This is a genomic window from uncultured Granulicatella sp. (assembly GCF_963545075.1).
GTDB lineage: Bacteria > Bacillota > Bacilli > Lactobacillales > Aerococcaceae > Granulicatella.
Map to the genome: position 1 here is coordinate 1 of NZ_CAUUHX010000004.1, position 52,580 is coordinate 52,580.

At 33.5% G+C, this 52,580-nt stretch carries 47 protein-coding genes, 1 pseudogene, 1 riboswitch and 2 other annotated features; of the genes and pseudogenes, 39 read left to right on the forward strand and 9 right to left on the reverse strand.

From position 1 onward, the window contains the following. From larC to larA, 3 genes are all read right to left on the reverse strand, one after another. Positions 1 to 451, reverse strand: a 451-nt coding sequence (gene larC, locus RWZ86_RS01020) for a nickel insertion protein (RefSeq protein WP_314679253.1), incomplete at its 3' end; no start/stop codon positions are given. Next, a complete protein-coding gene (larB, locus tag RWZ86_RS01025; protein WP_314679255.1) occupies positions 448 to 1,191 on the reverse strand; it encodes a nickel pincer cofactor biosynthesis protein LarB in 744 nt (247 codons plus the stop codon). The genes larC and larB, both read right to left, overlap by 4 nt. Before the next feature lie 9 nt (positions 1,192 to 1,200). After that, a complete protein-coding gene (gene larA, locus RWZ86_RS01030) occupies positions 1,201 to 2,478 on the reverse strand; it encodes a nickel-dependent lactate racemase (RefSeq protein WP_314679257.1) in 1,278 nt (425 codons plus the stop codon). A gap of 165 nt (positions 2,479 to 2,643) precedes the next feature. On the opposite strand from larA, the gene RWZ86_RS01035 reads away from it, so the two are divergent. The 9 genes and pseudogenes from RWZ86_RS01035 to RWZ86_RS01075 form a co-directional block, all read left to right on the forward strand. Next, the gene (locus tag RWZ86_RS01035) at positions 2,644 to 3,306 is read left to right on the forward strand and encodes a Crp/Fnr family transcriptional regulator (protein ID WP_314679259.1); all 663 of its coding nucleotides are present in this window, start codon (positions 2,644 to 2,646) and stop codon (positions 3,304 to 3,306) included. A gap of 27 nt (positions 3,307 to 3,333) precedes the next feature. Then, positions 3,334 to 4,155, forward strand: coding sequence for an ATP-dependent sacrificial sulfur transferase LarE (gene larE / locus RWZ86_RS01040; RefSeq protein ID WP_314679261.1), 822 nt, complete (start codon positions 3,334 to 3,336; stop codon positions 4,153 to 4,155). Between the two features lie 59 nt (positions 4,156 to 4,214). Then, positions 4,215 to 4,745: a DUF924 family protein gene (locus tag RWZ86_RS01045; RefSeq protein WP_314679330.1), complete on the forward strand. Its 531-nt coding sequence runs from the start codon at positions 4,215 to 4,217 to the stop codon at positions 4,743 to 4,745. A 122-nt stretch (positions 4,746 to 4,867) separates the two neighbouring features. Then, positions 4,868 to 6,262, forward strand: coding sequence for a D-alanyl-D-alanine carboxypeptidase family protein (locus RWZ86_RS01050; protein ID WP_314679262.1), 1,395 nt, complete (start codon positions 4,868 to 4,870; stop codon positions 6,260 to 6,262). Positions 6,263 to 6,451: 189 nt separating this feature from the next. Next, positions 6,452 to 7,051 carry a nitroreductase family protein gene (locus RWZ86_RS01055; RefSeq protein ID WP_314679264.1) on the forward strand — a complete coding sequence of 200 codons (600 nt, stop codon included), beginning with the start codon at positions 6,452 to 6,454 and terminating at the stop codon, positions 7,049 to 7,051. Positions 7,052 to 7,089: 38 nt separating this feature from the next. Beyond that, positions 7,090 to 7,935 (forward strand): VOC family protein, encoded by an 846-nt coding sequence (locus tag RWZ86_RS01060; RefSeq protein ID WP_314679266.1) that lies wholly within the window; start codon positions 7,090 to 7,092, stop codon positions 7,933 to 7,935. Positions 7,936 to 7,984: 49 nt separating this feature from the next. Further along, positions 7,985 to 8,208: a binding site (T-box leader), on the forward strand. Positions 8,209 to 8,299: 91 nt separating this feature from the next. Continuing rightward, positions 8,300 to 9,580, forward strand: coding sequence for a serine--tRNA ligase (gene serS / locus RWZ86_RS01065; protein ID WP_314076734.1), 1,281 nt, complete (start codon positions 8,300 to 8,302; stop codon positions 9,578 to 9,580). A 323-nt stretch (positions 9,581 to 9,903) separates the two neighbouring features. Then, positions 9,904 to 10,917, forward strand: a complete 1,014-nt coding sequence (locus RWZ86_RS01070; protein WP_314679268.1) for a hypothetical protein — start codon at positions 9,904 to 9,906, stop codon at positions 10,915 to 10,917. Next, positions 10,907 to 11,371: pseudogene (locus RWZ86_RS01075) on the forward strand (hypothetical protein); the annotation flags it as partial. The gene RWZ86_RS01070 and the pseudogene RWZ86_RS01075, both read left to right, overlap by 11 nt. A 344-nt stretch (positions 11,372 to 11,715) precedes the next feature. Here RWZ86_RS01075 and RWZ86_RS01080 read toward each other — a convergent pair. After that, on the reverse strand, positions 11,716 to 13,503 hold the full coding sequence (locus RWZ86_RS01080) for a glycerophosphodiester phosphodiesterase (RefSeq protein WP_314679270.1): 1,788 nt from the start codon (positions 13,501 to 13,503) through the stop codon (positions 11,716 to 11,718). Positions 13,504 to 13,670: 167 nt separating this feature from the next. On the opposite strand from RWZ86_RS01080, the gene RWZ86_RS01085 reads away from it, so the two are divergent. From RWZ86_RS01085 to RWZ86_RS01120, 8 genes are all read left to right on the forward strand, one after another. After that, positions 13,671 to 14,807: an acyl-CoA dehydrogenase family protein gene (locus tag RWZ86_RS01085; RefSeq protein WP_314679273.1), complete on the forward strand. Its 1,137-nt coding sequence runs from the start codon at positions 13,671 to 13,673 to the stop codon at positions 14,805 to 14,807. A gap of 111 nt (positions 14,808 to 14,918) precedes the next feature. After that, positions 14,919 to 14,965, forward strand: a riboswitch (PreQ1 riboswitch). Between the two features lie 5 nt (positions 14,966 to 14,970). After that, the gene (locus RWZ86_RS01090) at positions 14,971 to 15,480 is read left to right on the forward strand and encodes a QueT transporter family protein (protein WP_314348566.1); all 510 of its coding nucleotides are present in this window, start codon (positions 14,971 to 14,973) and stop codon (positions 15,478 to 15,480) included. 181 nt (positions 15,481 to 15,661) lie between these two features. Further along, the gene (locus RWZ86_RS01095) at positions 15,662 to 16,300 is read left to right on the forward strand and encodes an MBL fold metallo-hydrolase (RefSeq protein ID WP_314679275.1); all 639 of its coding nucleotides are present in this window, start codon (positions 15,662 to 15,664) and stop codon (positions 16,298 to 16,300) included. A 21-nt stretch (positions 16,301 to 16,321) separates the two neighbouring features. After that, complete coding sequence (locus tag RWZ86_RS01100; RefSeq protein WP_314679277.1) at positions 16,322 to 17,104, forward strand: TatD family hydrolase; 783 nt, start codon at positions 16,322 to 16,324, stop codon at positions 17,102 to 17,104. Then, complete coding sequence (gene rnmV / locus RWZ86_RS01105; RefSeq protein ID WP_314679279.1) at positions 17,101 to 17,652, forward strand: ribonuclease M5; 552 nt, start codon at positions 17,101 to 17,103, stop codon at positions 17,650 to 17,652. The genes RWZ86_RS01100 and rnmV overlap by 4 nt, the downstream gene beginning before the upstream one ends. Positions 17,653 to 17,656: 4 nt before the next feature. Continuing rightward, the gene (rsmA, locus tag RWZ86_RS01110) at positions 17,657 to 18,541 is read left to right on the forward strand and encodes a 16S rRNA (adenine(1518)-N(6)/adenine(1519)-N(6))-dimethyltransferase RsmA (protein ID WP_314679281.1); all 885 of its coding nucleotides are present in this window, start codon (positions 17,657 to 17,659) and stop codon (positions 18,539 to 18,541) included. A 71-nt stretch (positions 18,542 to 18,612) separates the two neighbouring features. Continuing rightward, positions 18,613 to 19,602: a YeiH family protein gene (locus tag RWZ86_RS01115; protein WP_314679283.1), complete on the forward strand. Its 990-nt coding sequence runs from the start codon at positions 18,613 to 18,615 to the stop codon at positions 19,600 to 19,602. A 21-nt stretch (positions 19,603 to 19,623) separates the two neighbouring features. Beyond that, positions 19,624 to 19,818 carry a hypothetical protein gene (locus RWZ86_RS01120; RefSeq protein ID WP_314679285.1) on the forward strand — a complete coding sequence of 65 codons (195 nt, stop codon included), beginning with the start codon at positions 19,624 to 19,626 and terminating at the stop codon, positions 19,816 to 19,818. A gap of 253 nt (positions 19,819 to 20,071) precedes the next feature. Here the strand turns inward: RWZ86_RS01120 and fni are convergent, their stop codons facing one another. From fni to mvk, 4 genes are read right to left on the reverse strand one after another with little or no spacing between them, the layout of a single operon-like run. After that, the gene (fni, locus tag RWZ86_RS01125) at positions 20,072 to 21,148 is read right to left on the reverse strand and encodes a type 2 isopentenyl-diphosphate Delta-isomerase (RefSeq protein ID WP_314679287.1); all 1,077 of its coding nucleotides are present in this window, start codon (positions 21,146 to 21,148) and stop codon (positions 20,072 to 20,074) included. Beyond that, positions 21,145 to 22,257, reverse strand: coding sequence for a phosphomevalonate kinase (locus RWZ86_RS01130; RefSeq protein WP_314679289.1), 1,113 nt, complete (start codon positions 22,255 to 22,257; stop codon positions 21,145 to 21,147). The genes fni and RWZ86_RS01130 overlap by 4 nt, the downstream gene beginning before the upstream one ends. 2 nt (positions 22,258 to 22,259) lie before the next feature. Continuing rightward, positions 22,260 to 23,285 (reverse strand): diphosphomevalonate decarboxylase, encoded by a 1,026-nt coding sequence (mvaD, locus tag RWZ86_RS01135; protein ID WP_314679290.1) that lies wholly within the window; start codon positions 23,283 to 23,285, stop codon positions 22,260 to 22,262. A gap of 12 nt (positions 23,286 to 23,297) precedes the next feature. Continuing rightward, a complete protein-coding gene (gene mvk / locus RWZ86_RS01140) occupies positions 23,298 to 24,326 on the reverse strand; it encodes a mevalonate kinase (protein ID WP_314679291.1) in 1,029 nt (342 codons plus the stop codon). 168 nt (positions 24,327 to 24,494) lie between these two features. Here mvk and coaA point away from each other — a divergent pair, with 168 nt between their 5' ends. From coaA to RWZ86_RS01185, 9 genes are all read left to right on the forward strand, one after another. After that, positions 24,495 to 25,418, forward strand: coding sequence for a type I pantothenate kinase (coaA, locus tag RWZ86_RS01145; RefSeq protein WP_314679292.1), 924 nt, complete (start codon positions 24,495 to 24,497; stop codon positions 25,416 to 25,418). A gap of 173 nt (positions 25,419 to 25,591) precedes the next feature. Next, on the forward strand, positions 25,592 to 27,145 hold the full coding sequence (gene guaA / locus RWZ86_RS01150) for a glutamine-hydrolyzing GMP synthase (protein WP_314679294.1): 1,554 nt from the start codon (positions 25,592 to 25,594) through the stop codon (positions 27,143 to 27,145). Between the two features lie 326 nt (positions 27,146 to 27,471). Beyond that, complete coding sequence (locus tag RWZ86_RS01155) at positions 27,472 to 28,578, forward strand: YaaC family protein (protein ID WP_314256666.1); 1,107 nt, start codon at positions 27,472 to 27,474, stop codon at positions 28,576 to 28,578. A 36-nt stretch (positions 28,579 to 28,614) separates the two neighbouring features. Further along, positions 28,615 to 29,697 (forward strand): hypothetical protein, encoded by a 1,083-nt coding sequence (locus tag RWZ86_RS01160; RefSeq protein WP_314679296.1) that lies wholly within the window; start codon positions 28,615 to 28,617, stop codon positions 29,695 to 29,697. A 135-nt stretch (positions 29,698 to 29,832) separates the two neighbouring features. Beyond that, complete coding sequence (locus tag RWZ86_RS01165) at positions 29,833 to 30,270, forward strand: GNAT family N-acetyltransferase (RefSeq protein ID WP_314679297.1); 438 nt, start codon at positions 29,833 to 29,835, stop codon at positions 30,268 to 30,270. 146 nt (positions 30,271 to 30,416) lie between these two features. Beyond that, positions 30,417 to 31,997, forward strand: coding sequence for a type I restriction-modification system subunit M (locus RWZ86_RS01170; RefSeq protein WP_314679298.1), 1,581 nt, complete (start codon positions 30,417 to 30,419; stop codon positions 31,995 to 31,997). Continuing rightward, entirely contained in the window at positions 31,990 to 33,009 is a 1,020-nt protein-coding gene (locus tag RWZ86_RS01175; protein ID WP_314679300.1) for a virulence RhuM family protein, read from the forward strand. The genes RWZ86_RS01170 and RWZ86_RS01175 overlap by 8 nt, the downstream gene beginning before the upstream one ends. Beyond that, positions 33,010 to 34,221 carry a restriction endonuclease subunit S gene (locus tag RWZ86_RS01180; RefSeq protein ID WP_314679304.1) on the forward strand — a complete coding sequence of 404 codons (1,212 nt, stop codon included), beginning with the start codon at positions 33,010 to 33,012 and terminating at the stop codon, positions 34,219 to 34,221. Positions 34,222 to 34,245: 24 nt separating this feature from the next. After that, a complete protein-coding gene (locus RWZ86_RS01185; RefSeq protein ID WP_314679307.1) occupies positions 34,246 to 37,293 on the forward strand; it encodes a type I restriction endonuclease subunit R in 3,048 nt (1,015 codons plus the stop codon). Positions 37,294 to 37,414: 121 nt separating this feature from the next. Here RWZ86_RS01185 and RWZ86_RS01190 read toward each other — a convergent pair whose 3' ends face one another. Next, positions 37,415 to 37,699 (reverse strand): hypothetical protein, encoded by a 285-nt coding sequence (locus tag RWZ86_RS01190; RefSeq protein WP_314679308.1) that lies wholly within the window; start codon positions 37,697 to 37,699, stop codon positions 37,415 to 37,417. Positions 37,700 to 38,023: 324 nt separating this feature from the next. Here RWZ86_RS01190 and RWZ86_RS01195 point away from each other — a divergent pair, with 324 nt between their 5' ends. The 13 genes from RWZ86_RS01195 to RWZ86_RS01255 form a co-directional block, all read left to right on the forward strand. Beyond that, positions 38,024 to 38,800, forward strand: coding sequence for a hypothetical protein (locus tag RWZ86_RS01195; RefSeq protein ID WP_314679310.1), 777 nt, complete (start codon positions 38,024 to 38,026; stop codon positions 38,798 to 38,800). A gap of 206 nt (positions 38,801 to 39,006) precedes the next feature. Continuing rightward, positions 39,007 to 40,479 (forward strand): PRD domain-containing protein, encoded by a 1,473-nt coding sequence (locus RWZ86_RS01200; protein ID WP_314679312.1) that lies wholly within the window; start codon positions 39,007 to 39,009, stop codon positions 40,477 to 40,479. Next, a complete protein-coding gene (locus RWZ86_RS01205) occupies positions 40,476 to 40,943 on the forward strand; it encodes a fructose PTS transporter subunit IIA (RefSeq protein ID WP_314679314.1) in 468 nt (155 codons plus the stop codon). The genes RWZ86_RS01200 and RWZ86_RS01205 overlap by 4 nt, the downstream gene beginning before the upstream one ends. A gap of 15 nt (positions 40,944 to 40,958) precedes the next feature. Next, positions 40,959 to 41,831: a ketose-bisphosphate aldolase gene (locus RWZ86_RS01210; RefSeq protein WP_314679315.1), complete on the forward strand. Its 873-nt coding sequence runs from the start codon at positions 40,959 to 40,961 to the stop codon at positions 41,829 to 41,831. A gap of 22 nt (positions 41,832 to 41,853) precedes the next feature. Then, complete coding sequence (locus tag RWZ86_RS01215; RefSeq protein ID WP_314679317.1) at positions 41,854 to 42,168, forward strand: fructose PTS transporter subunit IIB; 315 nt, start codon at positions 41,854 to 41,856, stop codon at positions 42,166 to 42,168. Positions 42,169 to 42,187: 19 nt separating this feature from the next. Then, the gene (locus RWZ86_RS01220) at positions 42,188 to 43,276 is read left to right on the forward strand and encodes a PTS fructose transporter subunit IIC (RefSeq protein WP_314679318.1); all 1,089 of its coding nucleotides are present in this window, start codon (positions 42,188 to 42,190) and stop codon (positions 43,274 to 43,276) included. A 21-nt stretch (positions 43,277 to 43,297) separates the two neighbouring features. Further along, complete coding sequence (locus RWZ86_RS01225; protein ID WP_314679320.1) at positions 43,298 to 43,807, forward strand: D-lyxose/D-mannose family sugar isomerase; 510 nt, start codon at positions 43,298 to 43,300, stop codon at positions 43,805 to 43,807. A gap of 61 nt (positions 43,808 to 43,868) precedes the next feature. Beyond that, complete coding sequence (locus RWZ86_RS01230; protein ID WP_314679322.1) at positions 43,869 to 44,822, forward strand: hypothetical protein; 954 nt, start codon at positions 43,869 to 43,871, stop codon at positions 44,820 to 44,822. A gap of 14 nt (positions 44,823 to 44,836) precedes the next feature. Continuing rightward, positions 44,837 to 46,327 (forward strand): xylulokinase, encoded by a 1,491-nt coding sequence (gene xylB, locus RWZ86_RS01235; protein WP_314679324.1) that lies wholly within the window; start codon positions 44,837 to 44,839, stop codon positions 46,325 to 46,327. 222 nt (positions 46,328 to 46,549) lie between these two features. Beyond that, positions 46,550 to 48,919: a phosphoketolase family protein gene (locus RWZ86_RS01240; RefSeq protein ID WP_314679325.1), complete on the forward strand. Its 2,370-nt coding sequence runs from the start codon at positions 46,550 to 46,552 to the stop codon at positions 48,917 to 48,919. Positions 48,920 to 49,133: 214 nt separating this feature from the next. Then, positions 49,134 to 49,979 carry a hypothetical protein gene (locus RWZ86_RS01245; RefSeq protein ID WP_314679327.1) on the forward strand — a complete coding sequence of 282 codons (846 nt, stop codon included), beginning with the start codon at positions 49,134 to 49,136 and terminating at the stop codon, positions 49,977 to 49,979. 50 nt (positions 49,980 to 50,029) lie between these two features. Continuing rightward, positions 50,030 to 50,226, forward strand: a binding site (T-box leader). A gap of 77 nt (positions 50,227 to 50,303) precedes the next feature. After that, complete coding sequence (gene tyrS, locus RWZ86_RS01250) at positions 50,304 to 51,569, forward strand: tyrosine--tRNA ligase (protein ID WP_314679329.1); 1,266 nt, start codon at positions 50,304 to 50,306, stop codon at positions 51,567 to 51,569. Between the two features lie 252 nt (positions 51,570 to 51,821). Continuing rightward, positions 51,822 to 52,580 (forward strand): murein hydrolase activator EnvC family protein (locus RWZ86_RS01255; protein ID WP_399544650.1); only part of this gene is annotated, 759 nt, incomplete at its 3' end.

Sequence of the window (52,580 nt, forward strand, 5' to 3'; positions counted from 1 at the left end):
GGTGATGATCGTGTTCATGGTGATGATCGTGTTCATGGTGATGATCGTGTTCATGGTGATGATCGTGTTCATGATGATGATCGTGCTCATGGTGATGATCGTGCTCATGGTGATGATCGTGTTCATGGTGATGATCGTGCTCATGGTGATGATCGTGTTCATGGTGATGATCGTGTTCATGATGATGCTCATGCTCATGATGATGTTCATGCTCATGTGTGAAATCTCCATGGACTCCATGATCTTTTTCGCCATGTTCTAAATGAACATCAAAATCAATTCCATAAATACTGCTTTTGGCAATTTTATGAATATGTAAATGGTAACCATCTACAGCTAATTTTTTAAGTTCTTGTTGTAAATAGTCTGAACTAGCTCCTAAATCAATTAGGAGACCATTCAGCATATCTCCACTAATGCCAGATAAAGGTTCTAAATATAAATGTGTCATGATGAAACACCTCGAATCTGATTAATCATACTAGCAGAGTAAGCAGCGCCAAATCCATTATCAATATTGACAACTGTCACTCCAGAAGCACAAGAAGTTAACATACTCATCAGAGTCGTTAAACCTTGTAAGTTACTTCCATATCCTACACTTGTAGGCACTGCAATGACAGGGACATCTACTAATCCTGCGACTACACTCACAAGAGCACCTTCCATACCAGCAATGACAATAATGACGCTAGCACCACGGATATCATCCAAACGATTGAATAGTCGATGGATGCCCGCAACTCCAACATCATAAATGCGTTTCACAGGATTTCCAAATGTTTCAGCAGTAATCGCAGCTTCTTCTGCTACAGGCATATCACTTGTTCCTGCCGTTACTACAGCAATGTAATGTTCAGTATGAATTGGAGTTGGATGAACGACAAATGCTCTTGCCATTTCGTAATAAAATCCGTGTGGAATTTTTTCTAATAAGTATTGTCCTTTTTCACTATTGACTCTAGTTGCTAGTACAGGAAGATTTTCTTTTTCTAGTGAACCAATAATTTTTTCAATTTGCTCTTTTGTTTTTCCTTCTCCATAAATAATTTCTGGAAATCCATTTCTTTTATTTCGAGAAAGATCTAAAGAAGCAAACCCCATATCGTCGATGCCTTCTAATAGAGAGGCAGCTTCCTCTAAAGAAAGCTGTCCCTCTTGAAAGCGAATAAGAATCTCTTTTTTATTCATCATAAATCCCTAGTCTTCAACGATAACAGATAAACCATCACGAATAACGGTAACTTTAGCATCTGGACCTTCAATTTCAAAGGCACGAGCTAATGCTTCGTCAAATGTTTTAGCAATTTCCATGTGCATATCTGTAATTAATGTAGGATCTACTAAATCAGATACAAAAATGACACGATGATGAACTAAAATACGAGCTAAAATTTGAGCAGTCCATTGGTCTGGGATTGTTTCTAAACGTGGTGTGTTAATCGCTTTTTCTAAAAAGTCTTTTGGTTCTTTATAATCAGCTAAATTGTGATAGAAACCTGAACCACCATGTCCGTCACGACATCCTGCAACCATAATAATAACGCCACCTTCTTTATTAGTAGCTTCAGCAGCAGTCATCCCTTTAACAGCTTGATAAATATTTTGGTCAAGTGGGAATCCACCATTTGTTGAAACAGCGATATCGCAAGGAATTTTCTTAACATGAGCTAATTTACGTACAAATTCACATCCAACATGGTGAGCTTCTTCCATATCACCAGCAAATGAACCGATAATATGTTTTTCCCCATCTAATACTACGTTAACGATGAAGGCTAATTTTGCAGTACGAGCTGCATAAACCATATCTTCGTGGATTAAGTTGTGTTTTAAGTTTCCTGTTCTTGATTTATCAGAATCAATAAATTCACCAGAATGGTTTGCCATAATCGTTTTATAAGAAGCTATTCCAGGTAATACAGATTTACGTCCGCCTGAGAATCCTGCAAAGAAGTGAGATTCAATAAATCCTTCAGCGATTAATAAGTCTGCTTCTGCAGCAACACGGTTAATAATGCAGTCACCACCTGAAGGTAATTGACCGATTTTTACCATATCTTCATCTTTTGTTGAAAAATGCATTACGATTTCTTCGTTATCGACAATTTCTTGACCATACTTATTAATTAACTCTTCACGAGTTGAAGGACGGTGGAATCCTGTTGCTACTAAAATACGAATACGAGCATCTGGAGCGACACTACGAATACGACGTAAAATAATAGGAGTAATAATATGTGAAGGAACTGGACGAGTGTGGTCTGAACTAATTAAAACAATGTCTTTTTTTCCTTTTGCCAATTCTTCTAATGATTTACTACCAATAGGATTATCCATTGATTTTTCAACAGTTTCTTGTTCAGAAAGAGGATTTGAAAAATTCTCTGCTTCTGATTCTAACAATCCTGCAAAATTTTTATCAGGAATGCTAGCAGTTATTATTTGTTTGTCATAAGGTAATTTAATGTCTACCATTTTTAACATCTCCTTTGTTAATAGCTAACACAATATAGTATATAATTTTTTTCTTTATATGTGAATACAAATGGTGTTAACATATGTTAACAAAAATATTTTTATCAAGAGGATAATAATGTTTAAGAAATGCAAGTAAATTTTTGAAAAAAAAGGAGTATAAAAATGGAAGAAAATTATCTTGTAACCTTTCTTGAAGCGCATAATGCACCTGTGATTAAAAAGAAAAAGCACATGTATTTAGCGTATCACGGATTAGAGGAATCTTATACATATGTATTGAAAGAAGGAGTAGTTAAAACAAGTATCATCTTAAAAGATGGACGGGAATTTAACTTAGCGTATATTACCCCTATCGATATTATTTCATTATTAAGAGACGAAGTATCCAATTATACTTCTGCACCTTTTAATGTACGAGTAGAGTCAGAAGAAGCAAGTTTTTATCGAATTCAGCGTATTAAATTTTGGGAATATGTTAAAGAAGATCATAAATTGCAAGACTATATTCGAGAATATTATCGTCAAAAATTATCTGAAAATATTGAATCTTTACAATATATGACGATGAACGGAAAAAAAGGCGCAGTGTGTGCGTTCATTTATAAATTAGTAAAGCAGTTTGGAGTACAAACGGAAGATGGCATGCTGATTGATTTTACAGTAACGAATGAAGATATTGCAGGATTTTGTGGGATTTCAACACGTAATAGTGTGAATCGTATTATTCATGATTTAAAAGCTGAAGGTGTTGTGGAAATTAAGAACCAGAAAATTATTGTAAAAGATATTTCTTATTTAGCAGATTTTACTGGAAGAGAAGGCTAATAAGAGCCAACATTAAGGAGAATTGAAATGGATGAAAAAGAACGCAAATTAAAAGAATTATTAAAGGAAATAGGTAAGATTGTTATTACGTATTCAGGAGGAATTGATAGTAGCTATCTATTAAAAGTAGCACTAGACACTCTTGGAAGTGAGAATGTATTGGCAGCTGTAGTGAATTCTGAATTGTTTCCGGATTACGAATTTGATTTGGCCATTGATTTAGCCAATGAAATGGGAGCTCGTGTTATCGGATTAGAGATGGAAGAATTATCAGATCCAAGAATTGCAGCAAATACTCCTAAAATTTGGTATTATAGTAAAAAATTATTGTATCAAACGATCAAACAGCATGTAGAAAAGGAAGGATTTACTGTGTTATCAGATGGTACGATTATGGATGATGTGGATGATTTTCGTCCAGGGGTAAAAGCTCGTAATGAGGAAGGCGTTCGTAGTTTATTACAAGAAGCTGGATTATATAAGAGTGAAATTCGTCAATTAGCAAAAAGACTTGGAGTAGAAAATTGGAACAAAGTGCCTTCTTGTAGTATGGCCTCTCGTTTCCCGTATGGTACAAAAATTACCGCGGAAAAAGTTCGTTGGGTACAAGAAGCAGAAGCTTATTTAATTCAATTAGGATTTGAACAAGTGCGTGTACGTGTTCACCAAGATTTAGCAAGAATTGAAGTATCTCTGGATTTAGTACCTACATTATTAGACCATCGTCAAGAAATTGAAAGTAAATTACGCTCGATTGGGTTTAGTTATGTTTCATTAGACTTAGCAGGTTACCAGTATGGACGAATGAATCAAGTGTTAAGTGACAAAGAAAAAGCAAAAATTGGATAAGAGATAAAGGAGAACTTTGATAAGGAGTTCTTCTTTCTTTGCCCAGAAATGAGGGAAGTATGGAAGCTCAAGAAGTATTACAATTTTGGTTTGAGGAATTAGAACCAAAGGATTGGTTTATTAAATCTGAAGCATTGGACAAAGAAATATACCGACGTTTTTTTAAGATTCATCAAGCAGCCATTGCAGGAGAATTAAGCCATTGGAGAAATACGATTCAAGGAAGATTAGCTGAAATTATAGTATTGGATCAATTTTCTAGAAATTTATATCGTGATGATGCAAGAGCTTTTTTATATGATGGCATGGCGCTTGTATTAGCACAAGAAGCCCTACCGTATTCAAAAGAATTAACGGTCATTGAACGAAGTTTTTTATATATGCCATTTATGCATTCAGAGTCATTAGCGATTCACGAAGAGGCAGAACAATTATTTTCTGAACCTGGTATGGAAAAGCGTGCGAAATATGAAAAAATGCATAAAGCTATTATCGAACAGTTTGGACGCTATCCACATCGTAATGAAATTTTAGGAAGAAAATCGACAGAAAAAGAGTTAGAATTTCTTCGAAATCATTCAGGATTTTAATTAAAAAATTTCTGTAAAGCGGATTAAAAAAAGTAATAAAACCTTAATATAAATAGAGTTGTTTTTTCGTAGAAAATTCGATACGATGGATAGGCAAAAGAGAGAATTGTGGAGATATAGACATGAAAAAATTCAAATGGATGAAGGCGGTAGTGACAGCTTTATTGGTTTGTTGTTTAGTAAGTCCAATGCAAACAATGGTTCACGCTGATGAACCTGAAAGACCTAAAACAGCAGAAGAAATTGCCGCATTAGAAGATGTAGCATCTTACATTGCTATCGAACAAACAAGTGGAAAAATTTTGATGGAAAAAAGTCAAGATGATGTTCGAGGCATTGCTTCGATGAGTAAAATGATTAGTCAATATTTAATATTAGAAGCCATTAAAAATTCAGAAATCACATGGGAAACAAAAATTCCTATTAGTGAACGTGTAAGTAAATTAAGTGCCAATTATTCGTTATCAAATGTTCCTTTATGGCCCAATGAGAAATACAGTATTCAAGAATTATTTGAAGCAACTTCAATTTATTCTGCAAATGCAGCAACTATTGCGATGGCAGAATATTTAGCGGGAAGCGAAGCTAAATGGGTGGAGCGAATGAAAGAAAAAGTTGAATCTTGGGGAATTCAAGATGCAACGATTGTGAATGCAACAGGATTACCTAATAAATTTGGGACAACAGAAAAAAATCCAAATTTTGGAGATGATGCAGAAAATAGTATGTCTGCTCGTTCTGTTGCAATTGTAGCAAGACGTTTAGTATTAGATTTTCCAGAAATTTTAAAAATTTCTTCTGTTGCAACGAAGGAATTTAGACCGGGAACTGCTGGAATGACAAAGATGGATAATTTTAATTATTTAATTCCAGGATTATTATTCGGATATGAGGGTGTAACTGGATTGAAAACAGGGACTTCTGAGATTAGTGGAGCTTCTATTACGACAACCGCAACTCGTAATAATTTTTCAGTCATTGTTGTATCGATGGGGTCTAAGCAACCATTGAATCGTTTTAAAGTAACAGCGAAAATGTTAGATGAATTATTCAAGAAATATGAAGGATTAGTAGTAGGAATTCCAGGCAAATCGGTTCAAAATATTCAATCTTATCCAGTCAATGGTGGTTCTGATGAGAAAATTAGTGTCGATTATGGCGATAATTTTGTAGCTGCTGTTCCAAAGGGAACGGCTATGAGCCAAGTAAAAGTACGCTTTGAACCATTTAAAGAGTTATTAGATGAAAATAATGCCTTACAAGCACCGATTACTGCAGGAAAAACAATTGGAGAGCTATATTTCCAAATGCCTGGAGAAGATTTAGGGTATGTAGATGGTCAAACAGAAGGGCATGTTCCTGCTTTTGCAGGATATGAAATCGATCCATCGAATATTGTGACAGATAGTTATCGTCAAGCAAGAGGCTTTGTAGGGAAAATAATTCAAGGAGTGAAAGACTTTTTCGGGAATATCATCCAAAAAGTAAAAGGCTTCTTACATGCGCAAGAAGCGTAGAGATTTATTCGTTAAAAATGGAGACGACAGAGGTCGTCTCTTTTTTATGAATAAAAAATATTTCTATATAGAATTTTTTGTTGACAAATAATTTATTTCTATATAGAATAAATGTATAAAGTGAAGAGTTAGAAAACTAATTCTAAACTATAAAATTATTTAACAAATAAGAGAAAAGGGGAAATAAATATGACAAACTTTACAGAATTACAAACAAAACGCCGTTCTATTTACGCTTTAGGAAAAAATGTGGAGCTTTCTAATCAAGAATTAGTGGATACAATTCAAGGAGCTATTCTTCAAACTCCATCAGCATTCCATTCGCAAACAACTCGTGTGGTGATTTTATTCGATCAAGAATCAGATGCATTTTGGAATGAAATTGCTTATTCAGAATTAGAAAAAGTAACAACTGCAGAAGCATTTGAAGCTACAAAACAACGTTTAGCAGGATTTGCGCAAGCAAAAGGAACGATTTTATTTTATGAAGATCAAGATGTTGTCAAAGGCCTTCAAGAACAATTTCCTAGCTATGCTGATAACTTCCCATTATGGTCAGAACAAGCTCATGGAATTTCATTATACGCAACATGGTTAGCATTAGCAGAAAAAAATATTGGGATGAATGTTCAACATTATAATCCATTAGTAGATGCACAAGTAGCAGAAAAATATGATATTCCAGCAAACTGGAAATTACGTGCGCAAGCACCATTTGGAGCAATTGTTGCACCTGCTAGTGAAAAAGAAGTTCAAACAGAAAATCGTTTCAAAGTATTTGGAGCTTAACAGAAGGATTTATAAAAAATTAGAGGAGTTGTGATAGTATGTATCAATCAGATTTTGAATTAGGATATGTTGCCTTAAATGTACGTAACTTAGATTTACAAAGTCAATATTACCAACAAGTTCTTGGTCTTAGCGTGATTCATCAAGATGAGTCAATGATTGACTTAGGTGTGGGCAAGACCGTTTTAGTTCGATTAATTAAAACAGAGGAAACATTAGATGTTGCGGGTAGTTATGGACTTTATCATTTGGCTATTTTACTTCCTTCTAGAGAAGCTTTAGCACAGATTTTCAAACATTTTGTAGATCATTCTGTTCCATTAATTGGAGCGAGTGACCACGATTATAGCGAAGCGATTTATCTAGAAGATACAGAAGGAAATGGAATTGAAATCTATCGAGATAGACCTGTTTCTGAATGGGATATTAAGGAAGATGGACGTATTATTGGGACAACAGAAGCGATGGATGCAGAAGGATTGTATCGTTTAGCAACTCCTTTAGGAGGTTCTTATAAAATGCCAGAAGGTAGCCGAATGGGACATGTTCATCTATCCGTTCGTAAGAGTGATATTTCGAGTGGATTTTATCAAAATGTACTAAAAGTGCAAGATAAATTCTCTGTTCGTTCTGCTTCATGGTTAGCATCTGGAAATTATCACCATCATTTAGCCGTTAATGAATGGGGTGGGCAAAGCTTATCGACGAGAACAGAAGGGATGCGAGGCTTAGCTTACTATACAGTTATTTTCGAAGAGGAACAATTGTATCAAGATACGATTGAAAGAGCGAAGAAATTTGCTAAAAATGTAGAAATTGGTGAACACGAAGCTAGTTTTACAGACTTAGATGGCATTAAAACGAAGTTAGTATTGAAACAGTAATTCTTGTGGATTACCTGTTGCACAACTTTAGAGAATATTGTAAAATACAAACATATAAAACTGTATGAATAGTAACTTGAAGTCTTTTGTAGAGAGCTAGCATTTGGTGAAAGCTAGTAAAGTATGACAAGCGAATCCACATACTATGATGCATGGTGAAAGCATTGATTAAGCCATCCGGAGCAAACCGTTATCGCAAATGAGTGCAATGGAAACATTGAATACGGGTGGTACCGCGAAGAAAAAAGTGAAACACACAACTTCGTCCCAGTGACAATTTGTCGGGGATGAGTTGTGTGTATTTTTTTACAATGGTTTAAACAAATTTTCAACAGGCAAAACAAAAGAAATTGGAGGAATCGATATGTTAGATATGAAACGAGTGAGAGATCACTTTGAAGAAGTTGTGGTTGGCTTACAAAACCGCGGAGTAGAGCGTCAAGTAGTAGAAGAGTTACGTGATTTAGACGAAAAACGTCGTGAATTAATTTTAAAAACGGAGCAATTAAAACAATACCGTAATACGGTAACGGAAGAAATTTCTCAATTAAAACGTAATAAAGAAGACGCTAGTGCGAAAATTGCAGAAATGAAACAAGTTGGGGAAGATGTAAAAGCAACAGATGCTTTATTAGCAGAAGTAGAAGAAAAATTAGAATACATCGCTTCACGCTTACCAAATATTGCTGCAGCAGATGTGCCTGTAGGGGAAGATGAAAACGAAAACGTAGAAATTCGTCGTGAAGGAACTCCACGTGTCTTTGATTTTGAACCAAAACCACACTGGGAAGTAGCAGAAGCTTTAGATATTTTAGACTTTGAAAGAGGAGCGAAAGTATCAGGAAGCCGTTTCTTATATTATAAAGGCTTAGGGGCTCGTTTAGAACGTGCCATTTACAACTACATGATTGATTTGCATGTGGAAAAACATGGTTATACAGAAATGATTACACCATATTTAGTAAACGAACAATCAATGTATGGAACAGGACAATTCCCTAAATTTAAAGAAGATGTATTCCAAATTAATGACGAACGTAATTTAACATTAATTCCAACAGCAGAAGTTCCATTAACCAACTATTATGCAAATGAAATTTTAGAAGAAGCACAATTGCCAATTTATTTCACAGCATTAAGCCCTTCATTCCGTTCAGAAGCAGGTAGTGCAGGAAGAGATACTCGTGGATTAATTCGTTTACACCAATTCAACAAAGTAGAAATGGTAAAATTCGCAACTCCTGAAACATCATTTGATGAATTAGAAAAAATGACAGATAATGCAGAAGATGTATTACGTGGATTAGGCTTACCATTCCGTACAATTGTATTATGTACAGGAGATATGGGATTCTCAGCTTCTAAAACATATGATGTTGAAGTTTGGATTCCAGCACAAGATACTTACCGTGAAATTAGTTCATGCTCAAACTGTGTAGACTTCCAAGCTCGTCGTGCGAAAATTCGTTACCGTCAAGCTGAAACTGGAAAAATTGAATTATTACACACATTAAATGGATCTGGTTTAGCAGTTGGTCGTACAGTAGCAGCTATCTTAGAAAACTACCAAGAAGCAGATGGAAGTGTAACAATTCCTGAAGCATTAGTTCCATATATGGGTGGAGTTACAAAAATTACAAAATAATAATTAGATGAAAAAAGACTTTTTAATAATGGAGCGTATGCCAGAGGACTTCTGAGTCTTTGGGCAGGTTGCAATCTGTTATTAAAGAGTCTTTTTTTGCTAAACTCAAATGATTGAAGGTGAAACATGAGATGGAAGCATATGTTCAACAATTAGAAAATTCATTAAGGTAGAATTTGATACTTGGAATATCGCGGAGAAATCTGGGAAGCAAGTGTATCAATTAGCGAGTCAGTTTGTTTGATGTTAATTTTATCAAAAAAATCGCATTTTATCATGCGTTGTGATAAAATGCAGAAAAAGTGATAAAAAGAGGTGAGAAGATGAATGTTGATAAGATTTTAAATATTTTTGAAGCTTTTCATTTTAGTGTGAGCATATCTCCTGTAGAACTCCATTTGCCAATTATTTTCCATAAAAAATATGATTTTATGGAATTATGGATTAATGAGAAAAATTTTTTATTAGTAAAAGAAAAACGGACAGGAAGTTTAGAAAATTTTGTGAAACAAGCAAAAGGAATTCAAAATCAAACAGGGTTGGCAGTTGTGTTGGTTTTTAATAAATTATCTGATGTACAGAAAAAACAATTAATGCAAATTGCTGTACCATATCTTGATTATCATGAGAATATTTACTTCCCATATTTAGGATTTTTATTTTCAAAAGTAGGAAATGAAGTTGAAGTAGTTAAAAAAATGACTTCAACAGAACAAAAAGTTCTTATTTCATTGTTGTTAGATTCTTCAACATTTGAAATTAATATAGAGAAAATTAGTTGTTTAACAGATTTGTCTATTCCAAGTTTATATCGGGTCTTCAAGAATTTTAAAGATAGAGGTTGGTTAACAAATAAAAATAAATCTTATCACTTTGCTAAAACAAAAACTCAAATTTTTGACGAAGCTAAAAAGTTTTTTAAAAATCCAATTCATCATACTGTGTTGATGAGTGAAGATGATTTTCAAAGAATTGCTCAGAATATAGATTTGAAACTTTCAAATACAAAAGCTTTATCAAGTATAAGTATGTTAGCGGATAATGATGAATATGGAACCTATGCATTATCAAAAAAACAATTTAAGAAATTTGAGGAATCTTTTCAACAACATATTTTTAAAGGACATAAAATAGAAATTTGGGATTATGAACCAATACATTTTAACTATTTACAAGAGGAATACTTAAGAGATGAAAGTAAGGGAGAATCTGCTTTAATTGATCCCATTTCATTATATTTGATTTTAAAAGATGATGAAGATCCTCGAATTGAAGAGGAAGTAGAGAAATTAGAAAGCAAGATTTTTACATTATTAGGAGAAAAGTATGCCAGCTAATATAAAACCTATTTTTCAAGAGATTTTTAAGGAATATCAAGATTACTATGTTTTAATTGGAGGAACAGCCACTTCCATTGTTCTAGATGCTCATGGATTTGAAAGCCGTACGACTAAAGATTATGATATGGTTATTATTGATCATTTAAAGGATAAGGCTTTTTATCATACATTGATTCATTTTCTAGAAATGGGAGAATATATCGGAAGTCAATTAGAAGAATCACCTCAGCTTTTTCGTTTTACAACTAAGAAATCTGGATTTCCAGAAATGATAGAATTATTTAGTATTTTACCAGAGTACCCTTTGAAGAAGTTTAGTAGAGAAACTCCCCTTCATTTTGCCGAAGAGGCAAGTTTGTCTGCTTTATTATTAGATAAAGATTATTATCAATTGTTAGTAAATGAAAAAGAAATTATTGATGAATATTCTGTATTGAGCAATCGAGGATTAATTGTGTTTAAAGCAAAAGCGTGGCTTGATATGGTAGAAAAATCAAACCAAGGTGAACGAGGATTAAGCAAAAAAATCAAAAAGCACTTAAATGATATTGCAAGATTAACGATGTTACTGCATGAAGAGGATGCTTTATCTAAAATTAATACTTCAAATACTATTGTAAAAGATATGGAACGATTTATTCAGTTTTTATCAAGTGAGATACATTCTATCCCTCAGAATGAAGATATTGTTTTATCACGAGAAGAAATTTTTGAAATACTAAGAGAGTTTCTATTAAGTTGATTATAAAAAATAAAAGGAATGAACGCCCCTTATGGCACGTTCATTCCTTTTTCTTATTTTTTCACACTAACATTAATCGCATCTAGCACACGCTCAACAGGGGTGCTTTCTTCGAGTAATTGTTTTTGTTCTTCTTTAGCAATATCAGGGTGGTCCGTAATGATTCCTGAAACGGAACTATGAAGATATTTATTAATTTCTTCAGGTTCATTAATTGTCCAAACATAAACTTCATGACCTTGTTCTCTAGCAGCAATGGTTGTTAAGTCATGATAAGAGAAATCTTCTACCACATAAAAATCTACAGCAGGATTTCCAAATCCGCCAAATTGGAGTGGAATGACATATCCGGTATCCATTTCAGGAGCTTTTCGTTCAATTTCTTCAATAACATTTAAGTCGATAGACATTACTTTGTAAGTTGTTTCAACTCCTAATTCTCTCATTTTTGCAATAAAGAGGTCAGTGTAGTCAGCTCCTTCAAAACCATGAGGTTTTAATTCAACGAGTAGTTTAACATTGAGTTCCTTTGCTTTTGCAACAAATTCTTCAAAAGAAGGAATGTGACTTTCATAATCATTTTGGTAAATTGGAAGCCCAACAATTTCATCATAAGTCATATCTTTAACTTTTTTATTGAGACGTGCTAATCGCTTTAAATTATAATCATGCATGACGATAAAGCGATTGTCTTTTGTCAGTAAGATATCCATTTCTACATAATCGGCGCCTTCTTTTGCTGCAGCTTCTAGAGCTTCAAGAGAATTTTCTACTCCGTATTCGGTAAATCCTCTGTGAGCGACGATGGCAGCTGAGGAAGAGTTTTCCCAGTGATATTTTGTAATAGCCTCTCCAGAATAGTAAACCGTTAAACCGATAAAAGCAGCTACTGTAACAAGGGTACTTTTAAAGGGGATTTCAGGAATATGATGCTTGATGGTTACATCTACGGCGTCTTCATCATCTGCTAGTTTTACTAAAATAATCACTAGGGCAATTTTTGTATAAATGGTCATAAAGAAAATGACTAGTTTCGATAAGACAAACAGGCTCGTTACGATAAAGACATTATCCATTATAGAAGATAAGTATCCTAAAGTAATCGTGAGAATGAACGTGACTAAAAATCCGATAAGGGATAGGACGAGTTCAACTAGTACGAAGATTCCAATATGTCTCCATAATTTCTTTTTTGTAAGCCCCCAACTTGTTTTCATATTTTCTAAAAAACAATGGTTCGTCAAAATTTGTAGTGGAATAGCGTAAATGAATCGAAGATGAAAATAAGCTAGCACAATATATAAAATGATAGATCCGATTGCTCCGGTAGTTGTTTTTTGAATTTCTTCTGTAATAAAGTTTGGAATATATAATTGTTCGGTTAAAAACGAAGTCATTCCAAACTGTCCTAATGGTAATAGGGTTAATAAATACAATAAGAAATAAATAAATTGTGGGCTGAAAAATTCCCTCACTTCCCCAAAAGCATTTTTTAAACTAGTTCGCCATGAAAAATGTGTCTTAGAAATGGTTCCATACACCATAAACGTAAGAATTGAAAATTCAATAAAGATAAATAAAATGACGGCGAATAAATATGCAATAAACGCTAAAATAATAATGGGGGAGGAGAAGAATAATTTCATATTGCTAAAGTTAAAATTATTTTGCCCCGATAAAAAAATAATTCCTTTAAATAAGGTTGATAAAATTCGAAAGCCAACAAAGGATACGAAAAATTGTAAGAAGGCGGCGTTTCGAACATACATGAATTTGTTGGAAAATAAATTATTCAATACAAATCGAACGTTTTTCCAAATAGGTAAAGTTTGATTTTTCATAAAGTCTCCTTATAGAATGATTGAGAATATTGTAGCACAGATGTTAAGAAAATTCTTGTAGAAATTTGGAGATAAATCTTTAGAAAACAGCAAGCTTTCTTCATTGTAACAAGAGGAAGATTGCCGTATACTTAAAGCGTAGTTATGATTTTATTAGGAGGGGTTTTATGTTTTTATCAGAGGAATTACTCGAACAAATTCATCAAAGAGCAGCGCAATATGATTTTGAAAATGCGTGGCCAAAGGAAGATTATGAGGCATTAAAAGAAGCAGGGTATTATAAAGCTTTTGTTCCAAAAGAATATGGGGGATATGGCTTATCTCTTCAAGAAATTGCCCAAGAACAAACAAGACTAGCAATGGCAGCACCAGGAACAGCTCTTGGTATTAATATGCACCAAATTATTGTTGGATTAGCCAAACATATGGTTCGATTTGGGAATAAGAAGGGTGAACAAATTTTACGAGATGCGGCTGATGGAAAGTTGTTAGCATTTGGTATTTCTGAACCAAGTAATGACCGAGTTTTATTTGGGTCCATTTCAAAAGCGGAGCCACAAGAAGATGGAGGTTATCGTTTTTATGGAAAGAAAGTTTTCCTATCGATGGGGAAATATTGCGATAAATTAGTTTCATTTGGTTCAGACACTTCTGGAGAATCTCCATTGTCTGTCTTTGCTTATTTAACACCTGATGCAGAAACATTCGAAGTAAAAGAGGATTGGAATACATTAGGAATGAAAGCAACTCAATCTAATACGGTTGAATTGAAAGGGATTTATGCTGCAGAAGAGCAAATTTTAACAAAAGTAACTCCAGGTCCAAGCTTTGATCCAGTTGTTTTCGGTATTTTTGCTTACTTTGAAATTTTATTAGCCGCTACTTACCATGGAATTGGAAAACGTGCGTTAGAAATCGGTATTGAAACAGTGAAAACTCGTCATTCTGTATCGAATGATGCTCCATATTCTCAAGATAAAAATATTCGTTGGAGAATTGCAGAAGCTGCTATTATTTTAGATGGTATTCAACCACAAATTAATGAATTAAGTCAAACATTGGAATCAAGCGAAGAATATAGCTTTATTTGGTTACCACGTTTATCTTCTATTAAAAATCGTTCTGTTGAAGTATCGAAAAAAGCGGTAGAAGAAATTGTACGTGCTAGTGGAGGAAGTTCTTATTATAATACAACAGAACTTTCACGCTTATATCGTGATGTATTAGCTGGTTTATTCCAACCATCTGATCAAGAATCTCTCCATGATGCATGGGCAAATATTTTATTAGGACCTATTGCGTAGTTCGTTGGTTGGAGTATGAGTTTTGCTGAATTTCTTCTCTTTCAAGTGTTCACCTAGGATATTCCTAGTATTTTCAAGAGGTTTGTAGTATAATCGTTCGTGGCGTTTTGAACGATCGAGGTTCGCAACCATCCCTCGATTCAAAAAACTAGGAGGAAAAGAAATGAAACAAAACAATGTAAAAGTATTGATTATCAATGCGATTGTAGCAGCATTATATGTGGTGATTACAACAGTATTTGCCTTTATGTCCTTTGGAAATATCCAATTCCGTATTTCAGAAATGTTAAACCATTTATTTGTCTTTGATAAAAAATATGGGTATGGGATTATTGCGGGTGTTATTTTAGCCAATACTATTTTTATGTCTAGCTCTGGTTTAGGAGTGTATGATTTAGTATTTGGGTTAGGACATTCTATTTTGTCTTTAGTGATTGGTTCATTCGTGTTCCGATTTGCCAAAGATTTAAAAGGCAAAATGTTATTGTTATCTATCGTATTTAGTGTAATGATTTTCTTAGTAGCGATTGAGCTAAAACTTGTTTTAGAATTACCGTTTTGGTTAAGCTACTTTGAAACTTTTGTTGGTGAAATTGTAGTCATGTTAGTGGGAATTCCAGTCATGTTAGCAGCCGACAAAGCCATTGATTTTACAAAACAAATGAATGCATAATGGATGTTTTAAAAGGTATATTCGAGAAATCGGGTATGCCTTTTATTATTGTGGGAAAGAGTAGCATGAAGTTAGTAGGAGCAAATTTGTTTAAAAAGGCATTTCATAACCTCATGACTTGTAAAAAAGCATAAAAGCATCTAAACTATAGTAGACTAAGAATCAGAAAAGAGGAACTTCAGTGGAATTATTAAGTTTAACAGTAGGACGCCTACAAGAGAATGTTTATTTTTTAATTGATGAAAATAAAGAAACATTAATTTTTGATCCAGGTGCACAAGCAGAAGATATTAAAGAATTAATTGAAGAAGAAGGATTGAAACCAATTGCGATTTTGTTAACTCATGCGCATGGAGATCATATTGGTGCAGTGGATGAATTAAGAAAAGCCTACAATATTCCAATGTATATGAATGAAATTGAAAAAGAATTTTTAACGAATACAGATTTCAACCGTTCATTATATTCAAATGAAAATATTACAGTAGAGCCTGCTGACGGATACTATCCAGCAGAATTAGGAAAATGGAAAATTGGAAGTTTTGAGCCTGAATTAGCGTTAATTCCAGGACATTCTCCAGGTAGTACTGTTTTTATTTTCAAAGATAATGGATTTGTTATCGGAGGAGATGTTTTATTCAAAGGCAGTGTTGGACGTAGCGACTTCTCATATGGTAGTCATATGACATTAATGGCAGGAATTGAACAATATTTATTACCTTTACCAGGAAATACGGTTGTTTTCCCAGGTCATGGAGAACCAACAACATTACAAGATGAAATTGCAAGTAATCCATTTTTAAATGGAGCAACTAGATAGGACTCAGTAGGAGAATTCAAAATGATTTTTGATACACATACACATTTAAATGTCGAGCAATTCGAAGGAGAAGAGGCAGACGTTATTCAACGTGCAAAAGAATTAGCTGTTACACGTTTTGCAGTTGTCGGATTTGATACACCAACGATTGAAAAAGCTCTCCAGTTAAGTGAAACTTTTGAAGAAGTAGTGGCGATTGTAGGATGGCATCCGGTCGAAGCGCATGCCTATACACCAGAAATTGAGAAAAGATTAATCACACAATTAACCCATCCAAAAGTAGTGGCAATGGGGGAAATGGGATTAGACTATTACTGGGATGATTCTACACCTGAAGAACAAGAACGAGTATTCCGTCGCCAAATTGCCATTGCCAAAGAAATGAAATTACCGATTGTCATTCATAACCGTGATGCGACAGAAGATTGCTATCGTATTTTAAAAGAAGAAGATATTCGAGATATCGGTGGCATTATGCATAGTTATAATGGGGATGTGGAATATATGAAACGTTTCTTAGATTTAGGGATGCATATTTCTTTTAGTGGTGTAGTGACGTTTAAAAATGCCCCTCAAGTTCGTGAGTGTGCAAAAATCGTTCCGCTCGATCGTCTTTTAGTTGAAACAGATGCACCTTATTTGGCCCCTGTTCCTTACCGTGGAAAGAGAAACGAAACAGGATATACTCGCTATGTTGTTGAAACAATTGCTAAGGAAAGAGAAATGGCTTGGGAAGAAATTGCTAAAGCTTCGACAGCAAATGCAATGAAGCTATTTCGATTTGAAGAAAGAGGATTAAAATGAATCCAATTATAGTAGTAGAAGGGCGAGATGACACTCGTCGATTAAAGGAAGTTTTTCCAGAAATTGAAACGATTGAAACGAATGGTTCAGCTATTGATGATGAAACACTTGCATTAATTAAAAAGGCAAGTGACATTCGAGAAGTCATCGTGTTTACAGATCCCGATTATCCAGGACAAAGAATTCGTTCGATTATTCAAGAAGCGATTCCAACGGTTAGTCATGCTTTTATTGAAAGAGAAGAAGCCGTTCGAAAAACGAATCATAAAAGTCTTGGAGTAGAACATGCTAGCGATGAAAGTATTCAAAAAGCATTGGAGCATGTGTATAAACCAGTAGTAGACCTTCAAGAAGAGATTTCTCAATCGGTGATTTTAGAATTAGGACTGATTGGTTATCCTCACTCGTCTTATTTAAGAAAAGAAGTGTCTAAAGCATTACGAATTGGACATACAAATGGAAAGCAATTAACGAAACGATTGAAAATATTCGGTATTTCCGAGCAAGAATTACGAAATGCGGTACAAAAAGTACAAGAAAGGAGTTAAAAAGATGTTTGAAAAAGATATTGCCACACCGACTCGAACACGTGAAATTATGGAACACCATGGTATTAAAGTGAAGAAGAGTTTAGGGCAAAACTTTTTGATTGAACCTAATATTTTAACAAAAATGTTAGATGTGGCAGATGTTAACAAAGAAACCAACGTCATTGAAATTGGGCCAGGAATTGGTGCGCTAACACAACGCTTAGCAAGAGCTGCTAAAAAAGTCTTAGCCTTTGAAATTGATGGACGATTAATTCCTGTTTTAGCAGATACATTGTCTGATCAAGATAATGTCACAGTCATTCATGAAGATATTTTAAAAGTTGATTTGGAAACAGTCATTAAAGAACACTTCAATGTGGAGGAGAGATTACTAGTCGTTGCCAACTTGCCGTATTATATTACGACACCGATTATTATGAATCTCTTAGAATCAGGCTTACCAATTGATGGATTTGCAATGATGATGCAAAAAGAAGTCGCAGAAAGAATGACTGCTCAACCGAATTCAAAAGCTTATGGCTCATTAACGGTGGCAATTCAATATTGGTGTCATGCTAAAATCGGATTTATTGTTCCAAAAACAGTTTTTAATCCAGCGCCAAATGTAGATTCGGCTATTTTAGTATTGGAACGTAGAGAAGAGCCTCTAGTAACGGTCAAAGATGAAGCTTTCTTCTTTGATTTAGTGAAAAATAGTTTTGTTCAACGTAGAAAAACATTATGGAATAATTTGGTCAAAGCTTATGTTCCAGAGAAACTAACAAAAGAACAACTTCAAGAAGCTCTTGAGGTAGTTTCGATTGAACCAAATCGTAGAGCAGAAACATTAACAATTGAAGAATTTGCAGCCTTATCGAATCAATTACAACTATTTGTAGAAAAGTAACAATTGTTCACGGAAAAAGAACGCAGACGTGATACATTTGTGTGTAATTGTTTTTGAAAGGATGGAGAAATATGGAACAATGGGTTCAACGAAGTAGAGGAATTTTATTAACCTTTGGATTAGCTGTACTAGCAATTTTTTTAGGGGATGCGATGCCGATTATTGGAAGTGCGGTATTTGCGATTGTTTTAGGGATGTTAGTAAGTAATTTCTATACATTACCAAGTGATTTTAAACCAGGAATTAATTATTCCGCTAAAAAATTATTACATTATTCAATTATTGCATTAGGGTTTACAATGTCATTTGCCCAAGTGCAACAAACAGGATTAGAGTCTTTACAAGTAACGTTTGTTACGATTGCAGCAGCTTTCTTAACAGCAGCTTTTGTAGGAAAATGGTTAGGTTTGTCAGACCATTTACGGATATTAGTAGGGTTTGGGACAGCCATTTGTGGAGGTTCTGCGATTGCAGCAGCTTCTCCAATTATTAAAGCAGATGATGAAGAAATTGCCTTGTCGATTTCAACGATTTTCTTATTTAATATTATTGCTGTTTTCTTGTTCCCGTTTTTAGGCCATGTGTTACAAATGACAGATGCACAATTTGGATTATTTGCAGGAACAGCAATTAATGATACTTCAAGTGTAGTAGCTGCTGGTTATAGTTATAGTAGTGGAGCAGGAGATATTGCTACCATTGTAAAATTAACACGTGCATTGATGATTTTACCAGCTTGTTTAATATTGTCACTTATTGAAGCGAGACGTCAAAAGAAATCAGGAGAACCTGTGAATTGGAAAAAGATTTTCCCAATGTTTATTTTATGGTTCTTAATTGCAACGGTTGTGACAAGTGTGGGAATTTTCCCTAAAGAATTTGTCCCATATGCAAAATTAGCTTCTAAATGGTTAATGGCAATGGCGTTAGCAGGAATTGGTTGCCAAGTGTCGTTTAAGAGTTTCCGTGAAGCGGGAGTTAAACCGATTGCTACAGGATTGGCATCTTGGTTTGTAGTTGGAGCTACTAGTTTATTTATTCAATATTTTGTAATGAAGTAATCCCTGAATGAAGGAGAGTTTATGAAGCGCCTATTAAGTTTAGGATTTTGGATAGGGTTGATTTATATTTTAATTTTTTCGAAGGTAAATGTGGTTCAATCGTTTGTAAATACTTCGATGGTTGGAGTTTATTTGCATGTGGTGATGATTTGCTTATTGATTATCGGATTTTTCGCCTATCTATTAAAAATCATACATTTCTTATTTGTGTCGTAGAATAGAAAAACAAAAAAATTGTTATGAATAGCAACGGACGCCAGCAGACCTGCGGTCTCAAATTTTCCGGCAACTAAAACCGCTACTGCGGTTTTGGTTGCTTCTGCTATCATGACAATTTTTTTGTTTTTCTATTTATTTTTTGAAGGAGCAACAACGGACGCTAATCAGCTTCGTAAATGCGAATCTCATGCTATTAAGGAAAAGTTCTTTGTTTCTGCATCGTTCATTTTTATGACGGATAATTTTCTTCCTATTTCTTTCTACTTCTATTTGCGAAGGTTGTCCAGTTTATGTGGCGGGCGTTGCACCAGTGGGCGGTGGTGTTTGGTAGGATGATGTCTGTTTGGCGTAATGCTTCTGTGTTTGAAACGCCTAATAAGGTGTAAATATTTTTCAATTGATTCTTCCAGTCATTAACGGTTTGTATGGCTGTTGGTAGTGAGTCTTGTGGGCGAATTAAGTGTAAAAATTCTCCAGACATTCCTACAGCACTTGCTCCTAGAGCAAGGCATTTTACAATATCTAATGGTGAATGAATGCCCCCAGAAGCAATTAGTTCACAAGGTAAATCATAGCCTTCTACTAAGGACTGAACCGTTGTTTGTCCCCAGTCTTCTAATTCATCGAATAAATCATCTTCTCTTCGAGCATTTTCGATGGCTGCAAAATTTGTGCCTCCACGTCCACTAATATCAATCGTTTGAACTCCGACATTGATCAGTTCTTGCATGGCTTCTCTACTAAATCCAAATCCCACTTCTTTAACAATAACAGGGACGTCTACATGAGAGACGATTTCCTCAATATTTTTTAACCAATGATGGAAAGAACGATCGCCTTCTGGCATCACTAATTCTTGTAACGTATTTACATGGATTTGAATCCCATTTGCTTCAATGAGGTCAATCGCTTTTTTAGCAGATTCAACCGTATAATGGGCTCCTAAATTCGCCAATACAATTCCGTTAGGATTTTCTTTTCGAATAATGGTAAAGCTTTCTGCAGTAGAAGGGTCTTTCATGGCGATACTCATCGATCCGGTTGCCATCGCAATTCCTGTTTCATGCGCCAATAGCGCTAGTCGTTGATTAATGAGAGTCGTTCTAGGACTTCCACCAGTAATCGCATTAATGAAAAATGGAGTTTCTAAAGTGAAGCCTGCCATTTTTGTTTGAAGAGAAACTTCATCTACAGCCATTTCAGATAGAGGATGGTGGACAAAGCGAGTTTGTCGTAATTCTAAATGCGACTGTGATTGATATTGTTGAGTCGCATGACCCACATGTTCATCTTTTCTTTTCATTTGTTGTGTATAGGCTTGTGTCATGAGAGCTCCTTTCTAATAGCACCTTTTGTAGGGGCTATTTCTAAGTTTAATGGATGAATACCAGCTTCTTCCCATTGATTCGTAATGGTTTCTTCTTGTTGAGGTTTTGTAATAAAGCAAATTCCACAATCGCCACCGCCAGCTCCAGAAGTTTTGGCACTTGCGTTTTCTTGAATCGCAATTTGGCAAAGTTTTGTAAGAGATGGAGTTTCGAGGATGATACTCATCTCTTTAGCAAAGTTTAATAAGAGAGTTCGATTATTCGTAATTCCTTGTAGAAATGCTTCCGTATCTTCATTTTCTAAGGCAGTCGTTATTTGATCAAGAATCGTTGTGTTTTGTTTTAAAAATTGTTGATAATACGCATCTTTTTCCTCTTGTGTTCTTGTATGAGTAACGGAGGATACGAATGAAGAAGTGTCGGCCTTTTCTTTTGTCCATCCAACGAGCATTTTTAGAGATGTTGGTAAAGATACTGGCTGAATGACTAAGCCTGTCCATTCTTTTTGAACGACTTCTGCAATAGAATACTGTTGCAATTGTTCTTTGATCCATGTTGCATCGATTCGCTGATATAAAATGATGCCACCAAAGGCGCTGGAAGCAATATCTCCTAAGGAACCATTACTGCCGAGAAGAGTATTCGTAATAGCGGCTAATTTATAAACGAGTAGTGGTTCAACAGGAACATGATGCCACTGTAAAATAGCATCAATGGTCGCAACAACGACAGCTCCACTAGAGCCAAGACCAAATTTAATATTCGAGTGAACATCGTCTAATTGGCTTGTTACTTTTAAATGATAGAGCTCTTCATTCCAATAATTTCGTTGTTTCGCATAAGTTTCAGCAACATCAATCGCAGTAGTCATCAAGGTAAATGGATGATTTTCTTCGATGATTTGTAAAAGTCCTTGTTCTCTTTTCCAATGAAGTGTCAAATCCGGTTGTTGAGTCGAGTAAATCGTTCCAACTTCTTCAAGAGAAGGAGTTAACGTAACGGTTAAATAGCGATTGACAGCTGCAATAAGTGCCGGTTGTCCTGGAGTAACGACTGCATATTCACCAGCGATAAATAATTTTCCAGGAGCTGTAGCTTGTATATTCATAGTTAAATTCCTTTTTGATTGAAATGTTGAATGCTTTCTTGCCATTCTTCTTCTGTTAAAGTTCTCATTGCTTCTCCTGGAAGAGAGGAAATAAGTTTTTCAGAAGCAAAATACTGTTTGAAATGGTCACGGACTTTGTCTAAATCACTAGCTTTGCAAAGAACTTTTACATTTGGTCCAGCATCCATTGTGTAATAAGCAGGAATCCCTAATACTTCACGTAAGTATACAACTTGTTGCTGAGCAATGAGACTATCTGGTTCAAAATAACAAAATGGAGGTTGACTGGCTAGCATTGTCGCATGCATTTTCATTCCATTAAATTCTGCAATTTCTCCCATTCGAGTAAAGTTTTTCTCTTGAATAGCTGTTTTAATTTCTTCTAAATCAGTTTTTGCACTTTCTACCCATGCAGGATAGAAAGGAGAAGTGGCAACCGTTTGTTCCATTCCCACACGGCTGGATATTTTTTTAGCTGCACCATTAACAACGACGATGAGCATTCCAATATCCCAAGAAGCATCGTCAATCGGAATCGCCATACTATCTTCTGAATTCGTTCCTTGATTCCATTCAACAAAGCCGCCAAATAAACTTCTCGTAGAACTTCCACTTCCACGACGAGCATATGTTGATAATTCACTTCTTGATAAATCCCATCCCATTGCTTGATGCATTGCTCCAGCTAAAGCTGCAAAAGCTGAAGCAGAACTTGCTAAACCAGCTGCAGTAGGAACAAAGTTATAACTTTCAATACGAGCAAATCGTGTTTCTTTAGCAGGAATACGGAATAAATCTAAAAATTTTGAATTTTTTTGTGTTTCAGCTTCTTGTTGCAAAACATTATTTAAATAAAATTCATCTTTTTCTAAAGTTTCATCTAAAGTAATTTTTGTATCGGTATAAAAAGCCTCTAATGTGAGGGATAAGCTACTATTCATTGGAAGAAATAATGCTTTATCTTTTTTTCCCCAATATTTAATCAGTGCAATATTTGTATGTGCACGTGCAATTCCTGTTGTTTTCATATAAACTCCTTTTTATTCATTGGAAAATGAATGTGTCCATGTTTGTACAGCTCCAGCTTCCTGTAAAGCATCAGCAATTTTTTCAGCTTCTTCAAGATTTACTGCAAGAGCAATCATACAGCCACCTAGTCCGCCACCTGTCATTTTGGCACCAATCGCTCCATTTTCAAGAGCCGTTTGAACAAGATGGTCTAGCGTTTCATTTGATACTTCTAATTGTTGAAGAAGTGCATGATTTTGAGTCAGAAGACTTCCTAATGTATGAACGTCTCCTTTTGACAGGCAATCCTTAGCAGTGCGGACTAAGTCTCCAATTTCTTCAATGATTTCTTGAGTAGAAAGAGGTTCTTGTTGTAATTTTTCTTGTACAGCTTGAACCGCTTTGAGTGTTTGTCCAGTAATCCCTGTATCTGCCACAATTAAAGTTCCTTCGAGTTGAATAGAAAGAGGTTGTAAAGCTTCTCCTTTTATAAAAAATACCGCTTCTTTTCCACTAGTGGTTGCTGTATCAATCCCGCTTGGATTGCCATGAGCGATTTTTTCAGATGCTTGTACAATGTCGAATAATAAGGTGTCACTTAATGGAACTTTATAATAATCAAACAATCCTCTCACTACCGCAACAGCAACCGCTGCGCTTGATCCCATACCACGTTCTGCGGGAATCGAAGAAGTAATCGTAATCTCAATAGAAGGTGCTTGTACGAAGGACGCTTCTCCTTTTTCCACTTTCCCATTATTCCAATACGAACGAGTAGTGGGTGTAATGCCTAATTCAGGACGAAGGTGTTCAATTTGATTTAATGCTTCATGGATTGTAAATTTTAAACTTTTTAATACTTCCGGCATTTCATACGCTAATCCACTATAAAAGTCGCAATGAATACTTAGCGGATGAGTGCTTGGTTGAATTCTTGCTTGAACCGATACACCGGAAAAAGGAATAGCAATGGCAGGTTGATGATGAACGACTGCATGTTCCCCCATTAAAATGACTTTTCCGGTAGACTGTCCCATTCCGGAAGCTGTTGTGTATTCCATGATAAAACTCCTTCATAATTTCTCGTATTTATCATACTAAAAACCAATAGACGTGTAAACGAACAAGCGAGGATTTAAAGGAAATTTAATGACACAATCATTAGTCATCCTAAAAAAACTATGGTAAAATACGCAAGAAAAGGAATTCAACAAAAGGAGAGAATCGTTGTGACAGACACATCGACGTATTATCACATTAGCCGAGACGAATGGAAACAATACCAAAACGACCATCATTTGGCATTAACATTACAAGAATTAGAACATTTAACATCATTGAATGATAGAATTTCATTAATCGACGTACAAGAAGTATATGCGCCCCTATTAGATTACTTTGATATCTATTATCAAAAACATGGGCAAATTCATGAACAAGAACAATATTTCTTAAAACAACCGAAGAAGAAAGTGCCGTTTATTATTGGTGTTTCAGGAAGCGTGGCAGTTGGGAAAAGTACAACGGCTCGTTTAATGCAAACAATGCTCCAACAAAAATATCCAGAGTTAGTTGTTGAACTGATGACAACAGATGGATTTTTATGGCCAACGAAACATTTGGTGGAAAAAGGAATTTTACACCGCAAAGGATTCCCAGAAAGTTATGATATGGAATCATTAGTGAATTTCCTATTAGATATTAAAACAGGAGAAGAAGCTGTTGAAGCGCCTGTTTATTCTCATGAAATTTATGACATTATTCCAAATGAAAAACAAGTCATTTATCCACCGGATATTTTAATCGTGGAAGGAATTAATGTATTACAATTACCGCCAAATCGAGAAATTTACGTGAGTGATTTCTTTGACTGGTCGATTTATGTTGATGCAGAAGAAAATCTGATTGAAAAATGGTATTTAGAACGTTTTGAATTATTAATGGAACGAGCAAAAACTCAACCCGATAATTTTTATTACCAGTTTGCGATTGGAGACCGAGAAGAAGCCATTGCTATGGCAAAAGATGTATGGAAAAAAACGAACTTGAAGAATTTAAAGGAATATATCTTACCAACAAAAGGCAGAGCAGACTTCATTTTGCACAAAACATTCGGACATCATATTGACTATGTCCAAGTGAAGAAATATTAAATAATGGAAGAACCCACGGGATGAACATCGCTGTGGGTTCTTTTTTGAATAGAAAGGATAACATATGAAAAATGAGAAAATTTAATAAAAATCCGAACGAATTTTATAAATATTTAAGGTAACTTTCGTGATTTTCTGCTACAATATAGGTAATAAAACTAAGGAGGCTTTTTATGTCAACAAGAACCACTTCGTTAGAAAAAATTATTGTATTAGATTTTGGAAGTCAGTATAACCAACTGATTACACGTCGTATTCGTGAATTTGGAGTGTTCAGTGAATTACTTCATAATGATATTACGGCGGAAGAAATCAAAAAGCATGGCAATGTAAAAGGGATTATTTTCTCTGGAGGACCTCATAGTGTTTACGAATCAGGAGCTTTTACAGTAGATCCTGAAATTTTTGAATTAGGAATTCCAGTATTAGGAATCTGTTATGGAATGCAGTTGACAACTCATTTATTTGGAGGAACTGTTGAATCTTCACCGACAAGAGAATATGGCCCTGCTAAAGTAGAAGTATTTAATACAGATTCCGGAATTTTCAAAGGATTATCTACTTCAGAAGAAGTCTTAATGAGTCATGGTGACAGAATTACAGCTATCCCAGAAGGGTTCACTGTAACAGCTTCAAATGACCATACACCATTTGCAGCATTTGAAAATCCAGAACGAAATATTTATGGAGTACAATTCCATCCAGAAGTACGACACAGTATTCATGGAAATGATATGCTGAAAAACTTCGTGTTCAATATTTGTGGAGCAACAGGTGATTGGACAATGGCAAATTTCATTGAGATGGAAATTGAAAAAATCCGCGAAAAAGTTGGCAATAAAAAAGTATTATTAGGTTTATCAGGTGGAGTTGACTCAAGTGTTGTAGGTGTTCTACTACAAAGAGCAATCGGCGACCAATTAACATGTATTTTTGTAGACCACGGTTTATTAAGAAAAGACGAAGGCGACCAAGTAATGGAAAGCTTATCTGGAAAATTTGGATTAAATATTATCCGAGTGAATGCTCAAGAACGTTTCTTATCCAAACTAAAAGGTGTTAGTGATCCTGAACAAAAACGTAAAATTATTGGGAATGAATTTGTTTATGTATTCGATGATGAAGCCGCAAAATTAACAGATGTGGATTTCTTAGCACAAGGAACTTTATATACAGATATTATCGAATCAGGAACAAAAACAGCCCAAACAATTAAGTCTCACCACAATGTAGGAGGACTACCAGAGGATATGCAGTTTGAATTAATTGAACCACTGAACACACTATTCAAAGACGAAGTCCGTGCTTTAGGGACAGCATTAGGCATGCCGGATTCAATCGTATGGCGTCAACCATTCCCAGGACCAGGACTAGGCATTCGAGTACTAGGAGAAGTAACCGAAGAAAAACTAGAAATCGTACGAGAAAGTGATGCTATCTTAAGAGAAGAAATTGCTAAAAACGGACTGGAAAGAGACGTATGGCAATACTTCACCGTTTTACCAGGAATCCGCAGTGTCGGAGTAATGGGAGACGGAAGAACCTATGATTACACAATCGGCATTCGTGCGGTAACAAGTATCGATGGCATGACAAGTGACTTCGCTCGCATCCCATGGGAAGTTTTACAAACGATTAGTGCAAGAATTGTGAACGAAGTAGGACATGTGAACCGAGTGGTGTATGATATTACAAGTAAACCACCTGCTACGATTGAGTGGGAGTAACAGAAGTAAATATGTTACTGTTATAAAAGGCTTAAAAATAGAGGGTTTGAGCGATTTTGATGTAGTAAAATTCTCTAAATGATACTGTTTTGATACTAAAAGTAAGAAAAAACAGGTCTGAAAGGGAATTGTTGAATTTAGGTGAAAATTTTAGAAAGCCTTCCATCATTTTTGTGGGAGGCTTTTGTTTTAGAATAGTTAAATGTATGCATAAATGAAATATTATTGTTATTATAGACTTATTTACAAGATATGTATTACATTTGATGTGATGTACTATTACGAAATTTACGGATAATGTATAATAAATGGGAAGGAGAGATTCTATGACTATAATTTTTTCTGAAAACCCCGAAAATGATCTTTGGAGAGAATTATTACAATTTACATATGAGGCTAATATAAAACGGTATTTAGCAAAAAAGGGGCATGAGGTAGACGAAGATACTATAAATTGCATCGCAGGTTCGTTTTTACAAGCAAATGAATACTATAAGGCTGCTAAAGAAGCTAATCTTCAAATTTCACCATTACTATTATATTATGGCTCAACAAATCTTCTTTATGGAATGGTTAATCTTTTAAGTGGTAGTATCAATAAGATTAGTAACCATGGAATGAAGATTTTCATTCCTGATCAAATGAATTTCATTGCAGACACGAAAATCAGATTTCTTAGTCCGGTAGATGGTGGAGTTCATGTAGTTGCAAGAGCGATAGGTGTTACTTCTGACTTAACAGGATTTGGTGATTGGAGTTTGAGAGAGTTTTTAGATTCGATTTCAGAAATACAATATGACTTTACACAATGCTATGATGTACAAACTGGTTGTACTATTATGCTTGATATTTTTAATACTCCAGATGGAAAGGCTGAAAAAATATATTTTTCAGAAGAAAATAAGGGTCATTTGATTGAACTATTGAAACAAGTTGAAGGGTTTGAAAAATCATATTTGCGCTTTACTTCTGCTACAGACTTCAAAACGGGCAAAGAATATTTTGTCCTTCGCCATAAATTGACAGGTGAGGATATCAGTAAACAATCCTATTCTGGACAACCATATTTACAGGCAGGGCATATAAAAAATAGCAAATTGATAACTATCCCAACATTACTTAATATATACATCAGTTTATTTGCATTATCTTCACTATGCCGTTATTTTCCGGAACGTTGGAGTCCTTTTGTGCTTAAGGATATAACTGGTGAAAAACTTTTAATTGAAAAATTTATGTTCTATGCAAGAAGGCTCGTTCCTAATTATGTACTTAATATTCTTTTAGAAAATACTATACAGTATAGTTCGAGCAGATATACAGCAACTGATACTGTTAAATTAGTAGGTGAACATCAGGTGCAAGAGATGATTGAAAGAAAAGTGCAGAATGAATTGGAGAAACAACACATTGACTTTAAAGAGAAAAGATAAAATTTCTTTCTATATAAGAATTTAGGAGATAAAATGATGTCAACAAATTTTAGAACTGAAGTATTTAAGTTATGTAAAAAGCTTCGAAAGGATGAAGCTTCGCAAAAAATAAGAAAAATGATTTATGACATGTCAGTTGGTATAGAATCAAATGAAATTGGTGAAAAGTTTACAGATTCCCGTAATGATTTTGCTTATATGGCAAAACATAGTAATACTGAATTTCATGGGTTTATATTTCTTGATGAAAATATTGAAAAAATAGATATCCCCAATTTTTTCAATGTAGAGCATTTGTCATCAGCAGAAAGAATATTGATTGAGCAAGGACATAAAACGCTTACTCGATTTATTGATTTATGTTTGTCTGAAATTGCTTCTGAATCAAATGAAGTAGCAGACTCAATGAATCCGTATTTTCTATATAAAGAAGTCAGTGTTTCAGAAAATGTAAGCACACTACTCTCAGATGAGGAGTTAATTCCTGCAATATCAGCGTTCAAGAATGGTAGAGTCTATAAAGTTCTCATGGATGCTAATTTTATAAAAATGTTCAAAAAAATTGATATTGATGCTATGCGTGAGTTAGTTAGTATATTAGAAAAAGAAATTAATCAAAGCCTTGGAGAAGAAATTTCTAAGGATATAAAAGATTTTTCGATGAAGTTGCACACAAAACTGGATGATATTAGTGATGTGATGTTTGCGTTTTCGGTATTGATGTTAGCATTGAAGCATTCGTTAAAGATTTCTTGCCGTCTGCTATATAGGGCAATTTGCGATATTGATTTATTTGTTTTGAATAATGATAATATAATTAGTATCGAAAAAGATGTTTCCACAGTTGTGAGCAAATTTTATAAGATTTTTGCTCAAGATATAACTCTTGATTTCTCAGGAAGCGATATGGGTAGTATTCTTCTAATAGATTGTGATTTGCCTCATGGTATTCACATACATGAATTTGGAATGCTGATAGCTCAAACGTTAAATTTTGCAGGAGAATTTGGGGAATCAGCAAAATATTCGGTTGTTACTGTTGATGAGGAACTAATTCATATACATCATCTTGTTGATGAGGTATTGAAAGTTGGATTGCCTATTATAAATACAAATTGAAAAAATGAGACTGGTCAAAAAGTATCTGCCCCCAAAAAACATCAAAATAAGCACCAACAATCATTAATTTATCCCCAAGATATTTGGGAATAAGTTTGGGGGTAATACTTCTATATAACTATGGAGAAATAAAGCATGATTAGAAATATAAAAATAGAAGATGCCGAAGCAATACAAAGAATATGTAATATATCTTTAGGGTATTCAGTATCTGTTGAGATAGTCATGAGACAAATACAAAAACTATCAGAGGATGTAAATCATCATTATATTTATGTATATGAAGATGAAAAGTTACAAAAAGTAGTTGGATTTGTGCATGCTGAAGTATATGAAAGTCTTTATTCTTATACGGGTTTGAACATTTTGGGATTAGCTGTTTTACCAGAATTTCAAGGTAAAGGAATAGGCAGAGAATTGATGCATCATTTAGAATTAAAAGCTAAAGATGATTCTGTTTTATTTATTAGACTAAACTCAGCAGACTATCGTGTTGAAGCACATAAATTTTATGAGAATATTGGATATGTATGCGATAAAACTCAAAAGAGGTTTATTAAGAGGTTGGATTAGGTAATTTTATAAATAAAAGCGCACGGCTTTAAGAGTAGAATCTTTTGGTTGTGTGCTTTTTTTGTATGTATTGTTATATAGTTTCAAAAATAATGCTATAATACGAATGAAAACAATATAAAAACATCATAATAGGGGATTTTAAAATGGCAAAAGTTGAAGGTAATAAAGAAGGGTTACAAAGAGCTGAATTACATAGAAAAATTTGGGCAATCGCGGATGAAGTTCGAGGTTCTGTAGATGGATGGGACTTTAAACAGTTTATATTAGGAATATTATTCTATCGATTTATTTCAGAAAATATTACCGCATTTTTTAATATTGCGGAACATGAAGCTGGGGATTTAAGTTTTAATTATGCAGAATTATCTGATGAAGAAGCTTTGAGAGATTTCAAACCGAATACAGTAGAAGATAAAGGTTTTTTCATTTTACCAAGTCAATTATTTGAGAATGTTGTTAAAACGGCAAAAGAAAATGAAAACTTAAATATTGATTTAGCGAATATCTTCTCAGCAATTGAAGGTAGTGCTCAAGGGTTTGCTTCAGAAGACGATATTAAAGGTTTATTTGAAGATGTGGATACTTCTAGTAGTCGTTTAGGGGAAACTGTAGCTGAAAAAAACGCTTGTTTAACAAAAATTTTACAAGGTATTTCAGATATTAATTTTGGAGATTTTAAAGAGAATGAGATTGATGCTTTTGGAGATGCATATGAATTTTTAATTTCAAAATATGCTAGTAATGCTGGAAAATCAGGTGGGGAATATTTCACTCCTCAAACGGTGTCAAAATTATTAGCCAAGTTAGTAATGGATGGACAGACAAAAATTAATAAAGTCTATGACCCCACGTGTGGAAGTGGCAGTTTATTGCTACAAATGAAAAAACAATTTGATGAACATATTATTGAAGAAGGATTTTATGGGCAAGATATCAATATGACAAACTATAACTTAGCTCGTATGAATATGTTTCTTCATAATGTGAACTACAATAATTTTTCAATTTTAAGAGGGGATACTTTATTAAACCCACGCCATAATGATGAGAAACCTTTTGATGCAATTGTATCAAATCCTCCATATTCGATTAGTTGGATAGGAGATGCCGATCCAACTTTAATTAATGATGAACGATTTGCTCCAGCGGGGAAATTAGCACCTAAAAATTATGCAGATTATGCATTTATCATGCATTCATTGAGCTATTTATCTAGTAAAGGAAGAGCAGCGATTGTTTGTTTCCCCGGAATTTTTTATCGAAAAGGTGCAGAAAAAACAATTCGTCAATATTTAGTGGATAATAATTTTGTTGATTGTATCATTCAGTTGCCTGAGAAACTATTTTTTGGTACTTCTATTTCAACTTGTATTCTTGTAATGTCAAAAAATAAAGTGGACAATAATGTGTTGTTTATTGATGCAAGTCAAGAATATAAAAAAGAAGCTGAGAATAATATTCTAGATAGTGATAATATCGAAACGATTTTAACTCAATTTAGAGATAGAACGGATAAAGATTACTTCTCACGTTCTGTAGATACGAGTGAAATTAAAGAAAATGATTATAACTTATCAGTATCAAGCTATGTTGAAAAGGAAGATACTAGAGAAGTTATTGATATTAAAGTACTAAATCAAGAAATCGCCGAAACGGTTAAAAAGATTGATACCCTTCGTCAATCGATTGATGACATTGTTAAGGAGTTTGAGAGTGATGAATAATGAGATTAGTTTTTTAATGTATTCGTTAGATGAAGAAGATGTGAATGTTAATGTAAGGATAGCAGAAGATACTATATGGCTATCTCAAAAAGCATTAGCTGAACTATTTGGTATAGATCGAACAGGGATAGGAAGACATTTAAAAAAAATTTTCGAAGAAGGAGAGCTTGATGAAACAGTGGTATGTGCAAAATTTGCACATACCACTGAACATGGAGCTATAGAAGGGAAAAAACAGATTCGTGATTTAAATTATTACAATTTGGATGCGATTATTTCTGTTGGCTATAGAATTAATTCAAAAAAAGCGACTGCTTTTCGAATTTGGGCAACTAATGTATTAAAAGAATATATGATAAAAGGCTTTGCCATGGATGATGAACGGCTAAAACAAGGGACAGATTTATTTGGAAAAAATTATTTCAAAGAACTTTTAGAACGGATTCGTGATATTCGTTCCAGTGAAAAAGTATTTTATCGCCAAGTGTTAGACTTGTTTGCAACTTCGATTGATTATGATGGAAAAAGTGGAGAAGCAAAAAAATTCTTTTCAACGATTCAAAATAAAATGCATTATGCAATTCACCATCAAACAGCTAGTGAATTAATCGTTGATCGAGTAGATGCTCAAAAAGATTTTATGGGCTTAACAACTTTTAAAGGAGAGTTACCAACAATCACCGAAGCAAAAACTGCTAAAAATTACTTAACAGAAAAAGAATTAATAGGATTAAATCAATTAGTTTCTGGATATTTGGATTTTGCAGAAAGACAAGCAGAACGAGAAATTGTTATGACGATGCAGGATTGGATTAATCATGTAGATAGAATATTAAGAGCAACTGGAGAAGATGTGTTAGAAAATGCAGGAAAAGTTTCACGCTCACAAATGGAGAAAAAAGTAAATGAAGAATATAAAAAATACTCACAACATACGTTAACTTCAGTAGAAAAAGATTATTTAGAAGAGCTTAGAAGTATAGAAAATATAGCAAAGAGAGGAGGAAAATAAATGACGAATATTTTAGAGTTACTTAAAAATGAAAAAGTTGAATGGAAAAAAATTCAAGATATTTCTAAAAGAATAGTATCTGGTGGGACGCCAAATAGATCTAATACTAAATTTTACGGGGGTTCAATACCATGGTTGAGGACTCAAGAAGTAGATTTTAATGAAATTTATTCTACGGAATTATATATAACAGAAGAGGGTTTAGCAAACTCATCTGCAACATTAATTGAACCTAATACAATAATTGTTGCGATGTATGGAGCTACAGCAGGTAAAGTTGCTCTTACAAAAATTCCTTTAACTACAAATCAAGCATGTTGCAATATTGAAGTGAATAAAGAAGTAATTAAATATCGCTATGTTTATTATTGGTTAGTTAATAATTATAAAGTGTTAAAATCTATGGGGCAAGGTTCTCAATCAAACATTAATTCATCTATTATTAAAAATTTTCCTATTCCTATCCCTAATCTTGAAACTCAAGAAAAAATAGTGGAAATACTTGATAAATTTACAAATTATGTTATAGAACTTCAGTCAGAACTTCAGTCACGTATTAAACAATATAATTATTATAGAGATATGTTATTGAGTGAAGAATATATAAAAAAAATTACTAAAGATATGGAAGAGAGTTTAAAACAAAATAATATTAAAAATGAAAAGTTATTCAAAAGTATAAGCGTTGAATGGAAGAAGTTGGGTGAAGTGTGTGACATTATAAGAGGAGTTAGAGTAACTAAAAAAGAATTATTATCTAAAGGATTTCCAGTTGTAAGTGGTGGTACAGGTTATATGGGATACATCGATAAATATAACAGAGAATCAGAAACGATAACGATTGCGCAGTATGGGACGGCAGGATATGTGAATTTTCAAAAAGAAAAATTTTGGGCTAATGATATTTGTTTTTCCGTAATACCTACTGAAAATATAAATAATAAATATTTATATTATTTCTTAATTAATAAACAAGAGTATCTATATGAAATTTCAAATAGGACAGCAACTCCTTATTCTATATCGAAAGATAAAATACTCAATATGAATATTTTTCTTCCCCCTCTCCACGTCCAACAACACATAGTATCAATATTAGACAAATTCGACACATTAGTACATGATATCAAAGTAGGATTACCAAAAGAGATAGAGCTACGCCAAAAACAGTATGAATACTGGCGTGAACAGTTATTAAGTTTTAATAGATAAGTTACAAATAGAGGAGTAAATGTTATGAAAGAAGATCAAGCGTTGTATCAAACATCCACTATTGCAGAAATGACAAATGGAATTATTTTAGCGAATTTTGAAAAGCCTAGTAGAATTAAAGAAGCTGCGTATCAAAGTGAAGCAGAGTTAGAAAAAGAAATGATTGCCAACTTAGTTGATCAAGGTTATGAGTATTTAAAAGTTCAAACAAACGAAGACCTATATCGTAACTTGAAAATTCAACTAGAAAAACTTAATCAAATTTCATTTAATGAGAGCGAGTGGAGAAGATTTTTAGCGGAATATCTAGATGTCCCAAGTGAAGGAATGATTGAGAAAACTAGAAAAGTTCAAGAAAATCATATTCATGACTTTACTTTTGATGATGGGCATCGAGAAAATATCCGTATTATTGATAAGAAAAATATTCATAATAACTTTATCCAAGTAACGAATCAAGTGAAAGGTGAAGGAACTCATAAAAATCGATATGATGTTACGGTCTTAGTAAATGGATTGCCGCTAGTGCATATTGAATTGAAAAAACGAGGTGTTAGTCTTCAAGAAGCCTTTAATCAAATTCATCGGTATAGTAAAGAAAGTTTCAATAGTGAGCATTCTTTATATAAATATGTTCAGATTTTTGTGATTTCTAATGGAACTTATACAAGATATTTTGCGAATACAACAGCTCAAAATAAAAATCATTATGAATTTACTTGTGAATGGGCAGATGCCAAAAATAAAGTAATTCGAGATTTAGAAGATTTTACAAAAACATTTTTTGAAAAACGAGTGTTACTAGAAGTACTTACAAAATACTGTGTATTTGATGTAAATAATACACTGTTGATTATGCGACCTTATCAAATTGCGGCAACAGAACGTATTTTGTGGAAGATTCGTTCTAGTTTTGAAGCGAAAAAATACGGTAAGACAGAAGCCGGTGGTTTTATTTGGCATACAACAGGTTCAGGTAAAACATTAACTTCATTCAAAGTAGCAAGACTTGCAACCTCATTGGATTTTATTGATAAAGTATTTTTTGTTGTGGATAGAAAAGATTTAGATTATCAAACGATGAAAGAGTATCAAAAATTCCAACAAAATAGTGTCAATGGTAGTAAAGATACTAAAGAATTGAAAAAATCAATTGAAAGTATGGATGATAGAATTGTTGTAACAACGATTCAAAAGTTAAATGAATTTATTAAAAAATATCGTCAACATGAGATTTATGACAAACATTGTGTATTGATTTTTGACGAATGCCATCGTTCTCAATTTGGTGAAGCACAGAAAAATATTCGAAAAATATTTAAAAAGTATTATCAATTTGGATTTACAGGAACCCCTATTTTTGCTGAAAACTCTTTAGTTGGAGATACAACAGCCGGAACGTTTGGTGCTCAGTTACATAGCTATGTGATTACAGATGCGATTCGTGATGGAAAAGTTCTAAAATTCAAAGTGGATTATAATAATATTCAAGCTAAATTTAGAGATGTTGAAACAGAAGATGACGAGAAAAAATTAAAACATGTAGAAAAACAGTTACTACTTCATCCAGAAAGAATTACTGAAATTACAAAATATATTTTAGAAAAATTCAATGCAAAAACACATCGAAATGAGTATTATACGATTAAAGATAGACGGTTGAATGGATTTAATGCTATGTTTGCAGTGCAAAGTATCGATGCTGCCAAAATGTATTATGAAGAATTTGAACGTCAACAAGCAGCGTTGCCAGAAGAAAAACGATTGAAAGTTGCAACGATTTATAGTTTTGCAGCCAATGAAGAACAATCTTCTGCTGGTGAAATTGTTGATGAGACTTTCGACGTTTCACATATGGGATCTACTGCAAAAGAATTTTTAGATAAAGTAATTGCAGATTATAATGAACAATTTAAAACAAACTTTTCAACAAATGGAAATGAGTTCCAAAATTACTACAAAGATTTATCTCTAAAAGTAAAACAAAAAGAAATTGATTTGTTAATTGTTGTAGGAATGTTCTTAACAGGATTCGATGCTCCAACATTGAATACACTGTTTGTGGATAAAAATCTAAGATATCATGGATTAATTCAAGCATATTCCAGAACAAATCGTATTTTAAATAAAGTAAAAACCTTTGGGAATATCGTTTGTTTCCGTGATTTGGAAAAGGCAACTAAAGATGCCATTAAGACTTTTGGAGATGAAAATAGTCTTAAAGTAATCATCGAAAGAAAATTTGAAGACTATATGTATGGTTATATCGATGAAACTACGGGTGAAAAAGTGCCGGGGTATAAAGATATTAGCGATGAAATATTATCGAAATTCCCAGAACCGACAGAGATTACAAGTGAGGCTGAGAAGAAGACTTTTGCACAGCTGTTTGGGAAATTGATTAAACTAGACAATATTCTGAAAAATTATGATGAATTTGAAACGGTGGAAAAGGATATCACCGAAAGACAAATGCAAGACATGAAGAGTGCCTACATTCAAATTAGAGATGAAGCATTGACGCCTAAGGGAGGAGATGCTACAAGTGGCAATACCAGTGGAGAAAATGGAGCAACATTGGTTGATTTTTCAGATGTAGAATTTGAGATTGACTTACTAAAGACTGACGAAATTAATTTAGATTACATATTGAAATTAATTTTGGAAAAAGCAAATGAGTTTGATGATAAGGAACGATTAAAAGCGGAAGTACGTAGAGTGATTCGTTCAAGTTTAGGCACAAGAGCTAAGGAAGAGTTAATCATTAGCTTTATCAATAATACAGACCTTTCAACATTAGAAAATACAGAATCTATTTTAGAAGCCTTTTACATGTATGCAAGAAAAGAAAAGGAAAAAGAAATAGAAGCAGTTATTGATGCGGAAAATTTAAAAGATGATTCGAAACGATTTATTGAAAAAGCGATTGAAAAAGGACATGTTGAATATGCAGGAGATGAATTGGATAAAATCATCCCAGCTGTTTCAAGACGAGGCGGAGCAAGAGAACAGAAGAAATTAACCGTATTAGAGAAGATTAGGAAGGTTGTAGAAGTGTTTATTGGTATATAAGAAAGATGTTAGGAATCCTGTTGGTAAGAAATCACCGACAGGATTTTTGGATAAAAGAAAGAGAAATCCAAATAATGATTCAGGGGATTAACCCATATCAAAAGAGGATTTCTCTTTTATTTTATCCAATCCTAACATTACGTTCATAAGTAATAACATGTTCCTTACAAAACTCTTCGAATTTTCTAGAGTCAAAATGGTTCCCGAATTCTTTTTTCAATAGTTTTTTAGTATCATGATTCAATGGAATATTGAGATGATGCAAGAGATTCGTAAAGTTATCCGCATCTAATAAGTAAGTGACTTCATAATCGTCCCCATCAAAAATATCGACATCATAATCTTCATATCCAATTATTGCTGAACCATCTGGATTAAGTGTGAATAAGAATGCGCTGTCTGTCATAAAAGAAATCCCTCCTGATAAGTTAATTATATCAATTCTGAAATAAAGTAAGCAACAAAAGTTATGCGATATAAAGTAATAAACTAGACTTTTCCAAATAGTGGCAATGGTGATAAAAGCTGGAAAACAGCTTTTATCACGGGGAAAAATCGAGACCGTGGCTCGATTTTTAGATATGAGACCCGTAGGGGCTGCTATCGTCCCTTGCCACAATTTCAAGGAAAAGTCTGGTTTATTACGAAGTTTAAGGATGCCTATTTCTGATTTAATTAACCTATGCTATAATCAAGCAAAAAGTATTGGAATAAATTAGGAGACAGAATATTGAAATTATTGAAAATTTATCGATTACTATTGGAAACGACAAAACTTCCCATGGTAAAAATTGATAGAGAATTATTTTTAAGAAAAGAATTAAGGGATCGATATCGTCTAGAAGTAGTTGAATTAGCGATTCAATATAATCCAGCATATGCAGGAATTCCAGTAGAAGATATTAATCAAATTGCAAAAAGTTGTATTAAAGGAGAGGCTACTCAAGTAAGTACGATTTCTGCAGCAGCAGGACTTCCAGGAGGTTTTGTGATTCTTGGCTCACTTCCAGCAGATTTGGCGCAATATTTTGCCCATATTTTACGAGTGTTGCAAAAGTTAATTTATTTATATGGTTGGAGTGAACTGAATTTTGATGCAAAAGAAATGAATGAGGAAACGAAAAATTTACTCATTTTATTCATCGGAATCATGTTTGGTGTTAATAGTGCAGTAAATACGGTTCATGCTTTGTCTGCCCAAATTGCAAAACAAGTTGCAAAAAAATTACCCCAACATGCATTTACAAAAGGATTTATTTATCCAATCGTCAAGAAAATTGCATCTATTCTTGGCGTTCAAATGTCTAAAAAAATGTTTGCCAATGGAGTGTCGAAAGCTGTTCCAATTGTAGGAGCAGTAACTTCTGGAGCGTTAACCTATGTTACGTTCAATGCCATGGCAGAAAAATTAAGAAAACACTTAGCAAAAGATGATTTAGCAAATATTGAAATTTATAAAGAAAAATCTAATCCTCTAGTAATCGATGCTGAATTTATAGAAGAATAATTGGAAAATTTAACCCTTTATCGAATGATGAAGGGATTTTTTATGTTTTAAGCAAATTTATTCTCTAAACAAACGGAATATATCCCTGTAAAAGTGGTATAATATATAAAAGTAACCGCTTACCAAAAATTGTCTTTAATTGTGGACATATTATGAAATAAATCGGAAGGATTTAGAGTTAATATTAATTCGAGAGGTGAGGGAGAATGACATTTAGTTTGAAAGAGTTAGCTATTATTAATCAGTTAAATTATGAAAATTATACTACTTCTACTTATCTATCACAAAAAATGTTTGTTACACCAAAAACTATTTATCGTATGGTCAAAAAGATTAATGAAATTACAAAAGAAAAGTTTGGACAAGAATTGATAATTTCTGAAACTGGAAAAGGCTATAAATTAAATGTTTTTTTTCTAGATAAGAATATTAAAGAAATTTCAGGAAATTTAGAAAATATGACGATAAATATAAGAGTGTTAAAAATCTTATTTAATCATCCTAAAAAAATAAGAATTGTAGAATTGTTTAAAGGTGAGTACTTAAGTCAAAGTTCTCAAAATAGGCAATTAAAACATATGGAAGATTATCTAGAGAAATTCGAAATATATTTACATTGTGTAAATTCATATGTTTGGATAGATGGCAAGGAAAATCAAATCCGTAAAGCTATTCAATGGACTCTTTTAACGGTGAATAAGAATAATATATCTGAAAAATTGGGTATAGAAATTTCTAAATTTGATCAGAAATTTATTGAAAATCAATTATACATTATTGAAGATTTTTATAATAGTGAGATTGCGTATCCATATGATGTTAATATATTTACTCATATTTATATGGTTATCGTTCGTTATAGAAAAGGAAAGGTTAATTTTTTAACTACTCAGGAACCTTTAACTAACGCAGAAAAAGAAATTATTCAAAAGAATGAAGCGATATTTGGTTTAGCGGAGAAAATTAAAATTAATATCGAAAATTATCTGTCGATAAAATTAGAAGAAATGGAATCTTATTTTCTATTTCAAAATATTTATTCTATTAGTTGTTTGTACAAGAAGTTTAGGCGCAAAGATGAAATTTTAGCTATGGAATTTGCTGAGAGAGTAGTTACAAAATTCTTTAATTTATCAGAAGAAGTAGATATAAAATATAGTGAATTAATTAATGATATTTATTATCACATTTTACCTATGTTAAATAGGATTAGAGTAGGAATTTATGTAGAAAACAATATGCTTCAAGAAATTCAGTTAGAGTACTTAGAAACATATAAATTGGTTGATAGGGCTGTAATGTTAACTCAAAAAGAGTTGAATGTTGAAGGAGAAATTACATCTTCAGAAATTGGTTTTTTAACATTATATTTTGAAAAATATTTTTCATCCAATAGAAAAAATATTCTATTAATTTGTTCTACAGGAATTGGGACATCAGAATTACTAAAAATAAAATTACAAAAAGCATTCCCTGAGTTTAATATTGTATCAACTATGGGATTAAGACAGCTAAAGAATAGTAATTTTGAGATTTTAAAAGACGTCGATTATATCTTTAGTACGATAAATATTAAAGATACTGTTATCTGGAAACCGATTGTCACAATAAGTCCAATTTTAGCTGATAAAGACATTGCAATGATTCATCATTTAGTGAAAGGAAGTGAGTATAGATGACAAAGGAGATTGATTTATCAAAAATTATTTCAAAAGATTTATTAATTGTAGATTCGGTATCTGAATCAAAACAAGAAGTTTTATTAGAATTGGCTAATTTACTTGAAAAAAAAGAGTATATTACAAACGCTGTAAATTTTTTGGATGATGTGTATCTAAGAGAGAGTGAAGGAATAACAGGAATAGGAAATGGTATAGCTATCCCTCACGGAAAATCAAAAGCGGTTAAGAAAACTACCGTTGCAATTGCTGTTTTAAAAAATGAAATTAATTGGGAGACTTTAGACGAGAAAGGAGTGAAAGTGGTAATTTTATTTGCTGTTCAAGATACTGATGCGACAACTACACATATTTTGTTGTTACAACAAGTAGCTATTTTATTAGCAAATGATAGTTTTTTGGATAGTCTAAAAGAAGTTTCTTCAATTGATCAATTGTATCAAATTTTTGTAAATGAAAAATAGAGGAGTGTTTGGAAAATGTTAGTAAGTGGAAAAGAAATTTTAGAAGTAGCAAATAAGTTTGGGTTTGCAGTTCCTGCATTCAATGCTGGATCTGGACAATTGTTAGAAGCTGTAATGCAAGCTTGTGAAGAGACAGAATCGCCTGTTATGATTGCAATTCATCCTGATGAATTATCATTTTTAACAGATAGTTTTGTAGACCAAGTAAAATATTACGCTAATCATTCAAAAGTTCCTGTATGTATCCATTTGGATCATGGAGCTAGTTATGAACAAGTTATTCATGCAATTCAACTAGGTTTTACTTCTGTTATGATTGATGCTTCACATAAATCATATGAAGATAACATTGCGATTACTAAGAAAGTGGTGGAAGCTGCTCATGCAGTAGGTGTATCTGTTGAAGCCGAATTGGGAACTATTGGAGATACTGGAAACAGTATTGAGGGTGGAGTCACAGAAGTGATTTATACAGATCCTGAAGTTGCTCAAGATTTTATTGAAAAAACAAATGTAGATAGTTTAGCGATTGCAATTGGAACAGCTCATGGAATTTATCCAAAAAATATGAAACCTAAACTAAGATTAGATATTTTACAAGAAATTGAAAAATTAGTTGAAATTCCTCTTGTATTGCATGGTGGTTCAAGTAATCCTGATGAAGAAATCTCTCAATCAGTAAAATTAGGAATTAATAAAATCAATATTTCAAGCGATATTAAAATTGTTTTTGCCAATAAATTAAAAGAAATTCTAGCAGCTAGTGACAGTGAAATTCGTGAGCCAAATGTGATGTTCCCAGAATGTATGAAAGAAACTAAAAAAGTAGCAATTGATAAAATTAAATTATTTAATTCTGAAGGGAAAGCTAAATTGTATTTTCAATAATATATGCAGGGAGAGATAAATTATGAAAATAGTAGGTATTGCTGCGTGTACCGCAGGTATTGCTCATACGTATATTGCAAAAGAAAAAATTATTAAAGCAGCTGAACAAAAAGGTCATACAGTTCATATTGAGACTCAAGGTTTAGCTGGAACTCAAGATGAATTAAATACTTCTGAGATTTCAGAAGCAGATGTTGTGTTGATTGCTGCCGATATCAAGATTAATGGAAGAGAACGATTTAAAGGTAAAAAAATTATTGAAATTCCTACAGGATTAGCAGTAAAATCTCCAACAAAACTTATTGAAAAATTAGAGGAAGTTGTGTTGAACAAATAATTAAAAGGGAGTGGGCAAAATGAAAAAAGTTGAAATAAAGAAACATTTAATGACAGCTATATCATTCTTTTTACCAATTGTAGTCGGATCAGGTTTTCTTTTAGCTATTGGAAATATGATGGGTGGAGCTACAATTGAAAGTTATAAAAATGGATTTACATTTGCAGATACTCTTGTAACTATGGGAGGTTACGGTTTAGGGTTATTACCTATGATTGTGTCTACTGCAATTGCTTATTCTATTGCTGATAAACCCGGTATTGCTCCGGGATTAATTGTAGGAATGGTAGCATCAGGAATTGGTGCGGGTTTTTTAGGTGGTTTAGTCGGTGGATATTTAGCAGGATTTACTGTAGCTGCAATTGTACAGTATATTAAAGTTCCAGCATGGATGGAAGGTTTAATGCCGACTTTAGTTATCCCTTTTATTAGTTCATTTATTGCAGGGTTATTAATGTATTATGTTATAGGAGGACCGATTAATTGGTTCGCAGGATTAATTACAGGATACCTTGCTAGTTTAGATTCATCATCACTATTCTTCTATGGAATGGTAATTGGTATTTTTGCTTCAATTGACTATGGTGGTGCAATTAATAAAGTAGTATTTGCTTTTGTGTTTGCTTTATTTTCAGAAGGAATCTATGAACCGATTACAGTGTTAATTCTAGCTTCTATGGTTACACCATTTGGGTTAACTATGGCTTACTTTATTGGTAAAGTTGTTAGAAAAAATATCTTTAATAAACAAGAAATTAATGCTTTGACAACTGCCTTTCCAATGGGTGTTTGCCAAATTACTGAAGGCTGTTTCCCAATTGTTTTAAATGATTTGTTCCGTAATGTAATTGCTACAGGTGTAGGTGGAGCAATTGGTGGAGGTTTAAGTATGTTATGGGGTGCCGATAGTCATATTCCTGCATCAGGAATGTTTGCTGTATTTACAATGACTAGACCTTGGGCATTTATTGCAGCGTTATTGATTGGTTCTTTAGCTACTGCTGTAACAATTTTAATTTTAAAACCAAAAGTGGATCCAAACTTGACTCCTGAATTAGTTGAAGAAGAGGAAGAAGAAATCTCATGGGACGACTTAAAAATTGGATAAAAAAGTAGAAGGAGAAAAAAGATGGAAGACTCAAAAGAAAAAGTAAAAAATTATTTTCTATCATCAGAAATAGTGTTTACTTCTGAAGAATTAGATAGTATTGAATATGCTGATTTTGGACTGGATAATTTTGAAGTTGAAGGATTAAGTTTAATCGTTTATGAAAACAATGATAGATATTGCGCTAAAGAAATGGTACTTCTTCCTAATCAAACTTGTCCTGAACATCTTCATCCAGATAGAAATGGTAGTCCTGGTAAACAGGAAACGTTTAGATGTAGAAAAGGTTCTGTGTATTTAATTGTTGAAGGTAAATCGGGAGACGTAAAAGCAAAGGTTCCTAACGGGAAAGAAAGTTTTTATACTGTGAAACATGAAATTCTATTATTGCCTGGTGAGCAGTATACAATTATGCCTAATACTAAACATTGGTTTCAAGCGGGGGCTGAGGGTGCTGTGATTTCTGAATTTTCATCAAATAGTGATGATGCAAGTGATGTATTTACAGATCCTAATATTAAACGTGTTTAAATAATATTTATGAGGCTTGAGAATATCTCAAGCTTTTTTTAGTAAATAGCGGGGTGAAAGGATGAAAGTATATAAATTAGAAAATAAATTTTTGAAGGTAGAATTTATTTCGTTGGGGGCAACCGTTATATCAATTGAAAAAAAAGAAAATAAAACAAATTTTGTTTTGAAGTATAAAGATATGAATAGATACTCTGATAATCTATATTTTTTAGGTGCGACAATTGGACGGAATGCAGGTAGGACATATCCTTGCTTTTATAAGGATTTTGATGAGGAAAAAGTTATTCTAAAGCCAAATGAAAATGATGTATATCTTCATGGGGGAGAAGATGGATATTTTAGAAAAGAGTGGATTGTTGATTGTTTCTCTGATGATTTAGCTGTTTTATCTTTTAAAGATATTAGTAGAGAGTATGAAAAATCGGAAATAAAAATAGTTTATAAGTTAGAAGGAAATAATTTCATAATAAATTATTTTGGGAGTTCAGAAAGACCAACTGTTTTTAATCTTACTAATCATATGTATTTTAACTTGAATAGAGAAAAAAGTGAAACTATACAGAAGCATTGGTTGGAAATAGCGCCTTCGTTACTGCAAATAATTGATGATAAATTTGTTCCTACAGGAAAATATGAATCTATGAAAGATGAATATAATTTTTTTAATTTTGAAAATCAAAAACAAGTTAGAGAGGCTTTCTTACAGAAAAATGAATTATCTGAAATTTGTAAAGGTGGAATAGACTTAGCCTATTGTTTTTTAGATGGAAATATAAATAAACCAAAAATAAAATTACTTTCAGAAAATAAAGAAAATTCTTTGACTATTTATTCTAATCAAGAAGCATGTGTTGTTTATACATTAAATAAATTAGAAGATGAGGAAAAAGAATTAAAAAAATTTCAAGGAATAACTTTTGAAATGCAAAAAAAACCAAATTTTCTTCATGAAGAAAAAGAAAATTATTTACAAGATAGTTATTTTAGTTGGATTAAATATGAGATTGAATGAGAGGAGTATTAGTTATGTCATATGTTTTAGGTTTGGATTTAGGCACTAGTTCTCTTAAAGGGGTTATCTTTGATAAGAATGGTAATATTGTGGGTCAAGAAACAGAAGAATACTCATTAATACATGAAAAAATAGGGTATAGTGAACAGTTACCACAAGACTGGATTAAAGCATTTGAAGCTTTAATGAATAAATTTACAGAGAAAATTAATGATTTTGCTAGTGGTTTAGAAGCAGTAAGTATATCAGGACAAATGCATGGGTTGGTAATGTTAGATAATTACAATCGAATACTGCGACCAGCGATACTTTGGAATGATACTCGTACGACAAAAGAATGTATGGAAATTAAACAAAAAGTAGAAAAGGAATTATTAAACATCACAAAAAATCAAGTTTTAGAAGGTTTTACCCTACCAAAGATTTTATGGGTTCAAAAAAATGAAATGGATTTATGGAATAAAGTTTCTCATATTATGCTGCCAAAAGATTATCTTGTCTGGTACTTAACAGGTGAGTTTGCAACAGAAAAAACAGATGCTGCAGGAACGTTATTACTTGATTTAGAAAATGGTGAATGGTCAGATTATCTATTGGAAGAATTTCAAATAGATAAAAAAATTCTTCCTAAAATTTATGATTCCATAGATATTGTAGGCGTATTTAGAAAGCAATTACAAGAAAAATGGAGTTTAAAAAATAAAGTAAAAGTTGTTGCGGGAGGGGCAGATAATGCGTGTGCTGCCTTAGGTGCAGGAATAATTAATGAAAATTTTGGAATGGTTAGTATAGGTACTTCAGGTGTTTTTCTAACATTTGAAAAAGAAGTTCACGACCGTTATTTAGGCAAATTGCATCTATTTAATCATACATTTCCAAAATCATTTTATTCTATGGGAGTTACCTTATCTGCCGGACATAGTTTACATTGGTTTAGAGATGTATTTGCCAGAGGTAAAGATTTTGTTGAATTGCTGAAAGGGATTGAAAATATTGAACCAGGATGCAAAGGATTACTTTTTGCACCCTACATTATGGGAGAGAGAACACCGTATGCAGACAGTAATATTAGAGGTAGCTTTGTCGGTATTGATACAACACATACTTTAGACCATTTTACAAGAGCAGTATTAGAGGGGGTAACATTTTCGTTAAATGATATTAAAACATTAATGGAAAATGAAGTAGGAAAGAAATTTAAAAAAATTGTGTCAGTAGGTGGTGGAGCTAAAAGCTCTGAATGGTTGCAAATACAAGCGGATATATTTTCATGTAAGGTGGTTACTTTAAAAACAGATCAAGGGCCTGCTAAAGGAGCTGCTATGCTTGCAATGGTGGCCATAGGATGGTATGATAACATGCCTAGCTGTGTAGATAAATTAGTAGAGTATGATAAAGAATTTTATCCCAAAGAATCAAATGTCAAACCCTATCAGTCAGTCTATCATAGGTATAAAAAATTGTATCATTCCACTAAAGAAATTTGTAGCCAAACAGTCAAATAAAAGTGGTTATGAACGTTTTCAAAATTCAAAATGATAACTGTTTTTTCGGAATAATTCCTAAAATAACTAGAAAATAGTATAAAATAATGATTGATTTTTAAAATTTTCTTGACAAGTAAAAAAAGATATGTTAAATACTTGACGGTTATTTTTTGAAGGATTTTTGAAACGCCATTTTTCAAATTTTCTTTGGAAGAGAAAACTAGAAGGGAAGAATTATAAATGACACAATTTGATACACCAGAATACTTAGCAAAAGTGGATGCGTGGTGGCGCGCAGCTAACTATATTTCAGTAGCACAAATGTACTTGAAAGATAATCCACTATTACGTCGTCCTGTACAAAAAGAAGACGTTAAATTACATCCAATCGGACACTGGGGAACAATCGCAGGACAAAACTTTATTTACGCACACTTAAACCGTGCTATTAACAAATATGACTTAGATATGTTCTACATTGAAGGTCCTGGACACGGTGGACAAGTAATGGTATCTAACTCATACTTAGATGGTTCTTATACTGAATTATATCCAAATATTACGCAAGATGAAGCTGGCTTCAAACAATTGTGTAAAATTTTCTCATTCCCAGGAGGAATTGCATCACATGCTGCTCCTGAGACTCCTGGTTCTATTCACGAAGGTGGAGAATTAGGTTACTCATTATCTCACGCAACAGGTGCTATCTTAGATAACCCTAACGTAATTGCTGCTGCAGTTATCGGAGATGGAGAAGCAGAAACAGGCCCATTAGCAGCTGGTTGGTTCTCAAATACATTCATCAACCCTGTAAATGATGGTGCCGTACTTCCAATTCTTTACTTAAACGGTGGTAAAATCCACAACCCAACAATTTTAGCTCGTCGTACAGATGAAGAATTAACTCAATTCTTTAATGGCTTAGGATGGGATGCAATTTTCGTTGAAGGAACTGACGCTGAAAAAGTTCACCCATTAATGGCTGAAAAATTAGACGAAGCAATTGAAAAAATTCAAGCAATCCAAAAAGAAGCTCGTGCTAAAAAAGCTGAAGAAGCAACAATGCCTCATTGGCCAGTATTAGTAGTACGTACACCAAAAGGATGGACTGGTCCAAAAGAATGGAACAGCGAACCAATCGAAGGTGGATTCCGTGCTCACCAAGTTCCAATTCCAGTATCAGGTGAATCAATGGAACACATCGATCATTTATTAAACTGGTTGAAATCATACCGTCCAGAAGAATTATTCGATGAAAACGGAAAATTAGTAGAAGAAATTGCTGCTATTTCACCAAAAGGTGACCGTCGTATGAGCATGAACCCAATCACTAATGCAGGGGTTGTAAAACCAATGGAAATTACTGATTGGACTAAACATGCAGTTGATACTTCAACTCCAGGTGCTATCCAAAAACAAGATATGATTGAATTTGGTAAATTTGCAGCTGACTTAGTAAAAGCTAACCCAGAAAACTTCCGTATTTTCGGACCAGATGAAACTAAATCTAACCGTCTAAACGAAGTATTTAAAGCAACAAACCGTCAATGGGTTGGTCGTCGTGATGAAAGCTATGATGAATGGATTTCACCAGTTGGTCGTGTAATCGATTCACAATTATCAGAACACCAAGCAGAAGGATTCTTAGAAGGATATGTATTAACAGGTCGTCACGGATTCTTCGCTTCATACGAATCATTCTTACGTGTAGTAGACTCAATGATTACTCAACACTTCAAATGGTTACGTAAATCTAAAACTCACGCTCCATGGCGTAAAAACTATCCATCATTAAACTTGATTGCAACATCAACAGTGTTCCAACAAGACCACAATGGATATACTCACCAAGATCCAGGTTTATTAACTCACTTAGCTGAGAAAAAACCAGAATTCGTACGTGAATATTTACCAGCAGATACAAACAGCTTGATGGCAGTTATGGCTGAAGCTTTAAGTTCAGAAGATAAAATTAACTTAATCGTTTCATCTAAACACCCACGTCCTCAATTCTACTCTGTAGAAGAAGCTAAAGAATTAGTAAGCGAAGGATACAAAGTAATTGACTGGGCTTCAACTGTTAAAGATGGCGAAGAACCAGATGTAGTAATCGCTGCTGCAGGTACTGAACCAAACTTAGAAGCATTAGCAGGTATTTCAATCTTGCATAAACAATTCCCAGAATTGAAAATCCGCTTCATCAACGTTGTAGATATCTTGAAATTACGTTCTCCAAAAGTTGACCCTCGTGGTTTATCTGATGAAGAATTTGATAAATTATTTACAGCTGACAAACCAGTAGTATTCTGCTTCCACGGATATGAAGGTATGATTCGTGATTTATTCTTTGATCGTAACAACCACAATGTTCATATCCACGGTTACCGTGAAAACGGAGATATTACAACTCCATTCGATATGCGTGTTCTTTCTGAAATGGACCGCTTCCACGTTGCAAAAGATGCTGCAGTTGCTGTATATGGTGACAAAGCTAGCGAATTTGCTGCGAAAATGGATGAAACAGTGGAATTCCACCACAGCTATATCCGTGAACACGGTGAAGATATTCCAGAAGTAGTAAGCTGGAAATGGGAAAACGTTAATAAATAATAACGATTTTGACTGAATAGGGCATTCGTCTGACGATAGATTTCTATCTGAGGGCGAGCCCTATTTTTTTGTATAAAAATGAAATGACTTCAAAACATAATGATTCGCTATTTTTAAATGAAAAATATACTTCTTTATTATATGTCCACCGAATATAGACAAATCAAAGAAGAGTTTGCTATAATATTCACACAAGTAAAGGGGAGTGAAAATGATGAGTAAAATGAAGTTTTTATTAGGAGCAATGGCGTTATCAACTTTTGTAGTGACAAACAATGTTCAAGCCGCTGAAAATGAAGGGATCATTCCAAAATGTGTAGTTCAAGAGAACGCTCTTGTTAAAGGGGATGCACATGTACCTGTATCGAAGTGTGGACAACCATTTAGATATAGTACGCCTGAATGGAAAGTTGAAAAAGACGGCAGCAAAGTATTGTATCGTGATGGAAAACGTGCGTTAAAATGGCAAGCAGTAGACAATACTTGGGTATTTATTGGAGATAACTTTAAACCTGTAAAAGGATGGCAAGTATTACCAGTTGTCCAACAAGGTTTGATTAATGTTGTTGAAGGTGATGATATTCATACATCTGTACCAGATTTAGGGTATTTCTATTTTAATGAACAAGGATATTTACAAGAAAAATGGGTATTCGATGATGGACATTGGTTCTACATTCCTGAACGTGGTGTCGTTTCAAAAGGTTGGGTAGAAGTAAAAGATAAATGGTATTATTTCGATACATCTGGAAAAATGCAAACAGGTTGGAAAATGTTGAATGGAGTTTGGTATTACTTAAATGAATCTGGTGCAATGGAAACTGGCTGGGTTCAAGTAGATGGAAAATGGTATTACTTCAACACTTCAGGTAGCATGCAAACAGGATGGGTGCAATGGAATGATGCTTGGTATTATTTTGCACCATCAGGTGAAATGAAGACAGGCTGGGTTGAGTCATCTGGTAAATGGTATTTCTTAAAAGATAGTGGTAAAATGGCTGTTTCAGAAAAAACATCCGATGGCTATCAAGTAGACGCAACTGGAGCTTGGGTTCGCTAGGAAAGCAGTTGACAGTTTTAAGGATTGTCAGTATACTGATAACAATTAAATCGAGAGCAATGATTAAGCGCAGTAGAGACTAGCATCGGAGCAACAAGAGAATTGTCGGTAGGTGCAAGACAATCCAACCTAGAATCGAAGTACACTTGAGAGCAAACTGTGACAAACAGCGTCTATCCGCGATAAGGATTTGAGAGGTAGTTTTTAACTACAATAAGGGTGGTAACACGGCAAAGTCGTCCCTAATAGCTTTTGGGCTATTAGGGACTTTTTTATTTGCTTAAAACTGTGTAAGAAAATTGCAACAATATAAGGAGGATTTGTATGAATATTATTGATGATTTAATGTGGCGTGGTGCCATTAATCAAATGACAGATGAAGAAGGGTTGCGTGAATTAACGCAAGAAAAAGCAGTCTCACTATACTGTGGTGTGGACCCAACGGGAGATAGTATGCATATTGGACATTTAATTCCATTCATGATTTTACGTCGTTTCCAATTAGCAGGTCACCGTCCAGTTATTGTTATTGGTGGAGCAACAGGTTCTATTGGAGATCCAAGTGGACGTACAAGTGAACGTGTTTTACAAACAAAAGAACAAGTACAACATAATGTTGAAAAATTAACTGCTCAAATGAAACGTTTATTCTTAACAAGCCAAGAAGACCAAGAAGCAGTTCGTTTAGTGAATAACTACGATTGGACAAAAGAACTATCATTATTAGACTTTTTACGTGATTACGGAAAACATTTCAACTTAAATACAATGTTAGCAAAAGATGTTGTTGCGAGTCGTTTAGAAGTAGGGATTTCATTTACAGAGTTTTCTTACCAAATTTTACAATCCATCGACTTCTTACAATTATTCCGTAAAGAAGATGTTCAAGTGCAAATTGGTGGAGCCGACCAATGGGGAAATATTACAGCCGGTTTAGAATTAATTCGTAAAGTGGAAGGAGCAGAAGCTCGTGCTTACGGATTAACGATTCCATTAATGTTGAAATCTGATGGTACTAAATTCGGAAAATCAGCTGGTGGCGCTGTATGGTTAGATCCAGAAAAAACAACTCCATATGAATTCTACCAATTCTGGTTAAACCAAGATGACCGTGATGTGATTAAATATATTAAATACTTTACATTCTTAGAAAAAGAAGAAATTGAAGCATTAGAAACAGCTGTACAAGAAGAACCACATAAACGTCAAGCGCAAAAACGTTTAGCAGAAGAAGTAACTCGTTTTGTTCACGGTGAAGCAGCATTACAAGATGCGTTGAAAATTACAAATGCTTTATTCACTGGTGATGTTCAACAATTAAATGCGGATGAAATTGAACAAGGGTTCAAAAATATGCCAACATTTGAAAGTGAAAAAGTAGAACAAAACTTAGCAACTTGGTTAGTTGATTTAGGAATTGAGCCAAGCCGTCGTCAATCTCGTGAAGATATTCAAAATGGTGCCATCTCTATTAATGGAGAAAAAATTACAGATTTAGAACATGTGTGGACTCCAGAACAATCCTTTGAAGGACGTTTTGTATTAGTTCGTCGTGGGAAGAAAAAATATTTCTTAGTCAAATTAAAATAATATTTGCTGAAAAGGTTAGAGAAATCTAGCCTTTTCTTATGCAATTGTCATGAAAAATATGACAAATTAGGGGTTAAAAAAAGCGATTATATCAGCTATAAAACGAAATGTTACAGTTTTGTTACAATGAAGATACAATTCTGCGAAATTTAACATAAGGCTTTAGTCCTATGTTATGATGATACCAGTCAAGATTATAAGCACTTTCATATAGTGCCTTTTATATAAATAAAACCGTTTGGAGGGAATCATTTGAATAAGAGGTTATTAACTTTCGTAGTAACAGGAACAGCGTTAGCATTAGGTACATTAGCACCTTCAGTAAACGCTCAAGATATTGATTCGCAAATTAACTCAGCAAATTCTCAAATTCAAAATTTAAACAATCAAAAACAAGCAGTAGCAGGTCAAGTAGAACAATTATCTCAAGATTTAACAAATGTACAATCAAGAATTAATTCAGTTCAAGCAGAACAAGAAACTGCTAAAGCAAACTTAGAAGTACTAAAAGCAGAAATTTCAAAACTTGAAACATTAATTGCAGAACGTAATGAACGATTAAAAGATCAAGCTCGTGCAGTTCAAGTAAATGGTGCGCGTTCATACGTTGACTTCTTACTAAATGCAGACTCTATTACAGATGTAGTAAATCGTATTGGAGTAATTGTTGACTTAGTAGGTGCAAACCGTCAATTAATGCAAGAACAAGCTCGTGATAAAGAGCAAGTTCAAACAAAAGAACAAGCTCAAAAAGAAAACTTAGATCAACAAAAAGCAAATGAAGCACAATTACAAAATTTACAAACTGAATTAAGTGCAACATTTACAAAACATAAAGCAACTTTAGCAAATCTTTCAAATGAAGAATTAGAAGCAATCGCAGCACGTGATGGCTTAGTTCAAGAAAAAGAAAGATTAGCAGCTGAAAAAGCTCGTGCAGATGCTGAAAAAGCAGCAGCACAAAAAGCAGCAGAAGAAGCTAAAGAAGCAATGTTGAAAGCAACAGAAGAA

Coding starts and splice junctions, on each gene's coding strand:
- larB (WP_314679255.1), bottom strand. CDS start 1,191: ATGAATAAAAAAGAGATTCTTATTCGCTTTCAAGAGGGACAGCTTTCT.
- larA (WP_314679257.1), bottom strand. CDS start 2,478: ATGGTAGACATTAAATTACCTTATGACAAACAAATAATAACTGCTAGC.
- RWZ86_RS01035 (WP_314679259.1), top strand. CDS start 2,644: ATGGAAGAAAATTATCTTGTAACCTTTCTTGAAGCGCATAATGCACCT.
- larE (WP_314679261.1), top strand. CDS start 3,334: ATGGATGAAAAAGAACGCAAATTAAAAGAATTATTAAAGGAAATAGGT.
- RWZ86_RS01045 (WP_314679330.1), top strand. CDS start 4,215: ATGGAAGCTCAAGAAGTATTACAATTTTGGTTTGAGGAATTAGAACCA.
- RWZ86_RS01050 (WP_314679262.1), top strand. CDS start 4,868: ATGAAAAAATTCAAATGGATGAAGGCGGTAGTGACAGCTTTATTGGTT.
- RWZ86_RS01055 (WP_314679264.1), top strand. CDS start 6,452: ATGACAAACTTTACAGAATTACAAACAAAACGCCGTTCTATTTACGCT.
- RWZ86_RS01060 (WP_314679266.1), top strand. CDS start 7,090: ATGTATCAATCAGATTTTGAATTAGGATATGTTGCCTTAAATGTACGT.
- serS (WP_314076734.1), top strand. CDS start 8,300: ATGTTAGATATGAAACGAGTGAGAGATCACTTTGAAGAAGTTGTGGTT.
- RWZ86_RS01070 (WP_314679268.1), top strand. CDS start 9,904: ATGAATGTTGATAAGATTTTAAATATTTTTGAAGCTTTTCATTTTAGT.
- RWZ86_RS01080 (WP_314679270.1), bottom strand. CDS start 13,503: ATGAAAAATCAAACTTTACCTATTTGGAAAAACGTTCGATTTGTATTG.
- RWZ86_RS01085 (WP_314679273.1), top strand. CDS start 13,671: ATGTTTTTATCAGAGGAATTACTCGAACAAATTCATCAAAGAGCAGCG.
- RWZ86_RS01090 (WP_314348566.1), top strand. CDS start 14,971: ATGAAACAAAACAATGTAAAAGTATTGATTATCAATGCGATTGTAGCA.
- RWZ86_RS01100 (WP_314679277.1), top strand. CDS start 16,322: ATGATTTTTGATACACATACACATTTAAATGTCGAGCAATTCGAAGGA.
- rnmV (WP_314679279.1), top strand. CDS start 17,101: ATGAATCCAATTATAGTAGTAGAAGGGCGAGATGACACTCGTCGATTA.
- rsmA (WP_314679281.1), top strand. CDS start 17,657: ATGTTTGAAAAAGATATTGCCACACCGACTCGAACACGTGAAATTATG.
- RWZ86_RS01115 (WP_314679283.1), top strand. CDS start 18,613: ATGGAACAATGGGTTCAACGAAGTAGAGGAATTTTATTAACCTTTGGA.
- RWZ86_RS01120 (WP_314679285.1), top strand. CDS start 19,624: ATGAAGCGCCTATTAAGTTTAGGATTTTGGATAGGGTTGATTTATATT.
- fni (WP_314679287.1), bottom strand. CDS start 21,148: ATGACACAAGCCTATACACAACAAATGAAAAGAAAAGATGAACATGTG.
- RWZ86_RS01130 (WP_314679289.1), bottom strand. CDS start 22,257: ATGAATATACAAGCTACAGCTCCTGGAAAATTATTTATCGCTGGTGAA.
- mvaD (WP_314679290.1), bottom strand. CDS start 23,285: ATGAAAACAACAGGAATTGCACGTGCACATACAAATATTGCACTGATT.
- mvk (WP_314679291.1), bottom strand. CDS start 24,326: ATGGAATACACAACAGCTTCCGGAATGGGACAGTCTACCGGAAAAGTC.
- guaA (WP_314679294.1), top strand. CDS start 25,592: ATGTCAACAAGAACCACTTCGTTAGAAAAAATTATTGTATTAGATTTT.
- RWZ86_RS01155 (WP_314256666.1), top strand. CDS start 27,472: ATGACTATAATTTTTTCTGAAAACCCCGAAAATGATCTTTGGAGAGAA.
- RWZ86_RS01160 (WP_314679296.1), top strand. CDS start 28,615: ATGTCAACAAATTTTAGAACTGAAGTATTTAAGTTATGTAAAAAGCTT.
- RWZ86_RS01165 (WP_314679297.1), top strand. CDS start 29,833: ATGATTAGAAATATAAAAATAGAAGATGCCGAAGCAATACAAAGAATA.
- RWZ86_RS01170 (WP_314679298.1), top strand. CDS start 30,417: ATGGCAAAAGTTGAAGGTAATAAAGAAGGGTTACAAAGAGCTGAATTA.
- RWZ86_RS01175 (WP_314679300.1), top strand. CDS start 31,990: ATGAATAATGAGATTAGTTTTTTAATGTATTCGTTAGATGAAGAAGAT.
- RWZ86_RS01180 (WP_314679304.1), top strand. CDS start 33,010: ATGACGAATATTTTAGAGTTACTTAAAAATGAAAAAGTTGAATGGAAA.
- RWZ86_RS01185 (WP_314679307.1), top strand. CDS start 34,246: ATGAAAGAAGATCAAGCGTTGTATCAAACATCCACTATTGCAGAAATG.
- RWZ86_RS01190 (WP_314679308.1), bottom strand. CDS start 37,699: ATGACAGACAGCGCATTCTTATTCACACTTAATCCAGATGGTTCAGCA.
- RWZ86_RS01200 (WP_314679312.1), top strand. CDS start 39,007: ATGACATTTAGTTTGAAAGAGTTAGCTATTATTAATCAGTTAAATTAT.
- RWZ86_RS01205 (WP_314679314.1), top strand. CDS start 40,476: ATGACAAAGGAGATTGATTTATCAAAAATTATTTCAAAAGATTTATTA.
- RWZ86_RS01210 (WP_314679315.1), top strand. CDS start 40,959: ATGTTAGTAAGTGGAAAAGAAATTTTAGAAGTAGCAAATAAGTTTGGG.
- RWZ86_RS01215 (WP_314679317.1), top strand. CDS start 41,854: ATGAAAATAGTAGGTATTGCTGCGTGTACCGCAGGTATTGCTCATACG.
- RWZ86_RS01220 (WP_314679318.1), top strand. CDS start 42,188: ATGAAAAAAGTTGAAATAAAGAAACATTTAATGACAGCTATATCATTC.
- RWZ86_RS01225 (WP_314679320.1), top strand. CDS start 43,298: ATGGAAGACTCAAAAGAAAAAGTAAAAAATTATTTTCTATCATCAGAA.
- RWZ86_RS01230 (WP_314679322.1), top strand. CDS start 43,869: ATGAAAGTATATAAATTAGAAAATAAATTTTTGAAGGTAGAATTTATT.
- xylB (WP_314679324.1), top strand. CDS start 44,837: ATGTCATATGTTTTAGGTTTGGATTTAGGCACTAGTTCTCTTAAAGGG.
- RWZ86_RS01240 (WP_314679325.1), top strand. CDS start 46,550: ATGACACAATTTGATACACCAGAATACTTAGCAAAAGTGGATGCGTGG.
- RWZ86_RS01245 (WP_314679327.1), top strand. CDS start 49,134: ATGAGTAAAATGAAGTTTTTATTAGGAGCAATGGCGTTATCAACTTTT.
- tyrS (WP_314679329.1), top strand. CDS start 50,304: ATGAATATTATTGATGATTTAATGTGGCGTGGTGCCATTAATCAAATG.